Below are 57671 nucleotides of genomic sequence, written 5' to 3'. Positions count from 1 at the left end.
TATATCAAGAAAATCTATCGCGCCAAATAGCGTGGACGGGGATTGGTTCGGAGCAGGAGCGAGATGTTTCTGATCCGGTCTCGGCCCATCTCCCCGTACGCTGCATAGTATATCAGTTCCTGCGTTCATGAAGATGTGCGCCGGAACTGATTTTTTCGTTTTCAGGCACGAGGGAGAAGTTAGATGGGGCAGGCTTCCTCGGCGCATTCGAGAAAAAGGTCCCAGAGGCTGTCAAGACTGCTGACGACATTGGCCGAGACAATATCCAGGATTTCAGGGGTGAGCTTGAGTCTTTCCGCCACGATATGGGAAGGCGCGTAATTCAGTCCATCCACGCCAAGGCCGACACCGATCATTTTTGCCAGAACATTGCCGATGTGAACCAGGTCAAGCACCAGGCTTTCCTGCCCGAATTCATCAGGGCGGAGATGGTGACGCACAACATCGGTGATTTCTTTGGGAAGCCCCCAGGATTCGAGAACAAGGCCGCCAAGCTCCGCATGATTGATACCGAGAATCTTGTCTTCGGCCTGATCAAAACTCAGGCCGTGCTCCATGGCGAGATCCAGAATGGGGTGGGCATTGACCTGAACATAGGCTCCCAGCAATGTCTTCCCGATACCTGAAAGCAACCCGGCAGTGAAGGTATAATCCGGTGGATTGAGACCGAGAACTGTGCCCAGTTCCTGAGCAGAGAGAGCCACGGTAACGGAATGTTGCAGATGCATGGTGGGAGAGAGGTCATAGCCTTCTATCTTCCTGACAAAGGACGGAGCGACTCCTGTGGAGATAACAAATTGAAGCACCTGGGTCGTTCCGAGTCGCTTGATGGCTTCCTGGCTGGTCCGCATGGCACTGGTGCCGCCGCTGAAGAATGAAGCGTTGACCACCTTGAGCAGATTGGCGGTCAGGCCGGGATCGTATTCGATAATCCGAGCCAATTCATCGAAGTCGGCATCGGGATCACCGAGCAGGGCAGCGGCTTTCTGGGCACAGGACGGAATGGCCACGACCTCGGAAATGCGTTCAAGTATTTCATCGCGTCTTGTCATATCTCCACATCCTCCCCAAATGAACGGACGATCACTCGGCCGGTGTCAAGGTGCAGGAGCAATGTTCTTGGAATTGTCCCGCCGACATTGTTGGCTGTCAGTCTGACTTCATTGCGCTGGAAAAGTTTTTCAAGGGCGGCGAAGTTTCGCGCGCCGGTGTTGAACAGGTTGTCGTTGCGCATGTTCGCCCCGCCAGCGGCCTTGAAGATCAACCGGTTCTTTGCTGCTCCGGCGCTGATAAGCTGCTGGACCATCATCACCACGCCTGTGTTGACGAACATGAATGGATTGTCTCGGGCTTTTTCCCTGGCCGTATTGGATGTGGGAAGCAGACAGTGTACCATGCCTCCGATTCTGGCCTTGGGGTCATAGGCGGTGACACCGAGGCAAGACCCCAGGGAATAGGTGATAATGATGTCCTCGGGATTGGTCGAGAACTTCATGTCTGATATGTTGACGACAAGGGGCTGCATGATCTCTGATGTCGGTATTGTCTATACTATACACTGTTAAGTGCCTTCACCCTACATGCCGGAATCAAAATGCGCCAGTCTTATTCAACGTGATTGTGCAAGTCTCCGGGGAGCTTATTCCGTAATATCGTCAAATTGCATCTTGTAGAGACGGTCATAGAGCGGACATGCAGCGAGTAGCTCGGTATGGGTTCCCGTGGCAATGATGCGTCCGTGTTCCATGACGACGATGACATCGGCCGTCAGGATAGTGGACAGTCGGTGCGCAATGACAATGGATGTCCGGCCCTGCATGAGGTTTTCCAATGCTTCCTGGACCACTCGTTCCGATTCGGTGTCCAGAGCGCTTGTGGCTTCGTCGAGAATAAGCAGGGGCGGATTTTTCATGATGGCGCGGGCAATGGTCAGGCGCTGCTTCTGTCCGCCGGAAATTTTGACTCCGCCCTCTCCGACGATGGTGTCGTACCCTTCAGGCATTTCCATGATGAAATCATGGGCAAAGGCCGCTTTGGCCGCTTTTTCGACTTCAGCCTGGTCATACTCTTCGCGAGCATAGGCGATGTTGGCCTTGATGGTGTCATTAAACAGGAACGTGTCCTGGGATACCAGGCCGAGGCCAAGGCGCAGGCTTGGCAGAGTATAATCCTGCAAAGGCACCCCATTGAGGGTAATGTCCCCCTGCTGCGGGGAATAGAAACGGGGCAGGAGATTGACCAGGGTCGTCTTGCCTGACCCGCTCGGGCCGACAACGGCTACACGCTGCCCTGCTTCGATGGAGAGGGAAACTCCGTCGAGCGCGGCTTTCTGGGCGTTGGGGTAGGAAAAGTGGATGTTGTCGAATTTGAGTTCTGCAAGCGTGCCGTTGAATTCGATATTCCCGGATTCTTCCATGAGAATCTCCGGGGAGTCGAAGATGTCGAAGACGCGTTCGGCTCCGGCCAGACCCTGTTGGATCTGGTTGTTTGACATGTTTATTTTTTTGACAGGTTCATACAGTTGGACCAGGCAGACCAGAAATGCGGTCAGGTCTCCGGGAGTGATAATCCCCGCTATGACACGGGAACCGCCGATCCAGAGTACGGCGGCCCCGGCTCCGGCAGAGACGAAATCCATGACGCGCGAGGAGCTTTCGCTGTAGAATATCTGCCGGATGATGGCATTGCAGAGTTTTTTGTTTTCCACATTGAATCGGAAACTTTCGCGGCACTCGTTGGCAAAGGCCTTGATGACCTTGATACCGGAGAACGATTCTTCCAGGACCACGTTGACCCCGGATAATTCCGACTGCATTTTTCGGCCGTATTTCCTGACCTTCTTGCCGAAGAAAATGATCGGGTACATGGCGATGGGCATGACCACAAGGCTCCAGAAAGCAAGGTAGGCATCCAGATAGATGACTGTCCCGATAAGCCCAAGAAGAGTAAAGACCTGGCGCACGAACATGATCACGCTTGGCAGGCATTGGCGAACGGCGACCACATCACTGACGACACGGCTCATGAGCATGCCTATTTCACTTTCGGCAAAAAAGGGCATGGGGAGGCGGATGATCTTGTCAAAGAGATCCCGGCGCATGTCCTTGAGCACCAGGATACCTGTTGAGTTCATGACGTAGACTTGAAAAAACTGGAGAATGCCTTTCGTGATTATCAGAAAAAGCAGGCCGAAAATACACAGCTTGAGGGTCTCTATGTCGCGGGCAATGAGCACTTCATCGGTGACGTATTTTGTCAACCAACCCAAGGCAGGGGCAATAGGAGCATAGAGAAGCATGGCGACGGTGGCGATCACCACCCGAAGCTTGTAAGAAGAAAAATAGCTGATACTGCGCTTAAGCAGGTACCGATTTCCCATGTAATGCAGTTTCTGATTGCGGGCCAAAATATCTCCTTTGAATGGCGGCGGATTCGAATCTTCGCTTGGTGCCATGCCTTCTGTAAAGAGTTGTGGGCCGAGAGTAAAGCCTGCCCTCTCTCCGCGTCCTGTTGAATTTCTTGCCTTGAGGGGCATTTTGTCCAATACTCACCAGATGAATTTTTCTGAACCAGTGGCTGTTCTTGCCGACATACATGGCAATGCCTACGCCCTCGAAGCCGTTTTTGCCCATGCCCAGGCACAGGGGATCGATCAATTCGTGAATCTGGGAGATTCTTTTTACGGTCCACTGGACCCCGGGAGCACATGGCAGATGCTTGAGCATAGGGACATACCAACCATTCTTGGGAATCAGGATCGTCTCTTGTTGGAGAGTGGTGTTGAATGGCAGAATGTCCCAGCATTTCGCGCCTCGGTCTCTGCTCTGGGGAAAAAGGGAATGAGCTGGTTACGGACGCTTCCGGCTACTCGTCTTCTGGATGGGGATGTCCTGCTCTGCCATGGTACGCCTGGAAACGACTGTCTCTATCTGCTCGAAGAAGTGTCTTCAGGGCATCCTGTCATGCGGGAATGCCGTGATATTTTGAAAGACATCCTGCCTCTCGCCGGGGACTGTTCTCTGGTTCTCGCCGGGCACAGCCACTTTCCCGGCAGTCTCATTTGTGGTGGGCGGACTCTGCTCAATCCCGGAAGCGTCGGTTTACCGGCCTATCAGGATGCAATACCGCCTCATGCCATGGAGTCCGGCTCCCCCCATGCCCGGTATGCCGTAGTCCTGCAGGTCGATTTTGGGTGGGACATCTCGTTTCATGCTGTTGAATATGATTGGCTGGCGGCCTCTGAACTGGCTCGTCAAAATGGACGCGACGATTGGGCCAGATGGCTTTTGACCGGAGTGGCCTGATCCTTGGAGATGTGGATTTTCGCGGTGCAACGCGCAGGATACGAATCAAGAGGCTTGGGAGAAGATCGGAATCGAGGCGTGTCATGGTGTTCGGTTTTGTGACTTCGCGATTCTTCTCTGGACTTTTTTTAGATTTTTCATGAGAATGGGTCGAAACTGTAAGTCTTTGGACGTTTGTCCCTGTGCTGATCGGAGAAGCCAGGGGAGAAGAAAAAGAAGCCCCGGTAACGCCGAGTCATGAAACCGCTTTATTTATTACGACACCATACTGCCCCCGTTTTGTTGCTTCTGGCGCTCGCGGCTCTTTCCCTGTGCGCGACAGATGCCTTGGCCTTGTCTGCGAAATCCTATTTTCTCGACGGCCATTCCGATTTTCATTCGCTCCTCAAAACCCGTACCAAAAAAAAATACCGCTCCAATTGGGAGAAGGTTGAAAGAAAATTTTCCCGATGCCTCAAGGCTGATCCCAATGGTTCCTATGCGCCCAAATCTCTCTATTACATAGGGCGGGTCTATGAGGAACTGGGAAAACAGAGCGGACTCAAGTCTGATTTTCGCCGGGCCGTGGATTACTTCGGCCGTGTGGAGGCTCGCTACCCCCGTCATGGTTGGGCAGATGATTGCCTGTACCGCCGAGCCGATATTTATGCCCGCCGTCTCGGGGAGAAGGGCAACGCCCGACTTGATCTTGCCAAGATCATTGTGGATTTCCCCCGTTCCGATATGCATGGAAAGGCCAAGGAATATCTCAGAAAGCTTGGCGGGTATGAGAAAGCCATTGCCAAGGTCAGTGGGAAAAAAACCAAAATCTCCTCGGCCAGTGCTTCCAGATCGACCAGAAAGAAAAGCAGTCACTCCAGTGGCGGGAAAAGCATTACTCCGGTGAAAGATCCGAGTGGTCTGGCTCATCTGGACACTGTTCGTTTCAAGTCCAGTGACGAGTACACCCGTGTGGTGCTCGAACTCGATGGCCGGGTCAAATATCGCTATCAAGTCCTTGCTCCCAACCCTGCTGTCGGCCGTCCTCACCGTCTGTATGTCGATATACAAGGGTCACGCCTGGGGCATGATGTCACCGCCTCCACGGAAGTTTCGGATGGTATTTTGCGGTCCATTCGTACCGGGCAGTACAATGCCGACACCACTCGTGTTGTCCTCGATTTCCTGTCCATGCAGGAATACAAGATTTTTCCACTGGATAATCCCTACCGCATCGTCATCGACGTCTATTCACCGGAAGAGGGAACCGTTACGGCGAGGAAGGCCCAATCCTCGACTTCACATAAGGTGACCACGCAAAACAGCAAATACCGCCCGCCGAAGGGCAGTAAAAGCCAGGCCGGAGATTTGCTGGAACAGCTGGGCCTGACGGTTAAGACCATCATGATCGACGCAGGTCACGGCGGCAAGGACCCTGGCGCTGTGGCCAATGGTTTGCGTGAGAAGGATCTCAATCTCCGCTTCGCAAAGCTCCTCGGTTCCAAGCTCAAGGAAAAAGGGTTCACAATTCATTATACCCGGACAACGGATGTCTTCATCCCCCTTGAACAACGCACAGCCATCGCCAACGTCAAGAAAGCGGACCTGTTCGTCTCCATCCATTGTAATGCCAGCCGAACCAGCAAAGCGCATGGGCTTGAAACGTATAGCCTCAACCTTGCCAAGAGCAAGGATGCCGTGCGTATCGCAGCCCGAGAGAATGCCGTTGACCCGCGCTCCATTTCCGACCTTCAGTTTATCCTGACCGACCTGATGGTCAATTCCAAGATCAAGGAAAGTCGCGACCTTGCCTCGGATGTGCAGAGCAACACGATTTCCCGTGTTCGTCGTAAATGGCAACTCAAGAACATGGGAACCCGAGAAGCACCTTTTTATGTCCTTATGGGCGCGAAGATGCCTTCCGTGTTGGTGGAACTGGGCTATATCACCAACCCTACCGAGGCCAAACGGCTCAACAGCAAGGCGTACCAGGAGTACCTCGCTCGTGGTATCGTGGATGGCATCCTTGCCTACAAGTCTAAAATCGAACGGTACGCCACGCGCTAAACCCGTTTTCCGCCAACGATCTTCTTGATACTTTCCAAAAGGAGAAATAATCTGAACGTCAGGTTATTTCTCCTTTTGAAATTCATCCACCCACTTCAAGGGCCATATAGTCAGCCCCTCACGTCTTGGGAACGTGAGGGGCTGTTCTTTTCAGGTCCGATGAGGAACTGTTTCTCAACAGTTCCAAGAGTGGCCTGTGGTATTGCTGTCCTTTTCTGGGCCGGGCGGCCCTGGCCGGGGGTCTCCGCGAACCGGCTTACCGGGAAGCTCGGAACGGGAATGAATCGAATACCGTGAGGGCAGTCTCCCTTCATGAGGGGCGGCTTCTTACAGGACTTGCTGCATGTCCAGTTCCAGCCCGGAGTTTTCCATGGCGACCTGATCGCCGAGGATGCAGATATCGCCGTGCGCGGCATTAATGCGAATGGCTTCGGCAAAGTCGCGGAAGTCTTTTTCGGTGGTAGCAAGGGCTTGTTCCCTGACAGTTTGCAGATAGGCGTCATCAAGGTTGGTCAGATGACGGGTCAGAGCTGTGAATCCCTTGGCATCGGGCAACTGGTAGGAATCGATTTCTCCGATGGCCCCGATGATCGATTTTTCCAGTTCATCAGTGGTGATGCTCACTGAGTCGAGGTAGTCGGCTGCTGCGTCAAAGGCCTTGATGGTCGCGGCGACATTCGGGTCACGGTAGGAGACCATGGCCAGTGCTCCGGCGAGACGGTCAATGATGCAGAATGCGCCATAGGCTCCGCCCTGAACGCGAACTTTTTCCCAGAGGTAGCCGGTGCGGATGATCTTGTTGACCACCAGTGCCGATCCTTTGGGGATGAATCCATGGTCAGCGAGACTGACGCCCTTGCCCACATAGTTGACCTGGGCCGGAATGGCGAGGCCTTCGGCCTTGGGTAGATCAAGCAGGGCACGTGTGACCGGAGCTGCTTCCGCATTGGGCAATCCTTCGACAAGGGCGATGATCTCCGGCTCGACAATGGGCAGCAGGTCGTTGTCCGCTGTCACGTTGCAGATGACACCGTTACGCGAGAGCAGCAGGGTGCGCATGGCTTCGAGATCTTTTGCAACACCTCGGAAGTCCTGTTCGATGCGGGTTTCGAGACGACGCAGGAAATCGAGATTGGAGAGACCGGACATGGCTTCTTCCATGGCATGGCCCACATGAGTCCGCGCACGCAGTCGTGTCGCGACAACCTGGTGTCCTGATGGGACAAGACGTTGTTCGGCCCGAGCGCGTGCCTCGGAAACAATCTGCGAAAGACGTTCCTTGTTGTCGAGTTTGGCCGAGGTCAGAATTTCACGGATGATTTCTGTTGTTTCGGCTATCTTGTCACCCGTGGCTTTGGCGCGCAGGAAAAGCTGGGCGGCAGCGTCCCTGGAATCCCGGATGGGAGAGGCAAAGGGGTGGGCCCAGATGCCGCCGGAAGTCCGGGCTATCCACTGGGAAAGGTCAACAAAGGTATGCTTGTCAGTGCCGGATTCGGTCAGGGCGCGTCCGAAAATGCCCGCGTATGGGAGCAGTGTATCGGGCAGGACTGAAAGATCGAAACCGAAATCGAGGTAGGCAATCCCGTTGGTAGGCAGATCATGGTAGAGCAACGACGCTCCGGCCACGTCACGTACTTCCGTCGGGATGATCCTGTTTTCATCAGGCAGGTCGCTCACGGAAAGACGCGGGATGGTCGCCAGTGCCTCCGGTGAGTCGGGAGCGGCCTGAAGCCGGGAGAGTTCCTCAGCATCAGCCATGACCTTTTCAAGCTGTGCTTCAGTCATCGAATCCTTGACCTTTTTGAGACGGCCTGCTTCTTTTTTTGCCATTGTGGCAGACAAGGTGTGATCCGGCTCCAGCAGCACGGTTGAGCGATGCGGATTGTGGAGGAACAAGCGAGCCAGCAGTTCCTCGAAAATCTTGTCGCCACCGTTGATCCAGCCCTTGATATGGTCCAGGGGCTTTTCAAAGGGCAGGAGAGCGAGGGGGTCGCCTTCTGTGCCGTCATCATCGTAGAGCCAGGTGGAGAGCGCCTGGAACATGAGTGACAGGCCGCGTGGGTAAGAGCCTGTGTTGTTCTCTCGCAGGCTGAATTCAACAGAGTTGACGGCTGCTTCAATATCGGCTTGATCGATGCCGCTTTCCACCAGTTCCTTAATGGTATGGAAGATAACGGATTCAGCCTTGATGGCATTGGACGGGTGGATACCTTTGAGACCGATGGAGAAGAACATCTGGCGCATGTCCGCTTCCAGACCGACCCCGGCGAGATCATCACCGAGTCCCGAGTCCATGAGTGCCTTTTTCAGGGGTGAAGACGGCAGTCCAATAAGGATATGTTCCAGCACATGAAGGGCAAGATTCAAGTTCGGGTCAGCGGTTTCTGCCAACAGCCAGTTGACAGTGAACATGCCTTTGGCGAGCCGCTCGGAGGCCGGGTAGGGCTTACGTACCTGGACGGCTTCGGTAAACCGTTTCTGAAGAGGTACCTGTGTGGTGGTGACGTCAATGGCCTCATAGTGTGAAAAGACTTTATCGAGAATCTCCAGTCGTTTTTCCGGGTCGTCATTGCCATAGAAATAAGCGTAGCCATTGGAAGGATGGTAGTGGTCACGGTGAAAGGCCATGAACTGGTCAAAGGTCAGGTCCGGGATGACAAAGGGATCGCCGCCGGAGTCGATGCCGTAGGTCGTGTCCGGGAAAAGCGATTGCTGGGAATGTTCATAAAGCAGGGAGTCAGGAGAAGAGTAGGCACCCTTCATTTCATTATAGACCACACCTTTGTACGTTATGGGCTTGTCCGTTCCTTCCAGTTCATAGTGCCAGCCCTCCTGCTTGAGCGTATTGGGCGTGAGGCGGGGATGGAAGACCGCGTCAAGGTAGACGTCTATGAGATTGTAGAAATCCTGCACATTGGCACTGGCGACGGGGTAGCAGGTCTTGTCAGGAAAAGTCAGGGCGTTGAGAAACGTCTGAAGCGAGCCTTTGAGCAGTTCCACGAACGGCTCCTTGATCGGGTATTTGTCGGATCCGCAGAGGACTGAATGCTCCAGAATGTGAGCCACGCCTGTGGAGTCTTCCGGTGGGGTGCGAAATGAGATGCCGAAAACCTTGTTCTCATCATCATTGATGACTGACAGGACGCGCGCGCCGGTTTTGTCGTGACGGTAGACATGGGCAAGAGACCCCATCTCCGTGATTTCCATTTCCTGTATTTTGGTAAAGCCGTGGCTCATGCATATCTCTCTTTGTTGGTTTGCGTACGGGTCATCCGTCAAAGATAAGGACGGATGGCGACATGGGCAAGTCCAATTGTATACACGACATGGCCGTGTCTTCAAAGGGTGGGTAAAATATATTTTCTCCTTGACGATGAAGAAACGCAAGATTAAAACAATTGAAAACGGGAATCATTCCTAGATTAAAAATCATTCTATTTTCAATAAAGGAGTCATCATGAGTTGCTGCGAACATGAACACGAAGAAGTGCTGCCCGAATTTGCCAAAGTCGGTCAGAAAGTACCCGAGTTTACGCTGGAGGCCTTTGATCCCACCGAAGGTGGCTTTTGTGAGGTGGACCTGGGCGCTTTGAGAAAGGAAGGAAAATGGGCCATTCTCTTTTTCTATCCAGCGGACTTTACTTTTGTCTGCCCCACGGAACTGGCAGACCTCGCCACCAAGCATAAAGAACTCGCCGATCTTGGCGCAGAAGTCATATCCGTTTCAACGGATACCAAATTCACCCATCTCGCATGGAAGAATGATGAACGTCTGCTTGCGGACGTCACATTCAAAATGGCCGCCGATCCCACTGGGGAAGTCTCCCGCTTCTTTGATGTCTGGGATTATGACACCGGACAGGCTCTGCGCGGAACCTTTGTCATCAATCCGGAAGGACTGCTGGTTTCCTCGGAGGTCAATTTCTACAATGTCGGACGTAACGCCGATGAATTATTCCGCAAGATGGATGCGAACAACTACCTCAAGGATCACCCGGATGAAGCCTGCCCGGCCAAATGGACTCCGGGAAGCAAGACCCTGACCCCGAGCGAAAAGCTGGTCGGCAAGGTCTACGAAGCTCTCAACGACTAGTTACGAACGTCACACTCTCGTAGCTCCTGTTGCTTGTAAACGCCCCCGACAGCATGTCTGCCGGGGGCGTGATCTTATGGCTCGCACGGTGAAAAACCCCGTCTTGCAGGGAACGTCACGCTTGCCCTTTGCCATTACATATGTAAATGGAAAGCCCTTACCGCTGCTTTCGCGGAGAATATATATGCAAGGAGCAATACATGGCTACCAATGTTGACGAGATCACGATCAACTATTCCGAAGAGAACCAGCTCATTGTCAAGGAGCTGGACAAAGTCATCCTGTCCAAGGGCGCATGGACCACCATCATTTTTCGCTACCAGGAACTGAACCGCGCCAAGGGTGAATACGGCCCGGAGAAGTTCACCATCCGCCGCTATCAGAAGGTGGACGGAACATATCGCCCCAAGTCGAAGTTCAATATCTCCAGTCAGGCCCAGGCACAGAAGATTGTCGATGCGCTGCATGGCTGGATAGGCTAACAGCCGAAGTCGGAAGGAACGCGTCGCATGGATCATGTCGTGCGCGTTCTTCATTCGATTGTCCGGGATTGATTGTCCCACCGCAGCCTCGTCGCTCTGGGCACGAGGAAAATCGGCACGCGACAGACTCACGAGGTACTCATGTTTCTCGGTTCGCACATGTCCATTGCCGGAGGCCTGCACATGGCCTTCGAGCACATTCGTGCCGTTGACGGCACTGCTCTCCAGATTTTCACACGCAACCAGCGTCAGTGGAAAATTCCGCCTCTCACCAAGTATGATCTTGACCTTTTTGCCGTGGCCCGAGAGCAGTGGGGTGACTACCCACTTGCAGCCCATGATTCCTATCTGATCAATCTCGCTTCTCCCAAGGAAGAGCAGGCAGAGCGGTCCCGTATCGGTTTTGCCAAGGAATTACAGCGTGTGGAAGCGTTGAAAATCCCTTTTTTGGTCACCCATCCCGGTTCGCACCTGGGAGAGGGGGTTTATGCGGGTATCGAGCGCTATGCTGCCGCACTGGATCGTGCCATAGAGGATTCCGGTACAGATGAGGCCCTGGTCCTGCTGGAGACAACGGCCGGACAGGGAACAAACCTCGGTTCCACTTTCGAAGAGCTGGCCGCCATCATCGCAGCCTCTGCGCATGCTGATCGGTTGGGAGTCTGTTACGATACCTGCCATACCTTTGCCGCAGGGTACGACCTTCGCACCCCGGCAGCCTATGCCGCGACTTTCGAGGCCTTTGATCGAATCATCGGCCTGGACCGTCTCCGTTTCTTTCATGTCAATGACACCAAGAACGCCTTTGATTCCCGAAAGGATCGCCATGAACACATCGGAAAGGGCGAAATCGGGCTGGACGGGTTCCGAAATCTGATGCGTGACGAGCGTTTTGCGGATATTCCCAAGACCCTGGAGACGCCCAAGGAAAAGGATCTCAAGGATGACGTGCGTAATTTGAATACCCTGCGAGAACTGGCGGGCAAGGGCTGATCCGGGAGAAGAACGACATGCCAACAAGGCTTGACGCTATCATTTTCGACTTTGACGGCACGCTGGCCGACGTCCCTCTTGATCTGGAGTCCATGAAGACACGTATTGCAGCCCTTGGTGAGGCGTTCATGGACCAGCGTCCTGTTCCCGGCCCGACCCCGGCCCTTGAGTGGCTGGAAGAATTGGTCCAGACGGTGATGCTTCGCGATGAAGCGGAGGGCAAGGAATTTCGTACTCGCGGTCATCTGGTCATCACGGCCATGGAGTTGGACGCTGCCCGGCAGGGCGCTCTTTTTGATTTCACCAGACCTTCGCTGGCGCTGCTTCGGGAACGGGGGATCGGGGCAGGAGTCATTACCCGGAATATTTCCGCTGCCGTCCGGCAGGTTTTTCCCGATATAGAAAGCCTCACACAAGCCTTTATTCCCCGTGAAATCGCAGTTCGCGTCAAACCTGATCCGGTGCACCTCTTTCAGGCCCTGGACTGTCTTGGTGCCGATCCGGCTCGGACATTGATGGTGGGGGATCATCCCATGGATATCCAGACCGCCATCAATGCAGGCACGCTCTCCGGGGCCGTTACAAGCGGCACCGTTGCGGCAGATGTCTTTGCCCCGCTCTCACCAAACTTCATTGCCGATGATGTCGGTGTCCTCATTGAGCAGCTCAACCAGCAGGGATTCCTCTAAATATCTTGCAGAAAGGAATGAGAACAGCTAGCCTTTAACTGAGAATATTTCCTGTTTAGATCGTGGAGGGAGAATCATGACCCCTGAGTACGGCAAGGCGATGACTGCGGAAGAGGCGCGACAGGCAATGGTGAAGGATCCTGAAGTTATTCGGGAAACCACACCGGTGGAGTTGCCTGTAGAGCTGCCACTCCCGGCTGACATTAAGCAGGTTCCGATCCGGGTAGAGCTTCGCGAAGCGGCTACTCTCTATGGTGAGGCCGTCAACTACGCCCATGAGTTCATGAAGGATGTCAGGGAAGGTAAACCGTTCGATTTCAATGATGCTGCTCCACTGGTCAACGGATTCATTGATTCGGTCTTTCGCAATGATTCGGCTGCCGCAGCCATCAGCAAGCTCAGGTCTTTTGACGAATACACATATACCCACTGTATCAACGTTTCCATTCTGGCCGTGATTCTGGGCAGGAAGCTTGGGTATTCCCGTTCCCAATTGGAGTTGGTGGGCATAGCCGGGATGTTTCACGACCTGGGCAAGGCCGCCATTCCCGGATGCATTTTGAACAAGCCGGGCAAGCTCAGTGAACAGGAGATGAACATCATGCGTACCCATCCCCTGCACGGCTACCGGATTCTCAAGGAGCAGAAGGGGATTCCCGAAGCGGTTTTGCGTGGTGCTCTGGAGCACCACGAAAAGCATGATGGCAGCGGGTATCCTCGAGGACTGGAAGGGGATGAGATCAGCGATACGGCACGGTTGCTGGCAGTTGTGGATGTCTACGACGCCCTGACCAGCAAACGGGTGTACAAGGCTCCCCTGCCGCCGGGGCAGGTGCTTGGCATGATGTACCAGTGGCGGGTCACAGACTATCATCCCAATATTGTTGAGCAGTTCATCAAGAGCATGGGTGTTTATCCCGTGGGCAGCTTTGTCCGGCTGACATCGGGAGAGTACGGAGTGGTGCTGGACCATTGTCCCGGCAATCCGCTGAATCCGTCGGTCCGTGTGGCATTTGACAGCCGTATGCGAGCCATCACCATGAGGACCGTGGAGCTTTCCCGAAGCGAGAAGCTTCAGGTGGCGGATGTGATCAATCCCGATGAATACGGCATTGACGTCTTCACGTTGATTCACTGATGTGGCCGCTCCGGAGGGGGCCACAGCCTTCAGACCGAACACAACGACTGATATTTTGTTCAGATAGTCACGATATTGTCATGGAATGGTACTCTTCGTGTGGCTAACGTCGGACTTGACCGGACACCATACCATCATGCCGCAGGCCCTTCAGGGAATGCGGCAAACCTATCCAGAGGATAAAGAATGCAAATGCGTTTCAGAGATTGGAGTCTCAGACTCAAGATATTGATTCCCACATTCGTGCTGGTGGTGATCATTCTCACAACCAGTACGCTTGTCATGACCATGAAAGCCCGGAGCCTTGCGGTGTCCCAGGCAGAGGATATGGCACGGGAAAAAGCCATCAGTCACAGTTTGGAAGTCGGCAAGACGATGAGTCTGGCCATGGCCGTGACCCGTACTTTGGGCGCAGTCTTTGAGAAGGCAACCAATTATCAGGTCATCCCGGACAGGGAGCTGTTGGATTCCATGCTGGTCGAGACACTAAAAAGGCATGAAGAACTGGCCGGGGCATGGTGTACATTCCCCGGCGGACGATTTGATGACCGGGAAGAAGAATACCGCGACACCTACAAGGGGGCGTATCGCAACTGGTATTATCGCGACGGCGGGTCCATAGCGGCCAGCTATGTGGGTGAGGAAAATCTCGAAGGACAGGCATGGTTTGAAACCCCCATGGCGGGCAATGGAGAGACCATCACCGAGCCATACCCCTGGAAGGTCGGCGATAAGACTTTCTGGATCGCTTCCACTGGATTTCCGGTCAAGAAGAACGGCAGGAATATCGGTGTCGTCGGGGTTGATTTTTATCTCAACGATTTACAGAAAGCGGTCAATGCGATCAAGCCGTTCGGGACCGGCTATGCGTATCTGGTCACCAACTCCGGTATGGTCGTGGCGCATCCTGATGGTGATAGGATGGGCAGGAATATCAGGGAATTTCTGGACTCGGATCATCGAGATGCAGTGCTCAGGGCCATCACGAGCGCGCATGAATACTCCTACGTGACCCGATCCCCCGACACGGGAGAGGAATTCTATATCACGCTCGAACCCATTGCCGTGGGCCGTACCACAACCCCATGGAGCCTGGCTGTGGTCGTTCCCATGGACAAGGTCAATGAGCAGGCGGATTCCTTTGCCTGGATTTCTTCACTTATGGGATTGGGAGCTATTCTTGTGCTCTTTGGTGTCCTTATGGTCATAGCCCGCGTCATTACCGGTCCCATTGTTAAGGGAACGGTGTTGGCAAGGGGGCTCGCCAGGGGCGATCTGACACAGGATATTGATGTGCATCAGGCCGATGAGGTCGGCGTACTGGCCGAGTCTTTGCGGAGTATGTCACACCAGCTCAAGGCAGTCATCGGCGGTGTGCAGGCCGCCACGGAGAATGTGGCGTCCGGCAGCGAACAATTGGCCGCATCATCGCAAAGCATGTCACAAGGAGCCACGGAACAGGCTGCCAGTGTCGAGGAGGTTTCTTCCTCCATGGAGCAGATGGCCGCCAATATTCACGGGAATGCGGAGAACGCCGTCAAGACGGAAAAGATAGCCCGGCACGCCGCTCGAAGTGCCGAGGAAAGTGGCAAGTCCGTCGCTCAGGCCATGAGTGCCATGACTGACATCGCCAGCAGAATCTCGGTCATTGAGGAGATCGCACGCCAGACAAATCTTTTGGCGTTGAATGCGGCTATCGAGGCTGCTCGGGCGGGGGAACATGGCAAGGGATTTGCGGTGGTTGCGGCCGAAGTTCGCAAGCTGGCCGAGCGAAGCGGTCATGCGGCGGGAGAAATCAGCGAGTTATCCACGGCTACGGTCAAGGTGGCTCAAGAGGCTGGAGAACGGCTCGGACAATTGGTCCCGGACATTCAGCAGACCGCCCGGCTTATTCAGGAAATCGCCACGGCGAGTAATGAGCAGACCGCAGGAGTCAACCAGATCAACCAGGCGATTCAGCAACTTGACAATGTCATCCAGCAAAATGCGGCAGTTTCTGAAGAAGTTGCTTCTACATCGGAATCTCTGGCCATGGAAGGAGCGCAGCTGCACCAATCCATCAGCTTCTTCAACCTTGGGTACGCACCGGAAAAGGCCGCGCGTCCCCGGAGTGGCGGAAAATCGGTCTCAGTCCAGTCCCAGCGGGGAAAGGAACTTCCGAAGAGCCGGGTCAAGGGGATTGATCTGGATATGGGCACTCGTGATGATGGAGAATTCGAACGGTTTTAAGCGAGGCGGCGAGGCGGGGATTCCGCCTCGCCGTTTTTGTTGCGGCTAAAGATTGATCAGGGTGTATTCTCTGGAGCCAAGCCCGATGGCTTCGGCGTAATCCAGCCCCATGTGTTCGGGCACATGTTCATGAATGGCTGCGAATTTTGACTGTCCGGGCAGGACTCCGAAGGGCAGTTGGCTTGGATACAGAGCCGGGGCATTGTCCACCAGGTCCATGGATGCTTGGTCCACGGCCACGGGGTCGAAGCTGACCAGGATACCGATATCCGGACAGATGGGGGCATCGGTAAATCCGACGCAATCGCAGTCCGGGACCACGTCCATGACAAAATTTACATGCAGGCATGGTTTTGTTTTGGTTTTGAGAACGCCCACCGTGTACTCCATCATTCGCTCCAGGAATTCCTGGATGCCGATTTGCCAGTTGACCTGCAAGGCACTGTGACGGCAGGCCACAAAACATCCGCCACAGCCCACACATTTTTCCGCATTGAGTGCGATCACGCCGGTTTCTTCATCAATGTAGAGCGCTTCGGTTCGGCAGACCTTGACACAGGAACCGCAGGCCGCGCATTTGTCAGGATCGACCGCTGGACCAGTGGAGAAGTGCTGTTGCATTTTTCCCATCTTGCTGGCACATCCCATGCCGAGATTCTTGAGCGCCCCGCCGTATCCCGCCAATTCGTGTCCCTTGAAGTGATTGACTGAGACCAGAAAGTCGGCGTCGGCGATGCCTTTGGCGATGAAGGCTTCATTTATATGCTTGCCTCCCACCGGAACAGCTGCCTCTTCGTTTCCCTTGAGGCCATCGGCGATGATAACCGGAGCACCCATCACGAGAGGGTCCCAGCCGTGCCGTGCTGCACAGAGATGGTGGGAAACGGCCTCACCCCGTTGGCCGACATACAGGGTTGATGCGTCGGTGAGAAACGGCTTGCCGCCGAATTCGGTGATGAAGTCCGCGATGGGCTTGACCCACAGGGGGCGGAGGAATCCGGTGGTCCCCTGTTCTCCAAAGTGGATCTTGATGGCGGCAAGGTCGCCTTCGGTAATAGTTTTATCAACACCAGCAGCCTTGAGCAGGCTCCTCAGTCGAGTGTGAAACGGAGCCTTGTGCGATGCACGCAGGTTCCAGAAATAAACGTTTGATGCCATAATAAAGCCTCCCTCTGATGGTGGTGTCGGTTACAGGCAGGGAGAGTAGCGGAAGACAGTTGATGTTGCAACGATTGTCAGGCATTTTTACGATGTCATTTGAGAACAAGGAGATCATATGCTTCTGAAAGGAAAGAAAGCGCTTGTTTTCGGGGTGGTCAATGACCGTTCCATCGCCTATGGCATAGCGCGGCAATTCAGGGAACACGGGGCACGACTCGCCTTCAGCTATGCGGCTGAGCCTATCAAGCGGCGACTTGACCCTCTTTGCGAGGAACTGGGCGGTGAATTCCTGTTCAAGTGCGATGTCACGGACGACCAGGATATTCAGTCCGGTGTTGATCTGGTCAGTCGCCAATGGGGAGATGTGGATATCCTGGTCCATTCCATCGCCTATGCCAATCGAGACGATCTCAAGGGGCGGTTCATCGATACCAGCCGAGAAGGCTACGGCGTGGCGCTCGATGTCTCTTCCTACTCGCTGGTGGCCTTATGTCGTGCGTACGAGCAGATGCTCAATCCGGGCGGTTCAGTCCTGACCCTTTCCTACTATGGAGCGGGCAAGGTTGTAGCCAATTACAATGCCATGGGTGTTGCCAAAGCGGCCCTTGAGGCGTGCGTTCGGTATTTGTCCGTGGATTTGGGAGCACGGGATGTGCGGATTAATTCCATTTCGGCCGGACCGGTCAAGACCATGGCGGCCAAAGGTATCTCGGGCTTTTCGACCATTCTCGACACGATTGAGAAAAAAGCGCCCCTGCATCGCAATATCACCATTGACGATGTGGGCAAGGCAGCCCTTTATCTTGCCTCGGACCTGTCGTCCGGTACCACGGGAGACGTGCTTTTCGTCGATTCAGGCTATAATATCATGGGTGTCTGATCCGTCCGGTTTTCCGGCATTTGATGACACGTCTGTAGAATGGTTTCGTCTTGCGCGGTTTTTCTCCTTTTTCAGGGAAGCAGGCTGAGTTGGTGTCTATCCTGTTCCGTGCAGGAGTGATTTCCAGCGGCGGGCATCTTCCCAGTTGAATCCGCCGGGCACGCAGGGCCAGATGGAGTTGTTCTGGAAGAGCGGTTCCTGCTCCAGAGGGTAGGGGCTTGCCGCGACCGCTTCATGAAACATGGGACTGCCGGGAATGGGTGTGTAGTGTGCCAGATGAGGGCGAAAGCCAAAGGCCTGGACGTGCCTGATGGCGTCTTCCACATTGGCAGGATTCTGATTCGGCAGCCCGAAGAGAATGTAGACGCCGATGTCGTCCAGATCGAATCCGGCTTCCAGCAGCGTGTTCGCGCCGTCCTTCCACTCCTGTTCGGTCAGCTTCACATCATGACGGTTCTCGAAATCCGTGGTTTCCAGCCCCAGTCGTACTGTGTGCAATCCCGCTTGCTTGAGGCGATGGCAGACATCACGGGTCAGGCTGCGGACATGCATGGCGTTGGGTGTATGCAGTCGCAGGTCCAGTCCTGCTTCGGTTATACGGGTCAGAAGCGGCCAGAGCCATTGATCCGGGTTGACCAGCAGGGCATCATCATAAAAAGCGAAGTCCCGTACGCCTCGTTCGTATTCCGATGCGATGGAAGCGAAAATCCGGTCCGGTTCTCCCTGGGTGAATTTCGGGTACAAGGCATGACTTGCGCAGTAGTCGCAGGTGAAGGGGCAGCCTCGGGAACCGAGGATAGGTGCGTAGTTCGGCTCATTGTATAGGTCCAGGGCCAGTCCCAATCCCGCATTGTCCGGGAGAGGTGGGGCGGGGCGGTGCAACAGGTTCCACAGGGTGTCCCAGTTTGTCCGTTTTTCCATGCTTCCCTGCATGATCAGGTCGGCATCGGCATGGATTCGGGCATGATCTGCGCACAAAGTGGCATAAGTGCCGCCAAGGAGGCGGGGAACATCGGGCCACAATTCGGCAGCCAGGTCCAGCATATGCAGTGAGCCGGGATACCAATAAGTCATGATGGACGTCACCAGGATCGCTTCCGGCGGTGGGTCAAGGGCGGCCAAAGCCTGCCGGACATGATCATGCGGCAGGCCGTAACGGGAATATCGTCTTTCCATGGAAGCCATGGCTGGCGGCAGCGGTAGGGTTTCCTTGGGATATCGGCCAGTGGCATATTGACCGGGTGTCGGCCATGCCACATCTTCCCATGTGCGGTCCATGCAGTCCAGGAGCGCAACCGATGCCCCGGCATTTCGGAGCATATCCAGACAGGCCAGCAGCCCCACCGGGCGCGACCAGACATTGAAGGCCGCAAAGTCGGTTATCCATGGGTTGATACCGAGGATGCGGGGACCGTCATTGTCGGTCCAACAGATATGTGGATGGGAAAGGCGGCGCATGCCGAGTCTACCGATGCAGGAGATTGAGGCCTATGGAAATGGCGAGCAGCACGACAATGGCCACCAGCAGTATGTTCGTGGTCCTGTTGCGCCGTTCGATCCGTTCGGCTTTGGACTTGGTGAACATTCCGGTGATGAAGAAGACGAGACCGAGAATGATGATCAGTTTGAAGAGTATGCCCATATGTCCGATTACGGTTTGATCCAGATGAATCCCGCTTGGCGGCCTGTTGTCCCGGCTGGGGAGGCACAGGCTTTGCGGTGTGAGAAGAAGGTGTCATCCCGCCCCATGGTGCAGAGGTCCATGGAATGGATGTGTTCACTGGGCAATCCGGCGTCCATGAGCTGGTCCCGGGTCAGTCGCCAGAGGTCCATGTGTTTGGAGTCGGGGTCAAAGTAAGGAGCGAATGCAGGGCCGAAGTCAGTCTCGAAATTGATGAATTCCGCAGACGCTGGGCTGAGGCTGGGGCCACGGACGGCAAAGATATCCTTCGGGTCAAGCCCGTATGTCTCACAGAATCGCCGTACTCCTGTTTTGGGAAAATTGAGTTTGTTGCCCCGCCATCCGACGTGAAGACCGGCCACATACCGGCCTGAACGATGTGCCATCAGGATAGGCTGACAGTCTGCGGTCTTGATGACCAGTCCCGTGCCGGGCAAAGCAGTGGCAAGACCATCACCTTCCAGGGTTGCCATGTCTTCCGGGGCGATGGGAGAGGGCTCCACATGCAGGGTGTCACCATGGACCTGTCTGCATTCGCACCAGGCGGTCAGCTCGAAACGCTTGAAAAGCATCCGCCTGTTTTGGCGGACGGCATGGTCATCGTCACCGACCTCGAAGGACAGGTTGGCTGAATCGTGCGGTGGTTCCGAAACCCCGCCCCGACGGGAGGTGAAGGCGCACTGGACCGAAGGAATGCCCAGGAATTCAAAGGGGAAAAAAGCTATGGACGCCATAATTCCTCTTCGGTACAGACAATGTCTACAGGCATGTCCCAGGGTTGGATTGGCAATTCTTCAATAAGTTGAAAGGTATAGCCGACGCCGATTTTAAGCGCGAGCTGCATGTCGGGTGTGGCCAGCAGACGATCGTAATAGCCGCCGCCGAAACCGAGTCGATAGCCGCGCCGATCAAAACAGACTCCGGGGATAATGGCCAGATCAGGGCTGCATTCCTGCACAGACGGGCATTTGTGGGCATCGGGTTCCATGATCGAAAAGGGACCGGGGGTCAGGTCGTCTTCACAGGAAGCACAGGCCAGGTCCATTTCTCCGTACGCATCAGGGCGACAGCGCGGCATCAGCACAGAAACCTGACGCTGCCAGAGTTCCGTGATAAGAGGCCGCACGTCAAGCTCTCCCCGGATAGGCCAGTAGACCAGAATTTCCCTGGCTGTTTTCCACTCGGGAATCTGCCGAAGCAGTTCCATGGCCGCGTTGCTTGCGTCAAGGATCGTTTTCTGCGGCAGAGAGCTTCTTTTGGTCAGGAGCTTCTTGCGGAGTTCTTTTTTATCGACATCAACCATGCTGATGAGCATAGCACGGCGCTGCAGGACAATCCAGCGTAACCGCGTGGGCGGTTCTCCGGCTGGTTCGTTTCCGGTTATCAGGGAAAGAATCGTTGGGCTTCCATCCCGAGAGGCTTTGAAGTCTCGGCGGAACACTGTCCCACGATATCCAGACTTGGTTTTCAGGCCGTCTTGTTCTATCCTGCCTGACGGTCGGGCACCCTTCGTGCCCGTGAAATGACAACCAAGGCTGGAAAGCATGCCCGCGAATATACTGGTTCTCGATGACGAGAAAAACTATCTGCTCATTCTGGAATCCATTCTGGAGGATGAAGGGTACAACGTAACAACGTTGTCCGATCCCGAAATGGGGCTGGCCTACCTGGAGGAATCCGAGGTGGATCTGGTGCTCACCGATATGAAAATGCCGGGCCTGACCGGGCAGGATGTCCTGGCGCATTGCAAAAAGAACTACCCGCATATTCCGGTGCTCATCATGACTGCTTTCGGATCCATCGAAGCCGCAGTGGAGGCCATGCGCATCGGAGCCTTTGATTACATCACCAAGCCGTTCGCCAATGAAGAACTGGTCCTTTCCGTTTCCAAGGCCGAGCAGTACGCTGCGACCCAGCAGGAGAATATCCGGCTCAAGAGGGAGATCAGGGATCGCTACTCCAAGGGTAATATCATCGCGCGCGGCAAAGGTATGCAGCAGGTGCTGGATATGGTGGATCGGGCTGCCCCGAGTCGCTCGACAGTGCTCATTCTCGGAGAATCCGGCACAGGAAAGGAACTTATTGCCCGAGCGCTTCATAATGCTTCTCCCCGTTGTGACGAAGCATTTGTCACGGTCAATTGCATGGCCTTGAATCCCGGGGTGCTCGAATCAGAATTGTTCGGCCATGAAAAAGGGTCGTTTACCGGAGCCACGGCCATGCGCAAGGGGCGCTTTGAACAGGCCAACAAAGGGACGCTCTTTCTTGACGAGATCGGGGAATTGACCCCGGAGTTGCAGGTCAAATTGCTACGCGTGTTGCAGGAACATCAGATAGAGCGTGTCGGCGGGACGGAAACCATGGATGTGGATATCCGTATCGTGGCCGCCACTAACAAGAATTTGCAGGAAGCCGTGTCCAAGGGAGAGTTTCGGGAAGACCTTTTCTACCGGTTGAACGTGGTCTCCATTTTCATGCCGCCATTGCGGGAACGCCGTGAAGATATCCCCCTGCTTGCAGCACATTTTCTGGACAAGTACACCAAGGAAAACCAGGTGGAGATCGGAGGATTTTCGGCTGCGGCCATGGATTATCTGACAGCCTACGAGTGGCCCGGTAATGTCCGGCAGTTGGAAAACGTAGTGGAGCGCTGTACGGTTCTGGCCCGCACCGATACAGTGGATTCTGATGATTTGCCGCCGGAAATCAAGGACGAGGAAGCACAATTCAAATCTGCCGTGGACCTGTTGCCCAGCAAGCTGAATCTGGCTGAAACCATGGACAAGATCGAGGGCGCACTGGTCAAACGCGCTTTGGTTCAGTGCGAATTTGTGCAGGTCAAGGCGGCCGAGATGCTCGGGCTTTCAAAATCGAATCTTCAGTACAAGCTCAAAAAATATGAGCTGGCAGGGAAGGCTCTCTGATGTTTCTCCTTGATGCTCCCTATGTGTCTGAATTTCTGAAGCGAAGCGTCGAGCGGATGGGCGTGTCCGTGTTGGATACCCCCGGAGCGCGCCGTTTGACGGACGGGGCGGATATTCAATTCATCAGTGGTGGTGATTTCTCTTGCCGACTGGCAGCGGGAGAAAGGGTCCTCGCCAATTCAGAGAATGCCCTTGCCCATATCTTTTCCTGCGGCTGTCATGATGATCTTGTCAGGCAGATAACGGTTTGCAAGGACAAGGCCCTGTTTCGGGAAACCGTGGCCGGATTGCACCCGGAATATCGTTTCATGCGGGCCGCTTCCGAGGATTTGGCCGAACTGGATGTTTCCGGGATGCAAACACCCTTTGTGGTCAAACCGGCTCGTGGATTTTTCAGCCTCGGAGTCCATGTGGTCAGGGATCACGCCCTGTGGCCTGAGGTGGTCCGGGCTATCGAGGATGAGCGGTCAGCCATGAATGCAGAGTACCCGGAGGAAGTTGTCAACGCTGACGAGTATATTGTGGAGGCGGGAATCGAGGGGAAGGAATATGCCATTGACGTCTATTATGACGAGCATGGTGATCCTGTGATTACCAATATTCTGCATCACCATTTTCTGTCCGAGGACGATATTTCGGACACCTTGTATTATACCTCGGCAGAGATCATCGAGACTTGGCTTGAACCTTTTACCGAGTATGTCGCACGGGTTGGTCAGGCTTGTGAATTTCGCAACTTCCCCATGCATCTGGAGGTTCGGGTGGATGAACTGGGTCATATCCTGCCCATAGAAGCCAACCCGCTCCGTTTTGCCGGGTGGTGTGTGGCGGACATTACCTGCCATGCCTGGGGCGTGGACCCCTATGAATGTTATTTCAAGAAGATGCGACCGGATTGGCCGTCCCTGCTCAAGAAGCAGCCGGAAAAAGCCTGTGTCATGGTCATCGCCGAAGTTCCCGGTCATATGGATCGCAGGGCGATTACGAAGATCGATTACCATGGATTGAGCACACTCTTTGAAGAAGTGCTCGAATTACGCACAATCGACTACACGCAGTACCCTGTGTTCGCTTTTGCCTTTGCCCGCATGAGTATGGCTGGGCTGGAGCGCCTCAAGGGCGAGCTTGGTGATGATTTCAGCCGATTCATCACCACGGCTTAGATGATCAGAGCAGGCGGTTTTTTGCCGTTGGTTACTTCCGGCGGATCAGCCGTTGTTCACCGGAGGTCAGTCTGTCTGGTCCAGTCTCGCCATCTTCATCATCAGATCATCATCAAGCAGGCGATGCTCGTGCAGCATGGCCTGCGTGAGTTCTTCGCGGGAATGCATGGTCTGCATCTTGTACTTGTTGCCCAGCGCGTTCCCTTCTTCTTTGGCTGAAGTTCGGGATGCCACTCCTGTCCTTTTCTTATGACGGATGGAGAGGTGTCCCTGATAAACCGGGAATTGACCGGTCTTGCAGAGCCGCAGGTCATGTTCCATGTCATCATACTGAGACGGAGAGAGCTGGAGTGCGAAATCACCGGATTCCAGCAGGACCGCAGTCCGAAACAGGTGGCAGCATCCTGTGACCGATGCACAGGGACGCATGATATCCAGTAGCCCGGCATCCAGTGTCTGGATATGCAGGTCGGAGAGTCGGAAGGGATTGGGTGCGGTGCGGGATAAATCAAGAGGCGGGGCGTCCTGATCTCCCAGGAGGTGGGAGTCCGCACTTTGCACAAGAGCCATGTTGGCGTAGTCCGTGACCTTGCATCCCCAGACTCCGGCCTCGGGGTACAAGTGGACGGCCGAGCCGAGGCGGGCGAGCCAATCGGATGGCAGTGCAACATCATCATCAAGGTAGCAGGTGAAGTCGTGGGCAGTGACGGGCGGGTGGTGCATGAGCCAGTTGCGGGCAGCGGGCGCTCCGATATTGACCGGCAGGGAAAGTATCTCGAACCGTTTTGGCCCAAGTTTGGTGGTGAAACGCGGTCGCCATGCTTCAAGGATTTCAGCCGTGTCATCAGTCGATCCGTTATTCAGGGCAAAGATCGAGACCATCGGTAGGTCCGATGCAAAGAGCGAAGCCAGGGTGGCGTCAAGTTCCCCTGCCTTATTCCATGAATAAAGCAGGATGGCTGTGCTCCCGTCGAGGGGCATTTTCTGCGTGTCCCGTTTCGTGATCAGGTCATGAAGGCGAAGGATCAGGGTCGTATTCCACGGGGTCCGGTTCAGGCTCCCGGTCAGAAGAGGCTGGGCCACGGTTGGCTCACCCGATTGCAGCAGGTGCAGTCCCCATGTCACTGCCGAAGAGTTTGGGCCAAATATATCATGAGTTTTCCACGTCGAGGGGATTGATGCCACGGGGGCTTCAGGCAGGAGGTTCATCCGTAGTGCAACATGATCCAGGATAGGTGTCAGTTCTGCCGGGATATTTTCGAGCATGAAACGCACCCATTCCCGGTCATTGTCAATAAGGCCGAAGGTGACCGCCTGTTCCCTCCAGAAGAGGTTCTCCGGCTCTCTCTCTTTTTTTTGTTCGATAAAATTTTTGAGTTTGGCCATATCGCGCTTCATCAGCAGCCGCTCGAAATAGCTTGTATTTTCAGGTTTTCGCCAATGACTGGCCACGGAATTCATGGCATCAGCCGTGGTCTTGGGCAGTCGCGCGCGGAGAGCTTCATGGGCCAGCAGTTCCGTGGCCATTTCGCCATCGAGGGGATTTTCGGAAAATGCGGTTTGCAGGGCATCGGAGATCAGGGGACCGAGTGACGGAATGCCGGACCGGAGGCTCCAGCCCACGATATCCAGCAGATGCCGTTTGCCGGTAAAACCCAGACGCAATTTGGCCTTGAGTTCTTCAGGCAGGGTTCCCCAGAAATGGGTTAGGGATTTAGTCTTTGCATTCTGCATACGGTTTTTCATCCGGCTGGTCTGTGTCGGCGAGAGTGTCCACAGCAAGCGGTTCGCTGCGTTGTTCTCCCATGTAGACGCGCATCAGGTTGTGCCCCTTCTCCTCCGGGGTGAGGAGAGTGCGGACCACAGCACGCCCTCTCTTGCCCATAGTATAGCGCGTTATGGGATCGTCTGCCAGCAGGCGCATTTTTTGGGCAAGGCATTCCACGTCTTCACTGGCGCACAGGAAGCCGTTGACTCCGTCGCGGATTATTTCGGGAATGCCTCCTACCGCAGTGCAGATGCCGGGCAGACCGAGATCGAATCCCTCGATCAGGGTATTGGGAAAGCTCTCCAGCCTGGAGGTGACGCAGATGACATCGGCAAAGCGCATTTCCTCCAGAGTGTCCATATGTGACAGTTCTTCATGGATGGTCAGGCGTTCTTTGAGGGCGGGGGTATACAGCGGAGCGAATCGTTTCTGTCCTTGTGCGGTGATTCCGACGGCGACGAATTCCAGATTGCGGCAGTCAGATGTCTCACAGAGTCGGGACGCGGCCTTGGCAAAGATATCATAGCCTTTTATTTCCGCGACATTACCAACGTAAATGAAGCGTGTCCCCCGTTTCTTTTGTGGCTTGCGTTCGCCGAAATCCGGTCCGCAGTAAGCATTGTAAACCACATTGAGGCGGCGTTTCATAACCCGATGTTTTTTCAGAATTTTGGCGCACTGGACGGAATTGCAGATGACCCCGTTGGAAAGAGCGGTCCAGAGAAAGAAGATGTCATTGGGGCGGGAGATGACTCCTCGATTGATGAAAAGCTTGAATTTCGCTCCCATGAGCTTGGCGATGACGCCCATTTTGTATGCCCGGTTGTGGAAAGTATGGACCACATCAATGGAATTCTCCCGGATGGTCTTTTTCATGAATCGTCCGGCAGAGAGGTAGCTGCTGAAATTGTCGTAGGGAATGATGTTGACATCCAGCCCATCCAGGGCCGGGATAAGCGGCGACTGCGGATGAAGCAGGGCATGGGTGGTGATCCCCATGGAAGTCATGATCTCAATGTTGTTGATCATTTGTCGGCTGCCACCCGAAAGGCGGGTCGAATCCGTGGCATAGAGCACATTCTGCACTTCGGGTCGCTTGGTGTGCAGTTTGAAAAAAAATCGGGCTGCGGGGTCCGAGCCATACATGCGGAGCCGGGCTTGAATCCATTTCCCGGTTTTGGGTCTCCCTACGCCGATGCGATTGAGCCGGAACGGATCCGTTCCTTTGGCATTGACCCATCGTTCCAAGGTAAAGGCTCCGGCGTATCCGGCCTTTTTCAGTTCAGCTTCGGCATCGTCACAGAAGTGTCCCCAGGGCCAGCAGAAAAGTTGTTCCTCCAGCCCGTTCAGTTCTCTCATCCGTTCAATGCTGCGGGCAAAATCCTTGCGGCAGAATGCGAGCCGTTCCGCAGGACTCCGCCGTACAAAACGGGGAGAGTCTGTGCAATTGAGCTGTGGCGTGAATCCATCGTATACGTAGGCGCTGGCATCGTCGAAAGTCGGCCATTGGGGATTGTAACCGGGATAAATGGACCACGCTGGCCAGCGGGCATGTTTTTCCCCCATGAGTGCGGTCGGGCGCAGGGTTCGGAAAATTCCCTGATGACGGCAGCCATGGGAGAAAATCTCCATTCCCTTGTCCACCATGGCCTTGGCTTCTGATTCGTTGATGAACTGGGCATAGTCCTCTTTCTGGAGGGCAGCCTTGAGCGCTTCCGGCATGGTCGTCATGGGTGGGGCATCAGCGAGTGTCCTGACGGAGCCGGGGCGGGTAAAATCCGTGAGCAGAAAGAACGTGCCGGTCATGTCCCGTTTGAGCAGTTCCGGCAGCACATTCAGCCAGTTGGACAGGTGCCCGTCATCGAATGTGAGGACCACGGATTTGGGCGGTGCCTTTTTTTCGCCACGGACCACTGCCATGAGATCCCGGCTGGAGAGAGTGCGGTAGCCTGCGTCCTGAATGGCGTCGAGATGCTCGCAAAAGCGTTCGGGAGTATGCCCGTCAATGTCGCTGACGTTGTGATAGCAAAAGACTGGTATGGATGTTCTGATCATGATTTTCTCGTTTGTGTGAAGCACACGAGACCTATCAGAAGGGAAAGGTCAGGGCAAGGTGGCGGGGTCCGGATTGAAGGGAGCACCGGGTTGTGGCGAGGCAGGGGAGGCCTCCTGTTGATCATGGATAAAAAATCGTTTGTACCCGGAGTCTATCAGATTGAGGTAGGGGTTTTCGATATGAAAAAACGTTATTTCCCGAAAACTGGTAAAATCCAGACTGGGTCGATATTTCCTTTCCCACAACTCCATGAGGGAGCCGTCCTCGTATGCCGCGACCAGACCTTCGTAGACCCGTTGTGCAGCCTTGTTACTGGTCTTATTGGTGAAGAAAAATCGAGGCAGGGGGTAATATAATCCTACATGTCGGTGCAGGACGAAGTTCGGTAGAAACTGATGGGCCTCGAACTCTCCTTTGACCTCGTTGACCCCACGGGAGAGCAGGTCGAAGCGTCCTCTTGCAACCATCGTGAAAAGGCTCTCATAGGAGGGGATGACGATGACGTTGAATCCTGCGTTGGAGAGGATGCCTACGTCGAGCCAGCCGTAGCCCTGTCCGATGGAGAAACCTCGGAGGTTCTCAAGGGAAGTGACTGTGTGAAGTTTCCGGTCGACAAGCTTGGAAACAAAGAACACGCGGTAACTCACTATGCCCAAATCAACAGGAAAGGGAGCATATCCGAGATCTCCGCATAAAGCGTTGCTGGCTGAATGCTTGAACATCGGATTGATGAGTTCTTCTGCCTTGAGCATGGAAATGGCTCTGGAAAAATTCATTTTCGGACTTGGCACCAGGCGATAGTCACCCCATTTTTTTTTCGTTTTTTCCAGAGCGAGTTTCAAGGCCGCGTTATCATAATCGTAGCGATGGTCCAGGGAGCTTTCCGGGGAACGGTACGTCAGGATCATGGGACCCGAGAAGGCAGGGGAAGACAATACAAGCAGGATGAGAATAAGTAATGCAGACGGGAGAAACCTTTTCATTGTCCACCACAATTTTGTCGTAAGCACGGGGATTCAGAGATGTTTCGATCCCCATTTTGTGAGAGTCTGTCACATGGTATTGCACAAAGCCTAGCGTATTTTCATTTTCATGTCATTGGGGGAGTGTGATAATATGAGGTCGATTCTCCGGACGCCTGCGCCTCTTTTTATCAGGGAGTACGTGGTATCGAAGAGGGTTTATAATAGAACTGTTGGTCGATGTTATCCATAGTCATAGTATGAGAAAATCCGATCAGGGACGATTTTCATGCACGGTTGAAGAGACAGGGGTCCGTTATGACTTTGAGAATGAGTTTGAATATATCCGTTGGCTTGTTGCTACTCATCGGCTTTGGCATGTTCAGTGCCACGGCAGTGATCACCTCTGCACAAAAAAGTGATGGGCTGGTGATTAATTTGGCCGGGCGTCAGCGTATGCTGAGCCAGAAAATGGCCAAGGAAGCACTTTTCTATCTTCAGGAAATACGGGCAGGGCGAGATGCGACTTCCACTGCCGCGCAGGTGAACAAGACTGCCCGTCTTTTTGAAATGACACTCAACGCATTGATCGATTCCGGCCCGGCTCCCATATCCATTGATCCCGAGGGCGAGACAAGGGGTATTCCCCGGGCTTCCAAGTCCGTGAGGGAACAATTGGTACAGGTTCGTGGGCTTTGGGGAGGCTATCGATCCCAGATAGAAGAGATTCTTGCCAATGGGACATTACGGCCGGATTTCATCAAGCAAAGCCTGAATGTACTTTCAAATATGGACAAGGGTGTCGGCATGATGCAGGCGGAGTCCGAGAGTCGGGTTCGGTTGTTATTGGGCACACAGATCGGTGGTATTCTTTTGATGGGTCTTATTTCATTTATCATCTGCCTGATGTTTTACAAAAATATTGTTTTGGCGGTGCGCAGGATTCAGGCTTCCGTGCAAGAGATGGGGTTGGGTGATCTGGACAGGATGAGGCGAAGCGGAACCGACCACGCTCAAAACGAGATAGGGCTGGTTGCCAGGGAACTGGCCGGCATGAGCGAAAGCTTGAGCGAGGTCGTGGGAACTTCCAAAAGGGCTGCGGACAACGTTGCTTCCGGGAGTTCCGAGCTTTCGGATGTCGCATCTCTTCTTGCTCGTGGCACCAGTGAGCAGGGGGAGGCCATAGAGCATATTTCTTCACTTATGGGGACAATTCGAACCACTATTTCAAACACTTCAAAGAATTCAGAACAGACTCGAAGTATTGCTCTCAACGCAGCGGAGAGTGCCAAACAGAGCGGGACATCCGTCAGTACGGCGCTGAGTGCTATCAAGACGATTGCCGACAAGATAACAGTCATCGAGGAAATCGCGCGGCAGACCAATCTGTTGGCATTGAACGCGGCGATTGAGGCAGCCAGGGCCGGGGAGCATGGCAAGGGGTTTGCCGTGGTGGCGGCCGAAGTTCGCAAGCTGGCAGAACGCAGTGGCCGGGCCGCCGGGGAAATCAGTGAACTTTCCGGCAATACGGTTCGTATTTCCGATGAAGCCGAGGAATTGTTGCAGCGGCTGGTTCCCGAGATTGAGCGAACGGCTGAAATGATTGAAGAGATCAACGCGTCAAGCAGAGAGCAGAGCGAAGGGGCCGATCAGGTGGGTGGGGCTATTGAGCGCCTCGACAAAACCATCCAGCAGAATGTCTCCGTGGCCGAGCGTTTGTCCGGAACAGCCGCCCATTTGGTGGAACAGGCCGATGAGTTGCAGCGTGAAATGCAGTTTTTCAAGACCCGACACAGTGCAAACCGTGCGGTGTCTCCACCCTCGGTGGTCAAGGTGGTTCACTCCTCCCCACCTGCCATCGAGGAGTAATGGACAAGGCCGTGTCGTTATCTGGTGAAGGCGGCACGGCTCTTGTCTGTCAGGCAGGCGTTTCTCTCCGGTCCATTGGGGCTCGCCTGTCAGAAAGCGTCCCCCGTCCGTCAGGGCTGAAATCCCAGCCCTCTGTCATGGAAGTTGGGAGGGTTCGGAGCACGGCCCTTTGGGCTTTTTTTATCCATTGCGGCAAACCTCTTTTGAGACCGGTTACCCATGAAGCTCGAATGATTCACGAGGAAAAGAGAGGAAGTGGATTGTGTGCCAAGAGGCCTTGCCTGTGGAGCCTGGCAGATAAAATGTGAGGCGAATCAGGGATCGACTTGTAAACAAGGCAACTTATCGGTAATAGAAGGAATCATGTCGGCTCGAACAGTACTCTTCATTGCGGAACCCCAGTCCGTCACAGCCATATTTCCCACTCTTCAGGAGGCGGGCCTTCAGGCAGGGTTAGCCGATAATATTACTGGTGCGCTTGGATTTATCCGAAAATCCAAACCGTGTCTCGTTTTTTGCCGCCCCTCGTTGCAGGGGTTTGATGCCGCTGTTTTGTTGGAGCATGCAGGCACAACTGAAGGTTTCCCGCCGGTCGTGGTCTTTTCCGCCACGGGAAGTGCCGAGGAAGCGACCCGGTTTCTGGAGCTTGGAGCCCGTGATTTTTGGCTGGAACCACTCGCATGGGAGAAGATCAAGTTGGTACTGCCTCCGAAAGAGCCGGACCCGGAACCTGAGCCGGAGCCTGAATCCAGGCCCAAGCCTGCCTCTCAGGCTGCGAACGCTTCCGGCATGGCCGGAAAGTTTCAGATCATCGGGCGGCACGAGGCCGTGCTTCGAGTTCTCTCGCTAGCCAAACGTGTGGCCAAATCCAAGGCCACGGTGCTTATTTCCGGCGAATCCGGGACAGGTAAGGAAATGTTCGCCCGCTATCTGCACCATAATTCTGACCGGGCAGACAAGGCGTTTGTTGCCATCAACTGTGCGGCCCTGCCTGAGCATTTGCTGGAATCCGAACTGTTCGGACACGAAAAGGGGGCGTTCACCGGGGCCATCAATCGTAAGCTCGGTAAATTCGAGTTGGCCAATGGCGGCACCATCCTGCTGGACGAAATCACCGAAATGGACCTTGGGCTTCAGGCCAAGCTTTTGCGTGTGTTGCAGGAATCGGAATTTGACCGGGTGGGCGGCGTGGAGACTGTCAAGGTGGATGTCCGGGTTCTGGCCACCACGAACCGTGATATCGAAGGGTCGGTTCGGGACAACTCCTTTCGCCAGGATCTCTTTTATCGGCTCAATGTGATCCCGCTCAAACTGCCCGCGCTTGGGGAACGGGGCGATGACGTTCTGCTTCTGGCCGAGTATTTTACCAACAAATTTTCAGCCACCTATGGGCTGGGTCAACTGGCCTTTACCGAGGATGCCAAGCAATGGCTGACCGGGTATGAGTGGCCGGGCAATGTGCGTGAATTGCAGAATCTCATGGAGCGTGCAGTGCTTCTGGCCGGGGAAGGGCCGATTCAGCCCAGACATTTTCTTATGGGGGATGATCAATGGTTCCCGGATGATCTGGCCGGGGTGGATGCGGATCAGCGCGCCGTCAGCGAAGCACCACCGCCTGCTTCTGCTGCGGAAGCTCTTTCTGTCATGCCTATTCATGAGATGGAGAAAAGGCTGATTCTCAAGTCCTTGGAAGAGACCACGGGGAACCGGACCCGCGCAGCCGAATTATTGGGCATTTCTGTGCGTACTCTACGCAACAAGCTGAATGAATACAAAAAACAAGGGCTGGACGTTTAGTCGTTTTCGACCCGGATTCAAGAGAGTCATTCCTTGTTTTCAGGAGTGGCTCGGCGTTGTGCCGTGCAGAAAGAGGGTCGTTTTTTCGAGTCTTCTTGCCGGTGGAGCGAGGTGTTCATGGAGTGATCCTTTGACAAGTCCATGTCCCTTGTGGAAAATACTTTCATGTCATTTTTATCCCAGATAGTAGCCGAGGAACGTATCCGACAGGACATGGAAAAGGGCGGGTTTGACAACCTCGAAGGCATGGGAAAACCGCTGAAGCCGGATGAAGCGCAGCACCTGCCCCCGGAATTGCGTCTGGCTTATCGAATGCTCAAAAGTGGCGGATTTGTCCCTCCGGCCCTGGCCGAAGAGCAGGAGATCAATCGAACGATCGATCTTCTGGCGGGCATGGAGGACGAAGGCGAACGATATCGTCAGATGCACAAGCTGCATGTCATGATCATGAAGATGAACGAAGGGCGCGGGCGGGCGGTCAACCTGGAAGCGTCGGATGACTATTATCGCCGGATTGTGGAAAAGGTCAGGATTGCCGAAGACCGGTTCAAGAAAGATGTTTGAGTTTTTTTGCAAAGCCCTGTAGTCGGCAGCAACGGAATTGACCGGGATAGTCTCAACCAGCAAGGAACAGTATGCACAAGTTTGGAACAGTGGCCCTCATCGGCCCGCCCAATGCGGGGAAAAGCACGCTCATGAATCAATATCTGGGGCAGAAGGTGGCTATTGTGTCACCCCGGCCGCAGACCACCCGCAATCGCATCAGCGGCATTCTGACCAACGAAGACGCACAGATCGTTTTTCTGGATACTCCCGGAATTCATCAGCTGCGTGGCAAGATGAATCGATTCCTGCTGGAATCTGCCTGGAATGCTCTGGCCGGGTCGGATGTTGTCGTCGTGCTTGTGGACGCAGGGCTGTATGCATCCAAGCCGCATTTGCTGGATAAAGAGATCAAGCCGCTGGTCCAGCCTGTGGCCGAGTCCGGTCGGCCCGTGCTGGTGGCGGTGAACAAGATTGACCGGGTCAAGGACAAGCCCGCAATGTTGCCGGTCATGGCAAAGCTCGGGGAGCTCTGGCCCGAGGCCGAATTTATCCCTGTGTCCGCTCTGCGTGGGCAAGGTACTCAGGAGTTGCTGGCCCGTGTGCTCGATTTTCTCCCTGAAGGTGCGCCGATGTTTCCGGAGGATCAGGTCTCCACTGCCCCGGTTCGCTTCATGGCTGCCGAGATTATTCGGGAAAAGCTTTTCTATTCCCTGCGACAGGAACTCCCCTATACAACTGCGGTAGAGATAGAGGCGTGGGACGAACAGTCTCGGCCGGGGATGGCCCTGGTCAACGCGGTCATCTATACCGCCCAGAAAAATCACAAGGGCATGATCATCGGCAAGCAGGGGGCGAATCTCAAGAAGATAGGCTCTGAAGCCCGGCTGGAAATCGCTGAACTGCTCGGCTGCAAGGTGCATCTGGAGTTGTGGGTCAAGGTCCGGGCGGGCTGGACGGAAGATCCGGGATTTCTGCGTGCCATGGGGCTTGGAGAATAATTCCTTTCGTGTCGGACCTGGAAGAAGGAGCGACATCGAATATTTCGTAAAAGGAGAGGGGCTTCAAAACTCGGAGACTCTGCTGATCCATGGTTTTCCATGGTCTGCATGGTCTCCGAGTTTTGGTGCGTCTGGGGTGGTACGTTGATGGTGTGGGAGCCCGTGTTATAACAGGCTTGATTTCCCTCCCGGCTCAGGAGATACTCCTCTATGCCTAAAAAAGGTGAGGGGGGGAGTGTGACGATCTTGCATGCGGTCTTGTATGGTTTTGCAGGAGATGGAGGGACTCTGAAAAAGAGCGTCGCTGTCTGGCTGTTTCTTCTTCTCTTTCTGGTTTCTCAGGCATCGGCCCATGAGTCGGATCATATTACAGTCGCCTTGTTGAGAGAGTATCCTCCTCTTTACATGACAGATCGTGCGGGCAGCCCGGAAGGACTGGCCTTTGAACTCTTCTCTCGGGTCGCCGGGAAACTCGACATGAATTTTGATATCGTGTTTGTCGATGACTGGGACTCGGCGCTCGAAGCTGTTCGGTCCGGGACCGCGGATGTGGTTCCGGGTATTGGTATGAGTGTGTCACGCCAGGCGGAATTTTTCTTTTCAGAACCTTACATCACGACAGGTGTCTTTTGCTTCGTGCATCAGGAGAGCAGTGATATCAGGGAACTGGGGGACTTGAATGGTCGTCCGACCGCTGTTCTTGAAGAATGTGTGAGCAGACTACCAACAGTTGACTGGGAAGGTGTCCCTCTCGTGCCTTCGGACAATCTCGACCAAGCCCTTTTCGATCTGCTCTCAGGCAAGGTGGAAGCTCTGGTTGCCCCGGAGATGGTTGTGGTGGAAAAGATGCGCCATCTCGGATTGGATGGGAAAATAGAGGCCATTGGTCCCAGTCTGATGACAATCCGGCGAGGGTTTCTGTTTCGCAAGGACGAGAGCGTGCTGGCTACTCGCATGAGCGCTGTGCTCACAGGGATTGTTACTTCGCCCGATTTTATCAATGCCCTTGAAAGGTGGCAGTTGCCCAGTCCTCCTTTTTGGGGGAGAGGGGTGGTCGTTGCTGTAGGCTCATTTGTTTTTCTCTCGACCTTTCTTCTGCTTGTGGGATGGCGCTCCCGTTCACTGGCGACACTCACACGAAAGCTGCGGGCGAGCAGGGATGACCAGGTCGAGGCTCTGAAGCAGCTCAGAAGGAGTGAGGAACGTCTCAATCGGGCGCAGGAAATCGCGTCTTTCGGCAGCTTTGAACGAGATTTGAAGACTGGCATAGGGCACTGGTCCCAAGGGTTGCGGATGCTGCTGGGGTATCCCTGCGATGCCGAAACTCCCCCATTTCAAGATTTTGTCGAAAGGATTCACCCGGAAGATCTTGATATGTATCTCGAAGGATTGAATTCACTGAGTCCTGAAACACCTTACCAGATCGTGGAAATTCGCTTCAGGCCTTTTGACAATGGCGAATATCGCTATGCGTACAGTTGGTACTGTTCGGAGTACGATGACAATGGGGTTCCTCTCAAACGGCTTGGTGTCATCCAGGATATTACAGGCAGAAAAAAGATAGAAGCCGAGCTGCATCAGGCCAAGACGCGGGCAGAGGAAGCAAATCGGGCCAAAAGCGAATTTCTGGCCAATATGAGCCACGAACTGAGAACTCCGTTGAACGGGGCCATGGGGATGCTGCAACTGCTCGGTATGGAAGACCTTGATGCCGAGCACCGGGAATATGTGGAAACAGCCCTGACATCATGCCGGAATCTGACCCAACTTCTGAGTGATATTCTTGATCTTTCCAAAGTTGAAGCAGGAAAGATGGAACTCGTTTCCGAGCGTTTTTTTCTCGGTGAAGTCCTTCAGTCCGTGCAGGAGACCTTTGCGTATGTGGCAGAGGAAAAAAAGGTGGCCTTCGAGTTCGAACAGGCTGCCGATGCTCCGGGATGTGTGGAGGGTGATCCTGCCCGGCTGCGTCAGATCCTTTTCAACCTGGTTGGCAATGCGCTCAAGTTTACGAGTCAGGGCTTTGTCCGTGTTGAGGTCTCTCCTGTCTCGGAAATATGTTCGGGAGAGTGCCGGGTGCTCTTCTCAGTGGTCGATACGGGCATTGGTATCGCCGATGACATGATAGACAAGGTCTTTGGAGCATTTACCCAAGTGGATGGTGCGTCTACACGACAATTTCAGGGAACCGGCCTGGGCTTGCATATTGTCAAACGTTTGGCAGAGCTCATGGGTGGACATATCTGTGTGGAAAGCGAGAAAGGGCGGGGGACATCCATCCATTTTGTCCTCACCTTCAAAATGATGGAGTCGGAATCGAATGCTTGCATCCTCAATCCCGTGGAAGCATATGCTCCTTTGGAGCACGGCAGGCATATCCTGGTCGCCGAGGATGAACGAACTAACAGGATAGCCATTTGCAAGTTTCTGGAGCGGCTTGGGCATCATGTTCAATGGGTTGCAGATGGCGAACAGGCATTGCTCAAACTGGCCGAAGATGACTTCGATTTGATTCTCATGGATATTCAGATGCCGAAGCTGAACGGGATCGAAGCGACACGCCGTATCCGTCAAGGGAGCCACCTTGGTCGGAAACAGCATATTCCCATTGTGGCGCTCACGGCCCATGCCATGAGTGGCGATAGGGAACTCTTCCTTCGGGAAGGGATGGATGACTACTTGGCCAAACCTGTGGATATTCAGGAACTGGAGCAGATTTTGGCCCGTCTTCTGGGCAAGAGCGAGACGCTCACGAGATAATTGTCTTGCCTGCCCACACAGGAGAAACTTTCAGAAAGATTTGTTTGTCAAAACAGTTATGATTTGTTTTCTGTTTTGAATCGTTCCCATTCCTCACGGGAAACAGAGCCGTCTTTATTGCTGTCGGCAGTGGCAAAGACAGCCATATCGCCATTGGAAAACGCGACGATGAATTCGCTTTTTGCCATGAAGCCATCACTATTCACATCCAGGGAAGCGAATCGAACGTTGTAATTGGTATTCGATTCGGCCGCCATGGAGGGCGTTGTGAGCAAGGGCATAAAGAGAAACAAAGTGAGTAATAAATATTTCATGGATTTGTATAGGGAGCTGATGTTTAGCCTTCAATAAAGCCGGTCAGCAATTGTATGAATTTTTCCAGGGATTCTTCCTGGCTGTTTCCTTCCGAGGCCTCGGCATGGCATTTGAGCATATACCGTTTGAGGATCAGCTTGTTGGCTGACTGCAGGGCGGATCGAACAGCCCTGACCTGGACGAGAATATCCTCGCATTCCTTGCCGCTTTCAATCATGCGTTGGATGCCACGTACTTGTCCTTCAATGCGTTTCATTCGGGACAGAACATTTTTTTTTATCTGTTCCTGTTCCACTTCATTGCTGTCTTGGTCCATGGTCGTCTCCTCGGATGGCATGGGTTCGGGTGGCTGGCAGAGGATGTTCTATTGCATGCTCTGTCGTCTGTTTTCCCCACAAAAAAGCGGGCAGTGAACACAAAATGAGTCGTCTATGCAGACCCTTTCCCCGGATGAGACATAGGAATATCCTCTGCCTCCCAGGAGTCTGCGGAACACTTCCCCTCACCTTCTCCGGTCTTAATAAACGCCCCGCTTCCCCTCGCCTTTCAGCTCTTCCCTGACGATTTCCACGCATCGAACAGTCCGGTCCGAACAGGCTTGCCCAGTTGATGCGCCCCGATTCGTGCATCATGTACCGTGCAATGTTCGGCGGAGCTTACTGGCACTCTCGATAAACTGCAACTGACCCGGATGACTTATGAGGAAAAATGAAGTTCGCGAGAAAAAGGGTGATATGGGGCTACGCCTTTTTCGTCAAGGAATGGTGTCATTTTCGACTTATGGCGGTACATATGCCCTCTTCTCGAGTCAATCGTCTGTTCCGCAGAGTGGCGATGATCTTCTGCAAACAGACAATGGCGACCCGCCATCAGCCCCTCAGCCTGGCGAGTCGCCCTGTCGCTTTATTCGGGATGCTCTCAGCACCCATGTGATATTCTTGAGATGTTCGTTTGGGACATTTTTGCCAAAGTGTCCGAAGGACTCAGAGTATGCGTCTTTTTTTTGCTTATTCATGCAGCGGTATTGATACCCATGACGGGTATCGACGAGGAAAGACATACCCACCATGGGTATGGGTGTCAAGGAAGGCAGATAAAAGACGGTTTTATTTGGGAGGTCGATACTCTTGGCAGGCAGGAGAGAAGGAGTAATTCATAATTACCAGAGTCGATCGGCAAAGGCGCGATGCAGTCCATGGGATCGGATGAGGTCTGCCGTTTTTTTAATGTCATACGGGATAAAACGCACGGTAACGGCGTGTTTGTCCGTATCATAGAGCACGTATTTGGCGTTGTTGTTTCCATCCCGAGGTTGCCCGACAGCCCCGACATTGATCAGGTGGCGGGTTTCCGGTTCCAGAACGGTCTCTCCTTCCGGAAGGAGAAGAGGACTCGAAGCCTTGCCGTTCTTCGAAGTAAATCGCATCAGGTCATGTGTGTGACCCACAAAACATATCTTCTCGGCATAGGCGGCAAAGACAGTTGCCATGGTGTCCTTGTATTTCCATATATACCGTGTGGCGGAATCCGGGGGGGTGCCATGCACAAAACGGCATCCGTAGGCCACATGGCTTTTGGGGTGGGAGACAAGCCATTCGTAGGTTGCGTCACTGATGGCCTGGCGGGTCCAGCGCAGGGCATCGCGTGCCGGTTGATTGAAACCGTTCAGGTGGTAGATATTGATCAGCCCCTGTTCATGGTTGCCTTGGATAAGCGTCACATTCCTTTTCCGGACCAGATCACAACACTCCTGTGGTTGCGGGCCATATCCAATCAGATCGCCCAGGCAAAAGACATCATCGACGCCGTGTGCATCGATATCGGCAAATACCCGTGACAGGGCTTCCAGGTTGGCATGGGGATCGGACATGACAGCGAGTTTTGGCATGATCGCAGGGTATCCTTTTGCCACAGGGAGAGCAACCGGGCGACGCGCTGCCCGACCAGAGAATTCTCCCTTTGTTGCTCCATATGGCGATTTCGATTCTGAGTTTTTCCAGCCTTCCAGAGGGGGATGTTTTTTCCATACTACTGGCTCCCATTGTTCCTCTATGCCGCCAGTCCGGCTCTCTGCATGACTTCAACGCACATTTCAGCTCGATTGAATGGATAAAGATGGACTCCGGGGGCACCGTTTTCCAGTAGGCTCGATATTTGGTCCGCCGCCATGCCAATACCGTATTCCTTGACCGCGTCATCGCCACCCTTGGCATGGGCTGCTTCGATTGCATGCAGGAATTTTCCCGGAACCGGCGCGTCACACAGTTCCATGACCCGTTTGATTTGGCCCATGCTGCGAACCGGCAGGATAGAAGGAATCACCGGTTTGTTGCACCCCATGGCGGCCAGTCTGTCGATCATATCAAAATAGCGGCGGTTATCAAAAAAAAGTTGTGTCACACCAAATGCAGCACCGGCATCCAGCTTGTGTTTGAGAAACCTGATATCTTCCAGTATTGATTTGGATTCCGGGTGTCCGTCAGGGTATGCAGCCACACCGACTGCCACATCCGGCGCAAGTTCACCTATCCGTTCCACCAGATCCGATGCATACCGTAACCCCTCTGGAGCGGATTCCACGCCTGCCGGGTAGTCGCCACGGACTGCCAGGACATTGCGTATGCCACCAATCTGAATGTTCTCCAGGTGGCGTTTCAAGCCGCTTAATTGTGAATGAACACACGTCACATGTGGCATGACGGTCAGCCCATGTCCTTGCACCAATTCGCATGAAGTCTTGAGCGTTCCCATTGATCCCGACCCTCCGGCACCACAGGTCACTGCCGTGAAAAGCGGGTTCATCGTTTTCATTGTTTCAACCGCATTCCAAAATGCGTTCTGCTCTCTATCCTGTCTCGGTGGTAATAATTCCACTGAAATAAATGGTCGTTCCAACTCTTGTATCATGTCAGGAATATGCATGGGCTCTCTCCTCGGGATCATGTGTGGTTGACTATATAAAAATATCTTGATGTAGTGATATTGCGTAAGGGGAATGTTGTCAATATGAAATAAGATGCTCAGGCTCTTTGATTCATTACACCCTTGCAAAGACGTTGGTGTCTTTAAACCATAATGAGATGAGGTGGAGATTGGGATATCTTCTGTCCGGGAACCGGAACAGTACGGAGGCACACTGGCATGGTCACATTACCCCAAGCCGGAGTGGCATGCAGTTTTCCCCTACAGGGTTTGCAAAGGGGGTGTGCCCCTTTGCCCGCCGGAGGCGAAATCATCTGCCGAATCGCGTCGTAGACGCCTTCTCTCCATTCCCCCCCCATCGGGCATGGTAAAGACGTTGGTATCTTTAAACCACAATGAGATGAGGTGGAGATTGGGATATCTTTTGTCCGGGAACCGGAACAGTACGGAGGCACACTGGCATGGTCATATTACCCCAAGCCGGAGTGGCATGCAGTTTTCCCCTACAGGGTTTGCAAAGGGGGCGTGCTCCTTTGCCCGCCGGAGGCGAAATCATCCGCTGAATCGTGTCGTAGACGCCTTCTCCTTATACTTCCCGTCCGTGCGGACCAGGTCTTCCAGAATCCGGGCGCTTTTTTCACCGCCATCGAGATAAAGCCCGTGAGGCTGGGGAATGCGATCCAGGCCAGAGGTTATGTGTCCGGCCAGGATGGTTGAGTCGAGGTCGTTATCCAGCAACATGGTGACGATGCCGCGGTCCTGGAGCCGGGTGGTGCGCATGCGTTGTTCCCGATTTTGGAGGAAAGGGTACATGAGACCGTAAGTCCCGGTGGCGAGTAGATTCATGGTGGTATTATAGCCGCCAAGGGAGATGGAAAGATCTGCAGCGTCAAGGTAGTCCGGAAATCGTTTGGTAAAGCGTTTGACGGTGATCCAATCGTGATCGGCGGCAATGGCCTGATATTCGGCAAAGTCCTTGTCCGTGGCATAGGGACCGGTAAAAATACAGAGATGGTGCGGATGGGTGCGGTTGACCAGGGGCGACGCAGCGAGGGTTGCCTGAAGCAGGTTGCTGCCGATGTGACCGCCGCCGACACTGGCCACGATCAGGGAGGTGTCGCCAAGAGCAAGCTCCTGCCTGAGCGCTGCTCCGGCTCCGGGCGCAGGTTTGCGGGCCACGTAACCTGTGTAGTGGACAGGGGGGCGGATGCCTTCGACGCCGGGGAAGGTTTCATCAAGGGTGACGAGGGCGGGGTCGGAATGTACGAGCACACAGTCGAAATTGGGATTGAGCATGGCGTGAACGCGGTTGACCTGTCGTTGCATGTCGTCCTTTTCCACAAGGATGTCACGGACGGAGCAGACTGCCTTGCATGGTCCCCATGAGTTGAAGCCAACGCCTTCCAGGATGGGGAGCAGTTCGAATCGGAATTTTTTGCGCCCGAAGGGAAAAAGTTCCACCAGAAATATATCCGGCCTGTATTTCCGCATGATTTCCTTGAACTGTGCCAGGCGGCGGGTCAGCACGTCTTCCACATCCGTCACGCCTTCCTCAAGGGGAATGAAATTCTTGAAGTCCGGAGTCATCATCAGGCCTGGCAGTTGAATATGGGTCATGTGCGCAGGCGGATCAAAGTCCACTTCGGCTCCACCTGTAACCATGATGACCTCGTGGTCCTTGAGTCCCTTGATGATCTCCAGGCTGCGGAAAACATGGCCGACTCCGAGGACGTGCTGACAGTAGAAAACAATACGCATTTAGAGCTCCATGTTTATTTCGCCCAGGGCAAGTTCATTTTCGAAGCTCTCGATTCGGTGGAGACACCCGGGCTTAATGGGAGGAGTGTCATCGGGCATGAAGTCCAGCCCGGATAAGGCGTAAGTCAGGACTTTGAGCACACCGTTGTGGGTGATCACGAGGACTTTTTTCCCGGCATGATCATCTGCGAACTCCAAGAAGGCATCACAGACGCGCATAAGGACTTCATTACGGCTTTCTCCTGCGGGTGGGCGGAATTCGAAACCTTTGTATTCCTGTGTTTTGACTTGCTTGCGAATTTCGGCCAGCTCTGCCTTGGTCAGACCGGTCCATTGTCCCCAATCCTGTTCCATGAGACGGGCATCCGTATGGAGAGGCAGGGTGCCCAGTGCCTCGTTCACGAGATCGGCGGTGAGCGAGGCGCGCAGGAGCGGGCTGGTCAGAATGCAGTCAAACGAGTTGTCAGCAAGAGCTTTCCCCCATTGGCGAGCCATTTCGCGTCCTGTTTCATTGAGTTCCGTATCGGTGTGCCCCTGGATTCGTTTATCCTGGTTCCAGTCGGTCTGGCCGTGTCTCATACAGAAAAAAGTGGTCATTTATATTTTCTCCCGGAGCGCAATGTCTTCCATGATCTGCTCCATCCTTTTGTAATTATTGGCGGCGTTGTGGGATTTTCGTACTGAGGCCATAGCCTGTCTGCCTAGTTGTTCGCGCAACGGGGCGTCCATGACGAGACGTTCAAGGGCTTTGGTAAAGGCCGGGCGTGAAACCGGCGTGATTAGTCCTGAATATTCATGACGAATGACATTGGGTGCGCCTTCATCGTCCGTGGCCACGGCTGGCAGACCACATTGCTGTGCTTCCAGATAGACCATGCCCACGCTTTCCTCAAGGCCGGGAAAGGCAAAAATATCGCCTGCGCTGAACACACCGGGTAAGTCGGCTCTGTCGACCATGCCAAGGAAGGTGACGTTGGTGCCGAGTCGGTCTAGGGCGAGAGGCTCGATTTCATTGCGTCGTGGCCCGTCGCCCGCAATAACGAGTTTTAGATCCAGCCCCGCATCCATGAGTTCCGCGCAACTTTCGATGACCCAGCGAAGCCCTTCGGTCTTGACGCCGTAGCGCATCATGGCCGCAGTCATGATGACCGGGGTTGTGTCAACGTGCCATTGTTGCCGCCACTGCCTGCGGGCTGTCTGGTCACGTCTGAATAGGTCGTCCGGCAGCCCCGGTTTGATGTGGGTGTACCTGTCGTCGGGGAGGTTGAGCTTGGCGCAGCCGCGCAAGTCGTTGACACGGTTGCAGAAGATGTGATCTGCGCGAAGCATGGCGCGCTTGTTCAAGGCATAGCCCGGCCAGGATGCAAGGTGTTTACCCCGGTTTTTGGCATAGGAAGCTTGAAAGAGGCAGTAGGGGATGCCGAGTCGGGCAGAAACCGTTGGGCCGAAAATGTCAGGCACTTTATAGTAGGAACCGTAGGTTAGCCAGCAATCAGCCTGGCGGGCCTGTTCGGTCATGCGACGCATGGCTCTGATGGCGGCAGGCCAGCGGGATGGAGAAGTGGCTATACCTCGTGCCGGGAAGTATTCGACAGGTATGACGGTATGTCCGAAGCCCCGGAAGGTATCGACCAGATCACGGGCAATGGTGACATCACCGGAAACGGATGCGTGGGTTATGGGCTTGAACGGGGTGCAGAATGCGATTTTCACGAAGTGGCTCGGAGGTTGATTGTCTTTGTTCCGGCATACACCAAAGTGGTCGGGAGGTACACTGTGAGGCCCCCCGTTCCGGTGCTTATATCTCGGACCAGACCCGGAAGACATGGTCGATGACCGCGCGCATGACAGGGTCCTGGTCACGCCGCTTGAGGCAGACGAAATGCAGGTCGATGGACAGCCCTTCAAAGGGGATGGCATGGACAATGCCTATGCGGTTGGCGATCATCAGTTCGTTTTCGCGCATGAAGGAGATGCCCCTCCCGGCAGCAACCAGAACGCGGATCACTTCGTCTCCGTCAACTTCCAGAGTGTTGGTCGGTTTGATGCCAAGGGCGTCGAAAAAAGGTGAAATAAGCTTTTGCACCGGGTTGTCACTGGGGTCCATGATCCACGGCAGCTTGGCCAGAGCTTCAATCCCGCCGTCAATGTGCGATTTCCAGATATCGGGAACAGCGACATAGAAGCGGGTCGTTTCCAATCGGACTCCGTGGATGTCCTTGTGATTGGGACCACCAAAGATGAATCCGCAGTCCAATCGGCCTTTGCGAATGGCATCCTGTACGGATGTACTGGCGCTTTGCAATATTTGAAGCGTGATCTTGGGATGTTCCTCTCCCAGGGAATTCAGCAGGGGGACGATCCGCAGATATTCGGCATCGGTATTCAGGCCGAGAGACAGGTCCCCGACCAGTTCGTCCCCCATGCTGCGTGCTTCGAGTCTGAGCTCCCGTTCGGCGTGGAGGACGGTTTCGGCCCGGCGGCAGAGGCGATGACCCGCTTCAGTGAGTTGCATTCCCTTGGGCGTCCTGATGAAAAGGCGGGTCTCTAACTCTTCCTCAAGGGCTTTGATATGCGCGGAAACAGTGGGTTGACTGGCGTGTAACCGCTCGGCAGCCCGTGTCAGATGCCCTTCTTCCGCAACCACCACAAACGTCTTCAACTGATAAAGTTCCATAACTGCCTCATTCTGTTCCCTCTTTGAAACACGATTATCATAACCGATGAAGAACCGTAACACCATCAGAAATTCTGAAGAAGTCGATCGAATTAAACAATTGGATTGATCTTCATTGCTTCCGTAGATGTTCAGTCATGGAAAAGCGTTTGGCGCTGAATGAATTTTTGAATTCGGAAGGAGGAGAATATCATGAGTATGGATTGCGACACCCGTCTGTCAATGATGGCCCTGCGTGAGCACGCTCAGCAGAATCGTGTGCCTCGGCGCATCTCCTCCACACGCCGTATGAGCATGGCTGCCACAGCCACGACTGTGGCTGCTCTGGCTTCCCTTGCCCTGACGCTGTTTACCAGAAGCGCCTAAATATTTCGGAGGCCCAGAGCCTCCACATCAAGCGGGTATTGAACCGCTTCTACCCGGATACATCATCCTTTCCGTCCGGGTAGGAGCGGTTCTTTTTTTGTCTTCGCAATTGATATATGCGTGAACCTGCTGCATTGTAGCGGCAGGAGTTACTATGTATCAGGACCAGTTGAAGATGGATATCGTGAATTCATCCCTCATGCGCAAGGCGGTTTATGACCTTGTTCCGGCAAAGACGTCCCGGATTTTGGACGTTGGTTGCGGGCGTGGCGGGCTTTTGCTCAGGCTGCAACGAGATAAACAGTGTGCAGAACTTTTCGGCGTGGACATGGATCGGGATGCCATCGCCCAGCTTCGTCGGTACATAGACTACGCCGCTGTAGTGGACATAGAGCGCGAGCCGATCCTGCCGGATGAGTTCAAAGGGTATTTCAATCTGATCATCATGCACGACTTTGTCGAGCACCTTTTTGACCCGTGGTTGACGCTGACCAGGGTCAGGGAATTTTTGGCTCCCGGTGGAAAAGCCATCATTTCCACGCCCAATTTCCATTACTGGAAATTGCAATACGAAATTCTGTCCGGCCATTTCCCTTATGGGCATGGGCTTTGGCACGGCGGGCATATTCGCTGGTACACTCCGTCAAGCTTGCTTACCCTTTTGAGCATTGGCGGGTATCAAGTCGATGATTATATGCTTGAACTCCCCGGTGAGGCGAATATCGATCAATTGTCATGTTCAGCCCCTCTCTCCACCGTTCATTATCCTCCGGTCGAACTGCAACCGAATTATCCGGGAAAGCACGTTTATTCCTCTGATTACAGGCGGAATATACGTCCTTATTATCCTGCTTTTTTCGGTATGAAGCTCATTGCTGTCTGTACCAAGGGGACGCTTTTCTGGGAGCCGGTCCCACTGACATATGATTGTGAACGACTTTCGCAATTGACCCTTGCGGTTGAAAATCCTTTCAGCATATTCTGCCCTCCCCCGATGAAGCTTGTCAGACCTCTTGATTTTCCATTTGAATCAGGTATTTAAAATAAAAGTAGTAATTATTATCATTTTTTTCTTGAATACTGACTCAGACTTCGATACATATTGTCTCGAACGAATCAACCAACGTTTTTAAGGAGATCTTATCATGAGCAAGACTTTGGAAAATCTGAAAGCGGCTTTTGCCGGAGAGTCCCAGGCCAACCGTAAATATCTCGCCTATGCCGACAAGGCTGAAAGCGAAGGCAAACCAGGTGTTGCCAAACTGTTCCGCGCTGCCGCTGCTGCCGAGACCATTCATGCCCACGCTCATCTGCGCCTCATGAAAGGCATTGGCTCCACGGAAGAGAATCTCAAGGATGCCATTAGCGGTGAGACTTACGAGTTCAATTCCATGTACCCGGAAATGATGGAAGATGCCAAAGCCGAAGGCGAAAATGCCATTCTGCGCTACTTCGGATTTGCCAATGAAGCCGAGAAAATCCACGCCGAGCTGTACACTGCTGCGCTTGAAGCTGACGATGACAAATTTGCTGATGCAGATTTCTATATCTGTAGCGTCTGTGGACACACTCAGGATGGCGAACCTTCCGACAAATGTCCCATCTGCGGTGCTGCTCCCAAAGCGTACAAGAAAGTCGACTAAACCGACCTTTTTCATGATCTCAAAGCCTCCCCCCGGTCTGATTTTCGGGCAGGGGGGCTTTCTTATGGCCCGCCGGACGATTCCGGCGGGCTGACTTTCGTTTATAACCAGGCGTATGGCAGTGGACTCTAATCCGGCAAACGAGTATCAGGAAACCATGGGTAAGTTTGAAAGAAATCTCAATATGGGGGATCAATGATCCATTATTGCAAGGGCAAGTATCATAGCGGCGGGGTTTCCCTCAATCCGTCAGCCCCGGCTTTTCGTTATGGCACAGGCTTTTTCGAGACAGTCTGTTACAATGGTTTCACTCTCTGTCATCTTGACCTGCATCTTGACCGATTGCTCCATGCCCTGCGTACGTATCGCATCGAATACACGGCTATTGATTTCCCTGCGGTCATCCGTGAGGTGCTCAAGCTCAATGGCCTTGAGCGGGAGTTTGCCCGTGTCAGCATCTTTTACCCTCTTGATGGGAATGATGCCCATCCTGTGGTGCAGGCGGTTCCTTTCAAGCGCAAGCCATACAAGGCTTATCGACTCTGCCTGTGCGAAGAGCGCCATGTGTCCGATCTGAATGCCCAGAAGACGACCAGTTCCATGTTTTTTCATCTTGCTCTCAAGCAGGCCCGTGCCAAAGGGTTTGATGATGCCGCATTGACTGATTTTGATAACACTCTGCTTGAGTCCACCACCGGGGCCATTGTCCTGATGCGTAGCGGAGATTTTCATATGATGGAGAGTCCTTACCGCCTACCATCCACATCATTGGAACTGGCGGAAAAGGTTATTGAAATTCTACCTCGGCGTGTGAATGTCGATGACCTCTGTCAATATCGCCATGCCTATCTTCTCAATTCGATGATCGGTATGCGCCCAATCGTTTCCATCGGCGAGACAGGCTTTGTCCCGGATGAAGAAACCTGTCGGGATGTGACAGCCTTTGTTCTCGACGAACCAATCTAGGCTGGTCTCATTTGTGGGGCGATCGGACAACAAAAGCCCCGATCGCAACCGATCGGGGCTTTTGAAAGTTCTATTCTCTGTTTTTAGCTAGAGACTGGCGGCGGCCTTTTCTACAGACTCCACAAATCCTTGGCGGGCCTTGTGAATCTTGGAGGCGAGTTCTTCATCCTGAAGGGCGAGAATCTGTGCGGCCAGCCACGCTGCGTTTTTCGCGCCGACCTTATCCAAAGCCACGGTGCCGACCGGGAATCCCGGAGGCATCTGTACGGTGGCCATCATGGCATCCATGCCGCCGAAGGCCGAAGCCGTCAGGGGAACGCCAAGGACAGGCTTGATGGTTTGGGCAGCAACCGCTCCGGCCAGGTGCGCGGCCAGTCCGGCTGCACAGATGAAGACCTGACAACCGGTTTCTTCGTACTCCTTGACCAGTCGTGCAGTCCGCTCCGGGGTTCGGTGCGCTGATGAAATGGTGAAAACATGATCCACACCCAGTTCTTTGAACAGGTCGGAACACGGACGCATCTTTTCTTCATCGGAAATGGAACCCATGAAAATGACAACCTGGGGCATTGCTCTCTCCTCAATGTCTCGTGTGATCTTATTTGAGCCGCTTCAAACCTTTGTCAGCAATGTCGCGGCGGTAGTAGCTCTTGTCGAAATGAACTTTTTCCACGGCCTCGTATGCACGCTTCTGAGCATCAGCCAAGCCATCACCCAAGGCGGTCACGCACAGGACGCGGCCTCCTGCTGTCAAAATCTCGCCATCGGCGAAAACTGTCCCGGCCTGAAAGACCTTCACTCCTTCCATGGCATCGGCGGCGTCAAGCCCGGTAACAGGCATTCCTTTTGGGTAGTCGCCGGGGTATCCCTCAGCGGCCATGACAACGCCACACGCCGTCTGTGCAGTAGACGTCACGTCAACCTGATCGAGTTTGCCATCAATGCAGGCAAACATGATCTCCAGCAGATCAGTCTCAAGCCGCATGAGCAGTGGCTGGCACTCCGGGTCGCCAAAGCGAACATTGTACTCCAGTACGGAAGGACCGTCTGCGGTGTATATAAGCCCTGCATACAGCACGCCCTTGAAGGGTTCGCCCTTGGAAGCAAGGTGCCTGAGAATCGGCTTGATGCAGAGTTCGGCGGTTTCTTCGTATTTTTCTTTGGGCAGGATAGGGGCGGGGGAATAGGCTCCCATGCCGCCGGTATTGGGACCGGTGTCGCCTTCAAAGACGGCTTTGTGATCCTGGCTTGATGGCAGTAGTGCGTAGTGCAGACCGTCGCAAAAAGCGAGGAAGGAGGCTTCTTCTCCTGCCAGTGTTTCCTCAATGACGACCCTGTCTCCTGCGGAACCGAAAGCCTTTTTGACCATCATGTTTTCCACTGCCTCAAGGGCTTCTTCCTCAGTTGTTGCCACGATGACTCCCTTGCCCGCTGCCAGACCATCAGCCTTGACAACGATGGGAGCGCCCTGTTTCTTGATGAAAGCGACAGCGGCGTCATATTCGTCAAAGACACGGAACGCGGCCGTGGGTACACCTGCATCGTGCATGACATTCTTGGAAAATGCTTTGGAGCCTTCCAGATTGGCGGCATAAGCACTGGGGCCGAAGCATGGAATACCTTCCTGCCGAAGGGCGTTTTCCAGGCCGAGCACCAGAGGCAGCTCCGGGCCGACAACAACAAGGTCAACCTCTTCATCTCTGGCGAGCGCCACCAGAGCCGGGATATCATCATCCTTGATCGGGAAGTTCTCGCCGATCTGGGCAGTGCCGCCGTTGCCCGGCGCGCACAGGATTCTTTCGACCTTGGGATTAAGCGACAGTTTCCAGCATAATGCGTGTTCACGTCCTCCGCCACCGACAACCAATATCTTCATGGAAAGCCCCCTTGTGTGTTTTGGGATGCTCACGATGTAAGGAAATTCGGCCGAATTATCAAGGAAGATCAGGCTCGATCTCGTGCCGAATAGGCTTCTACCCGTGACATTCAGGCAAAAAAACAGGCCGCTTTCCGGTTGTCGGAAGGTGACCTGTTGGATATCTTTGAAACGTATGACCCGGAATAGAGTCAGATTTTGCTTTTGACCTGCCGGAAAAATTCCTGAAGAAAATGGGGGCTGGTCTGCTTGTTGTTGACGTCCAGTCCATCAAGCAGCACCACAAGGTTGCCACGAGGAGTCGTGGTGGACATGAAGTAGAGCGCATGCGTGTCTCCATCAGGGGCGACCATGGTGAAAATCCAGGTTTCATTTTCCCGTTTCCAGAAGGCCTGAGAATCTCCCGCCTCTTCGGCCTCATGGAGAAGAATCTCCAGGAATCCTGCGAGAGACAGTCGTCCCGGAACTCCAAGGAACTCACCCTGATCATTCATGATAACAATGGGAGTCTCCAGAAAGGCGTCGGATGGGCGCTCCATGTTCGCAGGCATTTCAGTGGTGTCCTTTTCAATAGCATAGGACTTCACTTCGCCTTCCCGATCCGTGACGTTGACAATCTTGCGAGCACGCATTTTCTGTTCTGTGGGCTTTGGTTCGGGCGTTTGTGCTGTGGCAGATTGCGGTCGAGGTTGCTGGGAATTGGCAGACAGAAGTTCGGAGAACATCTCCGTGTTTCGAGTCTCGATTTCGACCAGTCGGGCAACGGCGTCCTCCAGCTTTTGTAAGCGTTGTCCAGCCTTGGCCTGGGCAGTGGCCAGCGAGGCCATTCCCTGCATCATTTGCCCTGCGGTCGCGAAAAATTTTTCCAGGTATTCCTCTGAAACAACACTGTGCGGAGCGGATGGCGTTCGTTGTGCGGATTTTTGCGGAGCCGTTGGGTGTTCTGCAAAGTTCTCTTTCAGGGTTTTTCGTGTTTCGCGCACGGACATGCCTTTTTCAAAACAGTCGCGGATGGCGAGGCAGACATCTCCTGCTTCCTTCTTGAACCGGATGGGTTTGCCACGGGTCAGGACAGGAATAAAGCCGGGAAATTTGCGTCGGTAGCTTTTGATGGTGGTTTCGGAAACCAGGCAGAGGCGGGCCAGGTCCTTATGAGTATAGGTGTCTTGCATGGCGTGTGCTCGCTCGTGGGGTTGTATGAATTTTTTTTCGTGTGGCCAGTTGAACGTCTCTGGGCCATGGCGTGCGTCCGGAGTCCCAGATGCAGGTCGCCTGCTTCAGGCGAGGGGCCATAGCGAGAGCGGAGTGTTTCCGTGTGCCCAATCTGAGACTGATCCGGGTGGGAATGGAACCAAAGGCGAGCCGAATCATGCCGTCCTCCTTGTTCATATCGTCACCAATCGTCACCCTTGTTTTGCAAGGGCAATATGTCAAAAGAAACTTACCGATTTTTATCTTGAAATTGTCCGAAGGTCAAGGAGAGTCGTGCTGACCGCGTGCTCTCAGTTTCCTGGGCGTGGTGTTGGAAGATGCATGGCAATGGCGCTGTGGATTCGGCGCGAAGCATTTTCGTTACCCACAAGGCCGACCCGGACAGTGATTCTGATCACGTTCTCTGCTTTGAGGTCGAGGGATATGTGGACGCGATCACCAGAGAGAACTCCCTCGATGGTGCCGGAGGTCGTTTCCCTGGTTTCCCGTGTGACGGGAATGGACAGGTCGGCACAGGCGTTCAGCGACGCGGCGAAGGCTGTGGGCAGATCGGTTTCATAGTTCCCTTGGGTTTGCCCATCAATATACACATATGTGCCCAGAGCAGCGGCACTGCCTGCGATGACCGCGCCGCATCCGGCCATGCAGGCAAGAAGGACTGCAATCGATATCAGAGAGAAAGAAGCGCGAAGCATCCTCATGGTCACTGATTTTTCAGCGGGTTGAAGTTGATGGCGATGACATCTTTTTTCTTCACCTCAGTGATCTCTGACTGGTAGGAGCCGGGTGGGGTGACGCGAAAAGTGTAGGTGTCGTAGCTGTCATTGCCAAAGTAGAGGGCGGCACTCGTAAATTTCAGTTCTTTTTCGTCCCGTGTCGTAATCACAACGGTGCGTGGTTCTGGGAAGGTGATGGATTTCCATCGGCGCAGGTCTTTTATTCGTGTGAGGCTGATGACTGTGGAGGAGCGGTCATTGAGTTTGCCGGAAAGATAGACGTAATATTTCCCAATGGGTTCCAATTGGGTCAACTCAAGGACTGTTCCATCGACAAGGCGAATATCGCCGAGGGGATCGAGATTGATGGCTTGAACATCGAACGCGTCATCATCTTCCTGATCCGCCTGGGAGGATTGGTCCTGGCTTGTGGCCTGGGTTTCCGTGTCCGAGGTCTCCCCGGCTGGGGTGTCGCCGCCGTCAATGGGGGCGTCCTCTTTTCCGGCGCAGGCCACCAGTGTCAGGAGGAGCAGGAAGGTCAGGAGCAGTGCTGCCGAAGTGGGGATTCGAAATTGGTATCGCATGGGTCTTGTCTATCAGGTAATGGATGGGGAATCCAGCCTCGGGATGCATCTTCCGCGCTTGGATGCACCGGGCAGGAAATCTGGACCATGCTTGAGAGACTCTTTTATGAAAGCAAGAAAACGGATATTTGCAGGATATCCCGGAGTCGGCTACATATCATCGATATTTGAAAATACAATTATCAATATTCACAATGGATTCAACATGATCTCCACCATATCCTGCGCTGCCCTGATGGGCATTGATGCTTTCAAGGTTCAGCTCGAAGTCGACTTTTCCCGTTCCGGCATGCCATGTTTTACCATGGTCGGTCTTGCCGAGGGCGCAGTCAAAGAGTCCAAGGAGCGTGTTTTTTCTGCTCTGAAAAACTGCGGATTCAAGGTGCCTCCGGCTCGTATTACGGTGAATCTCGCTCCTGCCGATGTCCGCAAGGAAGGGTCGGCATATGATTTACCCTTGGCCATCGGTATCTTGTGCGGCATGGGAATCATCGGCAGGGAAGCCGTGCAGGGATGGTTCCTCGCGGGAGAGCTGTCCCTTTCCGGTGAACTGAAACCGGTGCCCGGCGTGTTGCCTTTGGCTCTGGCTGCCCGAGAGGAAGGCGGACGTGGGATCATCGTCCCGGCAGGTAACGGCAGGGAAGGAGCCGTGGTCACTGATCTGGAGGTTTTTGGCGCACAGACATTGTCCGAAGTCGTTTCTCTTCTGTTGGGGGAAAATGTCCCGGAGCCTGCAACCGTGGATATTGATACTCTGTGGAACGAGCGGCAGGATTTTCTTTCCGATTTCGCCGAAGTCAAAGGGCAGGAACATGCCAAGCGCGCCATCGAGATTGCAGCCGCTGGCGGGCATAACCTGTTGTTCATCGGACCTCCCGGTTCCGGTAAGACCATGCTTGCCAAGCGAATTCCTACCATTTTGCCTCCCCTTCATTTTGATGAAGCGCTGGAGGTGACCAAAATTTATTCCGTGGCCGGCCTGTTACCCAAGCAACAGGCATTGATGGTCACCCGCCCTTTCCGAACACCGCATCATACCATATCGGATGTCGGTCTCATCGGTGGGGGGTGTGATTTTTTGAAATTGTTGCGACATTTTGAAATTAGCTGCGACATGTCTTTCCAAATAAGGACAACAGATGATGCCACATGTTTTGAATGTGGCATTTTTCATTAGGAGGATCTAATGCCTTTCGATTTCAACTATGAGTTTGACCGGATACAAAGCAGTGTTGTTTTGAAGAAATCGTTATTCGGGAATGATCGTGATTGGATCGTTTGGTGGTATTCTGGGATCAATAAAAGTAGTAGGGCAAAAAGTCAGCCTTATGTGTGGGTTGCTTTCAAAGAAATAGTCGGCAACCAGGTAAGCGAGGGAGTACTCTACCGTAGAGTCCTGTTAACCAGCCTTGGAAGTCTCCGCTTGGGATCAGTCTGGCGTCATGGGCGATGTCGTAAAATTGCACGTTTTGAAGAGAGAACATTCGAAGTAAACTTTACAAATAACTTTTGGCACACTTCTTTTGATATGGTGGATGGACTGGACTATTGGTACCGCCCATTTGATCAGGGTAAATATCCTTTGCATTTTGAAGGTGACAAAAACATAAACTTGCAATTCAAGGCAATTACGGGAGAGTTGATCTCTATTCCAAGCTTAGAGTTTTTTTCAAGAATGTATGGTGCAAGCGAAGAGGTAAAACGAGTCATAGCAACATATGGAAGAGAAGAATGCAAAAGAAGGTTCTTCAGAGACCTAAAGCAGCCCACTGATGAAAATGTGTGGAAAATCGCAAGACGTAAGAAGTTTCGAAAAAGTGACAACGCATTCCTTGCACACTTATTTTATGATCAACGGACCAAAAGTGCCTCCAAAAAAATCTATTCTCAGATTGAGTCTGGCTATGACAAAGATGCAAAAAAACCAGAGCCAATCTTTATAGAGGTTGATCCTTGGTTTGTTGGTAAAACCAAGCTAATTTTAAGGGGAATATCTTGCGATAATGGTAACGCCTTTCTCGGTCTTCAAATAATGGGCTATGACCTTCCGTTAGGTAAACCGATAGTGTCGTTGTTAATGAATAAATATGGGGAACTTCAGCAAGAGCCAGTAGATGATGATACCGGAGGAAAGGGACGAGTTAAGCTTGAAATCATGACTCCCCCTGATGAAGCGCATATAACAGATGATTCCGAGCCGAACCAAGGAGGGTCAATTGCCGAAATACAAAACCATGAGATGAAGATTGGCAACCCTGGGAGAGTAATTATTGAAGAGGTCGAAGAAGCCAAGGAAAGCGATGTCCAGGATTGGTACGACGATATCACCTCAACAGAGTTCTCAACGGACGAGCCTCAAGGCACAGGTGGCGATATTGGATTTGCATCCATACACAACCCCACTACCATGGAGTCAAAAGGAAAGTTGAGAGATGTTTGGGACGCTTTGCTTTACTTGAAGGAATGTTATCCAGATAAAGTGTCATCGGTGCAGTGGTTTACCATAGAAGATGGTTTCAGCTCTGACGAAGATATTGCCCTGATAGCTATTAAGCCGTTTAGGGATGACGATGAAGTAGAGGCCGCCGTCAGGAGCTGGGTGTTTCTTGATGCAAAGAAGAAAACTTGCCCTCGGGGATTGTTGGTTGTCAGAATAGTTGTGCAAAATGTCCCTATTTATATTGTCGAGATTCAGAGGAGACATGCTGTCGTAATGGGGAATGCTGGTGAATCCACCATTGAAGAAGAGTCACTGACCGGACTCGTTTTTACCTTATATGATCAGAACAATCTTGAGTCTTGGTTAAGGCAGTTACGTGATGAAATTCGTTACGCAAAAGGGGTCTTTAAAAAAGTTAAAGATCTTTGCCCTGGAGAGTCTGATTTTTTCAATCACTCTAAGGCCAAAGATCAAAGCACCCCTGAAGAAGCCTCCGTGAGGAATGCACTGAGAAAAGTAGGTGTGACCCTCTAGCGTGGGCAATTTTTTTAATCATCATCCGTACCTTCGATAACAATATTTAACGCAATAGGATGGTGGTCAGAGTACCGCATCCGGAGTTCTTTGTGCCTATAGGGATTTCCAGGGAAGCTCCCATTTTCTTCGTTCCAGGTCGTTTCCATAGCGGCCACCAAGTCAATTACCTGGAAATGGTTGTTGGCCATCTCGTTGGCGCTATCTTTCACACTGTAAATGACGTGATCGTATGGCTTTGGGCCGTTAGGGTTCGTGTTGGTAGGTGTGCATGCGTCGTTCAGTGAGGCGTATCCTTTCGGTAGGATGGATTTGAGCTCGTCGCAGTCCTCAATATTCATATCCCCAAGAATGACGTAATCCCGTTCTTGACCAGTCTGATTTCCTATCCAGTTAAAGATCGACATGAATTCGTGAGCACGTCGAGCAGTTTTCTTGGCGCTTCCCCCTGGCTGCAGGTGAACCGAAATGAATACAAGGTCGCTACCACCTGCTCTAAATGGGAAAGCATAGGGGACGCGTTCATAGTCGTCATGATTTGACCTGTCCGTAGCAAGGAAGCCGTGAGGCAAATCCTCTGCCGGCATTACTCTGTCAGGCTTGTAGAAGGCCACAAACCATTCGGTTGCGGATGAGTTTTTGTGGATTTCATCACCGGTACCGGTGTCCTCTTCCGAAAGCTTAAAAGAAAAGCCGTGCATGCCCATGATGTCAAAGAACCCTTTGGCTTCTTTATCGGCTTTGAATGGCGTACCATCGGGATATTTACCCGCTATAGGCGGTGCCACGAGCTCTTGAATGAACACAAGGTCGTAGTCAGAAAGCAACTTGGCTAAAGCTTTGTTGTCCTTCTTTTTGAAGTGACCAAGAAATTGGATATTGAAGGAGACAACTTTTAATGGAGCAGCGTCTCCATACGTTCCAGAAAGAAGGAAGGCCAAAGAAAAGGCCAAGGCTAGGGCTACATTCTTAGAAGCTGTTCTCAAAATCATAGGTAAACTCCTTGACGTACCATACTGCTGTATTCACTCAAGGCCAACCTCAAAGGAAAGGGACGACCAAATAGGTGTCGTCCCTTTCCTTTGCCTACCAACGGCGATAGTGCTTGCTCAGAAGCTTAAACAGATACTGGATATCCTGATCTGCGAGTTTTCGCTCATGGTCGAAGCAAGCACGCATTTCCTTCCACGCTTTTCCTTCCAACTTCGGAGTGGGAGCGTTTGGCCAATCCGTAAACGACATGCAGTAGTTCGGATCGATATCGCCGGTTTCGTGGTCGTAGGACGGTTCCCAGAAGTCGCGCATTTCACCCCATTTCTCCTCATGGCGCTTGAAACAACGTTCGCTGTACTTATCTGCGAAGTAGCGCTCGATGAGCAGCTCACAGATGTGCATCAAGTGCAGATCGCGTTCTGCGCCCACGTAATACGGATTACGGCTCAACTCACGCTGCATGAGCACGAGCTTGTGACGGATAACGTTGAACATTCCCCAGGACGTGTAGTGTCGATCGGCCCACACAACGGGAAACCACTGGAACAGATTACGGATACCGAATTTGACCGCACGATACCATTCATCCACCAGCTCCCACGGAGCGGTGAGATAGTACGACCAACGATAGTCAGGCATGACAGACCTCCTATGGTTATAGATTACCTATAGAAATGTCATGTCGTGCCTCCTTGAGTGATGGGGTTGAAATGGTCCTGGTCGCAAAGCAATCAGGCTCTCTTCGTCTTTGTATCAATAAGTAAGCCCAATGTCATTGGTAGGGAGTTACTGGGGCAGCTTCCCTGCGAAGAACTCCCTTACGCGCTGGAGTGCTTCTGCTTCATTGACCGGCCATCCTATGGCCGTGGCCAGGTATTCTTTAGCGTGGGCAACTGCATCTGAAACGGTCAAGCCATGGGCCTTCGCTTGTTGCAGATATTCTTTAGCACGGCCTTTATCAAGAGGATGCACAGCAAAGGGAGCTGTCTGGTGAGCGAAACCACCGCCAATGAGCTTAACCCAATCGACAGATGATGCTGTAGTAGTCATGTCTATACTCCTGTTCTAAATTTGCCACCATTCATAGGGCATCGAGAGGATGCCCAGGTACGGATAGCGACGATCAAAGTCTTTAGCCACCTGTTCTGCGATCTCTACTTCCTTAGCGTGATGGCTAGGCAGGATGCACCATGTCGCAAGCCAATGGTGTTTGCTGCACAGGCCGCAGCCTCCTCGTCGAACATGGTAGGTACTGTGGTACTTCACAAAGAGGCTCAGGCGTCTGAATTCCCGGCAATCACCGTGCAAATGAGATTCACCGATCGTTTGTTCGGAAAGAGGTAGTTCCAGCCCTTCCACAAGCTTTTCAAATTCATTTCTGATAGCTTGCTTTGCTTGGATCTCGTCTTTGTTCTCGATGAGCTTTTGAATCCATCCTGGGCAGTTCAGTTCCATGGCGATATGCTTACTCATTAAAGAACTCCTCAATCATTGCTTCACTGAGTTGGTGCATGCTTAATTCTTTGAATCCCTCAAGAACTATCTCTTGATCAACGGCTCGTTGAGCACAAAGATTAGCTACCCTTTGTGCAACCGAATCCTTTAATTCACCGAGTTTCTTATGTTGTACTGGCTGTCCAGGCTTTCCTTTCCCTGCAGCCGGTATATAAGGATGACTTCCTCCCTCCTTTAATGACTTCAACATGGGGCCATATAAAGCTGAAAGTCGTATATGAGGATATTGCAGGTGTAATGAATCATAGATTCGCATCCCTGAAAGATCCAAGTCTCCCCAAAAAAACAATTTTTGATGTTCAAGTAGAGTCCTAATTTTTGGAGGATTCCCTCGGCGAACCAATGTTTTTAGATGGGGAAGATGGGTTGTGATATTTTCAAGTAAAAGAGTTCCATATCCATCATGGCTCATCGTCAAACCAAACCCATATGTACAGACGTAAGCACAGGAAGCATCACTTTGAATGGCTCTTTCAAAAGAATGTGGATTTTCAATAAGAACAACCGCTTCTGGAGAAGGTGGGCCTGCCACTATCACATATCTAGGTGACCTAGAAAAGCGTTCGACATCTAAGCCGATCGTTTTAAGTAGTGTTGGGCCAAAATCATCGAGCATCT

Annotated in this window: 52 protein-coding genes and 1 pseudogene (2 of these 53 cut by a window edge); 23 read left to right on the top strand and 30 right to left on the bottom strand. The window is 53.3% G+C overall.

Annotated features, from left to right (window positions below):
* A protein-coding gene (locus BN4_RS10875; RefSeq protein ID WP_015415442.1) for a peptidylprolyl isomerase crosses the window boundary here: on the top strand, positions 1–30 show its 3' portion. Its footprint begins 651 nt before the window's first position; 30 of the gene's 681 nt are visible here — the last part of the coding sequence; its start codon lies off the left edge, out of view; it ends in the stop codon at positions 28–30.
* A 149-nt stretch (positions 31–179) separates the two neighbouring features.
* On the opposite strand, the gene BN4_RS10870 is transcribed toward BN4_RS10875, so the two are convergent.
* The 3 genes from BN4_RS10870 to BN4_RS10860 form a co-directional block, all read right to left on the bottom strand.
* Positions 180–1052 carry an HDOD domain-containing protein gene (locus BN4_RS10870; protein WP_015415441.1) on the bottom strand — a complete coding sequence of 291 codons (873 nt, stop codon included), beginning with the start codon at positions 1050–1052 and terminating at the stop codon, positions 180–182.
* Complete coding sequence (locus BN4_RS10865; protein WP_015415440.1) at positions 1049–1525, bottom strand: chemotaxis protein CheD; 477 nt, start codon at positions 1523–1525, stop codon at positions 1049–1051. Before BN4_RS10865 ends, BN4_RS10870 begins: the two co-directional genes overlap by 4 nt.
* A gap of 114 nt (positions 1526–1639) precedes the next feature.
* Positions 1640–3535, bottom strand: a complete 1896-nt coding sequence (locus BN4_RS10860) for an ABC transporter ATP-binding protein (protein WP_015415439.1) — start codon at positions 3533–3535, stop codon at positions 1640–1642.
* 1 nt (position 3536) lies between these two features.
* Between BN4_RS10860 and BN4_RS10855 the strand changes: the two genes are divergently transcribed.
* Together BN4_RS10855 and BN4_RS10850 are read left to right on the top strand one after the other, a co-directional pair.
* Positions 3537–4304, top strand: a complete 768-nt coding sequence (locus BN4_RS10855; protein ID WP_015415438.1) for a metallophosphoesterase family protein — start codon at positions 3537–3539, stop codon at positions 4302–4304.
* 237 nt (positions 4305–4541) lie between these two features.
* A complete protein-coding gene (locus tag BN4_RS10850) occupies positions 4542–6350 on the top strand; it encodes an N-acetylmuramoyl-L-alanine amidase (RefSeq protein ID WP_015415437.1) in 1809 nt (602 codons plus the stop codon).
* Positions 6351–6677: 327 nt separating this feature from the next.
* On the opposite strand, the gene BN4_RS10845 is transcribed toward BN4_RS10850, so the two are convergent.
* A complete protein-coding gene (locus BN4_RS10845; protein ID WP_015415436.1) occupies positions 6678–9587 on the bottom strand; it encodes an insulinase family protein in 2910 nt (969 codons plus the stop codon).
* Positions 9588–9807: 220 nt separating this feature from the next.
* Between BN4_RS10845 and BN4_RS10840 the strand changes: the two genes are divergently transcribed.
* The 6 genes from BN4_RS10840 to BN4_RS10815 all read left to right on the top strand — a co-directional run bounded on the left by BN4_RS10840 (position 9808) and on the right by BN4_RS10815 (position 15974).
* The gene (locus BN4_RS10840; protein WP_015415435.1) at positions 9808–10443 is read left to right on the top strand and encodes a peroxiredoxin; all 636 of its coding nucleotides are present in this window, start codon (positions 9808–9810) and stop codon (positions 10441–10443) included.
* 200 nt (positions 10444–10643) lie between these two features.
* Positions 10644–10925: a hypothetical protein gene (locus BN4_RS10835; RefSeq protein WP_015415434.1), complete on the top strand. Its 282-nt coding sequence runs from the start codon at positions 10644–10646 to the stop codon at positions 10923–10925.
* Positions 10926–11066: 141 nt separating this feature from the next.
* The gene (locus BN4_RS10830) at positions 11067–11918 is read left to right on the top strand and encodes a deoxyribonuclease IV (protein WP_015415433.1); all 852 of its coding nucleotides are present in this window, start codon (positions 11067–11069) and stop codon (positions 11916–11918) included.
* Between the two features lie 17 nt (positions 11919–11935).
* Entirely contained in the window at positions 11936–12607 is a 672-nt protein-coding gene (locus tag BN4_RS10825; protein ID WP_015415432.1) for an HAD family hydrolase, read from the top strand.
* 76 nt (positions 12608–12683) lie between these two features.
* Positions 12684–13745: an HD-GYP domain-containing protein gene (locus BN4_RS10820; protein ID WP_015415431.1), complete on the top strand. Its 1062-nt coding sequence runs from the start codon at positions 12684–12686 to the stop codon at positions 13743–13745.
* Between the two features lie 186 nt (positions 13746–13931).
* Positions 13932–15974 (top strand): methyl-accepting chemotaxis protein, encoded by a 2043-nt coding sequence (locus tag BN4_RS10815; protein WP_015415430.1) that lies wholly within the window; start codon positions 13932–13934, stop codon positions 15972–15974.
* A 45-nt stretch (positions 15975–16019) separates the two neighbouring features.
* Here the strand turns inward: BN4_RS10815 and BN4_RS10810 are convergent, their stop codons facing one another.
* Positions 16020–17132 (bottom strand): DUF362 domain-containing protein, encoded by a 1113-nt coding sequence (locus BN4_RS10810; RefSeq protein WP_015415429.1) that lies wholly within the window; start codon positions 17130–17132, stop codon positions 16020–16022.
* A 118-nt stretch (positions 17133–17250) separates the two neighbouring features.
* Between BN4_RS10810 and BN4_RS10805 the strand changes: the two genes are divergently transcribed.
* Positions 17251–18015: an enoyl-ACP reductase FabI gene (locus tag BN4_RS10805; RefSeq protein ID WP_015415428.1), complete on the top strand. Its 765-nt coding sequence runs from the start codon at positions 17251–17253 to the stop codon at positions 18013–18015.
* A gap of 96 nt (positions 18016–18111) precedes the next feature.
* On the opposite strand, the gene BN4_RS10800 is transcribed toward BN4_RS10805, so the two are convergent.
* The 4 genes from BN4_RS10800 to BN4_RS10790 are packed head-to-tail and all read right to left on the bottom strand — an operon-like array spanning position 18112 to position 21137.
* The gene (locus tag BN4_RS10800; RefSeq protein WP_015415427.1) at positions 18112–19473 is read right to left on the bottom strand and encodes a B12-binding domain-containing radical SAM protein; all 1362 of its coding nucleotides are present in this window, start codon (positions 19471–19473) and stop codon (positions 18112–18114) included.
* A gap of 7 nt (positions 19474–19480) precedes the next feature.
* Positions 19481–19657 carry a hypothetical protein gene (locus tag BN4_RS17935; protein ID WP_015415426.1) on the bottom strand — a complete coding sequence of 59 codons (177 nt, stop codon included), beginning with the start codon at positions 19655–19657 and terminating at the stop codon, positions 19481–19483.
* 8 nt (positions 19658–19665) lie between these two features.
* Positions 19666–20430, bottom strand: a complete 765-nt coding sequence (locus BN4_RS10795) for a polyphenol oxidase family protein (RefSeq protein WP_015415425.1) — start codon at positions 20428–20430, stop codon at positions 19666–19668.
* Positions 20418–21137 (bottom strand): 5-formyltetrahydrofolate cyclo-ligase, encoded by a 720-nt coding sequence (locus BN4_RS10790; protein ID WP_015415424.1) that lies wholly within the window; start codon positions 21135–21137, stop codon positions 20418–20420. The genes BN4_RS10795 and BN4_RS10790 overlap by 13 nt, the downstream gene beginning before the upstream one ends.
* A 103-nt stretch (positions 21138–21240) precedes the next feature.
* Here BN4_RS10790 and BN4_RS10785 point away from each other — a divergent pair, with 103 nt between their 5' ends.
* Positions 21241–22620 (top strand): sigma-54-dependent transcriptional regulator, encoded by a 1380-nt coding sequence (locus tag BN4_RS10785; RefSeq protein WP_015415423.1) that lies wholly within the window; start codon positions 21241–21243, stop codon positions 22618–22620.
* Positions 22620–23783 (top strand): ATP-grasp domain-containing protein, encoded by a 1164-nt coding sequence (locus BN4_RS10780; protein WP_015415422.1) that lies wholly within the window; start codon positions 22620–22622, stop codon positions 23781–23783. Before BN4_RS10785 ends, BN4_RS10780 begins: the two co-directional genes overlap by 1 nt.
* A 66-nt stretch (positions 23784–23849) precedes the next feature.
* Here the strand turns inward: BN4_RS10780 and BN4_RS10775 are convergent, their stop codons facing one another.
* Genes BN4_RS10775 through BN4_RS10765 form a run of 3 tightly spaced genes read right to left on the bottom strand, consistent with a single transcriptional unit; the run spans position 23850 to position 28590 of the window.
* Positions 23850–25517, bottom strand: a complete 1668-nt coding sequence (locus BN4_RS10775) for a glycosyltransferase family A protein (protein WP_015415421.1) — start codon at positions 25515–25517, stop codon at positions 23850–23852.
* Entirely contained in the window at positions 25498–27606 is a 2109-nt protein-coding gene (locus tag BN4_RS10770) for a glycosyltransferase (RefSeq protein ID WP_015415420.1), read from the bottom strand. The genes BN4_RS10775 and BN4_RS10770 overlap by 20 nt, the downstream gene beginning before the upstream one ends.
* A 48-nt stretch (positions 27607–27654) precedes the next feature.
* Positions 27655–28590: a hypothetical protein gene (locus BN4_RS10765; RefSeq protein ID WP_015415419.1), complete on the bottom strand. Its 936-nt coding sequence runs from the start codon at positions 28588–28590 to the stop codon at positions 27655–27657.
* Between the two features lie 297 nt (positions 28591–28887).
* On the opposite strand from BN4_RS10765, the gene BN4_RS17220 reads away from it, so the two are divergent.
* The 5 genes from BN4_RS17220 to BN4_RS17215 all read left to right on the top strand — a co-directional run bounded on the left by BN4_RS17220 (position 28888) and on the right by BN4_RS17215 (position 36536).
* Entirely contained in the window at positions 28888–30438 is a 1551-nt protein-coding gene (locus BN4_RS17220; protein WP_015415416.1) for a methyl-accepting chemotaxis protein, read from the top strand.
* A gap of 363 nt (positions 30439–30801) precedes the next feature.
* Entirely contained in the window at positions 30802–32235 is a 1434-nt protein-coding gene (locus BN4_RS10750; protein ID WP_015415415.1) for a sigma-54 dependent transcriptional regulator, read from the top strand.
* 165 nt (positions 32236–32400) lie between these two features.
* A complete protein-coding gene (locus BN4_RS10745; RefSeq protein WP_041720966.1) occupies positions 32401–32799 on the top strand; it encodes a DnaJ family domain-containing protein in 399 nt (132 codons plus the stop codon).
* Between the two features lie 71 nt (positions 32800–32870).
* Complete coding sequence (era, locus tag BN4_RS10740) at positions 32871–33779, top strand: GTPase Era (protein ID WP_015415413.1); 909 nt, start codon at positions 32871–32873, stop codon at positions 33777–33779.
* Between the two features lie 210 nt (positions 33780–33989).
* Positions 33990–36536, top strand: coding sequence for an ATP-binding protein (locus tag BN4_RS17215; protein ID WP_015415412.1), 2547 nt, complete (start codon positions 33990–33992; stop codon positions 36534–36536).
* 56 nt (positions 36537–36592) lie between these two features.
* Here the strand turns inward: BN4_RS17215 and BN4_RS10730 are convergent, their stop codons facing one another.
* From BN4_RS10730 to BN4_RS10685, 8 genes are all read right to left on the bottom strand, one after another.
* The gene (locus BN4_RS10730; protein WP_051053255.1) at positions 36593–36817 is read right to left on the bottom strand and encodes an EF-hand domain-containing protein; all 225 of its coding nucleotides are present in this window, start codon (positions 36815–36817) and stop codon (positions 36593–36595) included.
* 56 nt (positions 36818–36873) lie between these two features.
* On the bottom strand, positions 36874–37167 hold the full coding sequence (locus BN4_RS10725; RefSeq protein WP_015415410.1) for a metal-sensitive transcriptional regulator: 294 nt from the start codon (positions 37165–37167) through the stop codon (positions 36874–36876).
* 843 nt (positions 37168–38010) lie between these two features.
* Positions 38011–38739, bottom strand: a complete 729-nt coding sequence (locus tag BN4_RS10710; protein WP_015415409.1) for a metallophosphoesterase family protein — start codon at positions 38737–38739, stop codon at positions 38011–38013.
* Between the two features lie 161 nt (positions 38740–38900).
* Entirely contained in the window at positions 38901–39773 is an 873-nt protein-coding gene (locus BN4_RS10705; RefSeq protein ID WP_015415408.1) for a methylenetetrahydrofolate reductase, read from the bottom strand.
* A gap of 552 nt (positions 39774–40325) precedes the next feature.
* The gene (locus tag BN4_RS10700; RefSeq protein ID WP_015415407.1) at positions 40326–41531 is read right to left on the bottom strand and encodes a glycosyltransferase family protein; all 1206 of its coding nucleotides are present in this window, start codon (positions 41529–41531) and stop codon (positions 40326–40328) included.
* Positions 41532–42128: a histidine phosphatase family protein gene (locus tag BN4_RS10695; RefSeq protein WP_015415405.1), complete on the bottom strand. Its 597-nt coding sequence runs from the start codon at positions 42126–42128 to the stop codon at positions 41532–41534.
* Positions 42129–43244, bottom strand: coding sequence for a glycosyltransferase family 4 protein (locus BN4_RS10690; RefSeq protein WP_015415404.1), 1116 nt, complete (start codon positions 43242–43244; stop codon positions 42129–42131).
* A gap of 85 nt (positions 43245–43329) precedes the next feature.
* Positions 43330–44208: a LysR family transcriptional regulator gene (locus tag BN4_RS10685; RefSeq protein ID WP_015415403.1), complete on the bottom strand. Its 879-nt coding sequence runs from the start codon at positions 44206–44208 to the stop codon at positions 43330–43332.
* A gap of 192 nt (positions 44209–44400) precedes the next feature.
* On the opposite strand from BN4_RS10685, the gene BN4_RS17745 reads away from it, so the two are divergent.
* The 4 genes from BN4_RS17745 (at position 44401) to BN4_RS10670 (ending at position 47183) form a co-directional block, all read left to right on the top strand.
* A complete protein-coding gene (locus tag BN4_RS17745; RefSeq protein WP_015415402.1) occupies positions 44401–44574 on the top strand; it encodes a hypothetical protein in 174 nt (57 codons plus the stop codon).
* Between the two features lie 154 nt (positions 44575–44728).
* On the top strand, positions 44729–45616 hold the full coding sequence (locus tag BN4_RS10680) for a class I SAM-dependent methyltransferase (protein WP_015415401.1): 888 nt from the start codon (positions 44729–44731) through the stop codon (positions 45614–45616).
* A gap of 103 nt (positions 45617–45719) precedes the next feature.
* Positions 45720–46217, top strand: coding sequence for a rubrerythrin family protein (locus BN4_RS10675; protein WP_015415400.1), 498 nt, complete (start codon positions 45720–45722; stop codon positions 46215–46217).
* A gap of 195 nt (positions 46218–46412) precedes the next feature.
* Complete coding sequence (locus BN4_RS10670) at positions 46413–47183, top strand: aminotransferase class IV (RefSeq protein ID WP_015415399.1); 771 nt, start codon at positions 46413–46415, stop codon at positions 47181–47183.
* Between the two features lie 87 nt (positions 47184–47270).
* Here the strand turns inward: BN4_RS10670 and purE are convergent, their stop codons facing one another.
* The 5 genes from purE to BN4_RS10640 form a co-directional block, all read right to left on the bottom strand.
* Positions 47271–47753, bottom strand: coding sequence for a 5-(carboxyamino)imidazole ribonucleotide mutase (purE, locus tag BN4_RS10665; RefSeq protein WP_015415398.1), 483 nt, complete (start codon positions 47751–47753; stop codon positions 47271–47273).
* A 28-nt stretch (positions 47754–47781) separates the two neighbouring features.
* Positions 47782–49059, bottom strand: coding sequence for a phosphoribosylamine--glycine ligase (purD, locus tag BN4_RS10660; protein WP_015415397.1), 1278 nt, complete (start codon positions 49057–49059; stop codon positions 47782–47784).
* 191 nt (positions 49060–49250) lie between these two features.
* On the bottom strand, positions 49251–50231 hold the full coding sequence (locus tag BN4_RS10655; RefSeq protein WP_015415396.1) for a MerR family transcriptional regulator: 981 nt from the start codon (positions 50229–50231) through the stop codon (positions 49251–49253).
* Positions 50232–50561: 330 nt separating this feature from the next.
* Positions 50562–50972 (bottom strand): DUF3568 domain-containing protein, encoded by a 411-nt coding sequence (locus BN4_RS10645; RefSeq protein WP_157871354.1) that lies wholly within the window; start codon positions 50970–50972, stop codon positions 50562–50564.
* Positions 50973–50974: 2 nt separating this feature from the next.
* The gene (locus tag BN4_RS10640) at positions 50975–51571 is read right to left on the bottom strand and encodes a hypothetical protein (RefSeq protein ID WP_015415394.1); all 597 of its coding nucleotides are present in this window, start codon (positions 51569–51571) and stop codon (positions 50975–50977) included.
* Between the two features lie 205 nt (positions 51572–51776).
* Here BN4_RS10640 and BN4_RS10635 point away from each other — a divergent pair.
* Both BN4_RS10635 and BN4_RS10630 read left to right on the top strand, forming a co-directional pair.
* Positions 51777–52640: pseudogene (locus BN4_RS10635) on the top strand (YifB family Mg chelatase-like AAA ATPase); the annotation flags it as partial.
* Between the two features lie 117 nt (positions 52641–52757).
* Entirely contained in the window at positions 52758–54545 is a 1788-nt protein-coding gene (locus BN4_RS10630) for a hypothetical protein (RefSeq protein WP_015415392.1), read from the top strand.
* A gap of 14 nt (positions 54546–54559) precedes the next feature.
* Here BN4_RS10630 and BN4_RS10625 read toward each other — a convergent pair whose 3' ends face one another.
* The 5 genes from BN4_RS10625 to BN4_RS10605 all read right to left on the bottom strand — a co-directional run.
* On the bottom strand, positions 54560–55537 hold the full coding sequence (locus tag BN4_RS10625) for an endonuclease/exonuclease/phosphatase family protein (RefSeq protein ID WP_015415391.1): 978 nt from the start codon (positions 55535–55537) through the stop codon (positions 54560–54562).
* A gap of 94 nt (positions 55538–55631) precedes the next feature.
* The gene (locus BN4_RS10620; protein WP_015415390.1) at positions 55632–56177 is read right to left on the bottom strand and encodes a hypothetical protein; all 546 of its coding nucleotides are present in this window, start codon (positions 56175–56177) and stop codon (positions 55632–55634) included.
* A gap of 147 nt (positions 56178–56324) precedes the next feature.
* Positions 56325–56588, bottom strand: coding sequence for a hypothetical protein (locus BN4_RS10615; protein ID WP_015415389.1), 264 nt, complete (start codon positions 56586–56588; stop codon positions 56325–56327).
* Between the two features lie 15 nt (positions 56589–56603).
* A complete protein-coding gene (locus BN4_RS10610) occupies positions 56604–57011 on the bottom strand; it encodes a hypothetical protein (RefSeq protein WP_015415388.1) in 408 nt (135 codons plus the stop codon).
* Positions 57004–57671 carry the 3' portion of a DUF2220 family protein gene (locus BN4_RS10605; protein WP_015415387.1) on the bottom strand. It continues 472 nt past the right edge of the window, so the window shows 668 of its 1140 coding nt (coding positions 473–1140); its start codon lies beyond the right edge, outside the window; the stop codon is at positions 57004–57006. The genes BN4_RS10610 and BN4_RS10605 overlap by 8 nt, the downstream gene beginning before the upstream one ends.

The sequence above is a fragment of the Pseudodesulfovibrio piezophilus C1TLV30 genome, assembly GCF_000341895.1.
Taxonomy (GTDB): Bacteria; Desulfobacterota; Desulfovibrionia; order Desulfovibrionales; family Desulfovibrionaceae; genus Pseudodesulfovibrio; species Pseudodesulfovibrio piezophilus.
This window is presented reverse-complemented; position numbering and strand designations above follow the sequence as displayed.

Coding starts and splice junctions, on each gene's coding strand:
- BN4_RS10870 (WP_015415441.1), bottom strand. CDS start 1,052: ATGACAAGACGCGATGAAATACTTGAACGCATTTCCGAGGTCGTGGCC.
- BN4_RS10865 (WP_015415440.1), bottom strand. CDS start 1,525: ATGCAGCCCCTTGTCGTCAACATATCAGACATGAAGTTCTCGACCAAT.
- BN4_RS10860 (WP_015415439.1), bottom strand. CDS start 3,535: ATGCCCCTCAAGGCAAGAAATTCAACAGGACGCGGAGAGAGGGCAGGC.
- BN4_RS10850 (WP_015415437.1), top strand. CDS start 4,542: ATGAAACCGCTTTATTTATTACGACACCATACTGCCCCCGTTTTGTTG.
- BN4_RS10845 (WP_015415436.1), bottom strand. CDS start 9,587: ATGAGCCACGGCTTTACCAAAATACAGGAAATGGAAATCACGGAGATG.
- BN4_RS10840 (WP_015415435.1), top strand. CDS start 9,808: ATGAGTTGCTGCGAACATGAACACGAAGAAGTGCTGCCCGAATTTGCC.
- BN4_RS10835 (WP_015415434.1), top strand. CDS start 10,644: ATGGCTACCAATGTTGACGAGATCACGATCAACTATTCCGAAGAGAAC.
- BN4_RS10830 (WP_015415433.1), top strand. CDS start 11,067: ATGTTTCTCGGTTCGCACATGTCCATTGCCGGAGGCCTGCACATGGCC.
- BN4_RS10825 (WP_015415432.1), top strand. CDS start 11,936: ATGCCAACAAGGCTTGACGCTATCATTTTCGACTTTGACGGCACGCTG.
- BN4_RS10820 (WP_015415431.1), top strand. CDS start 12,684: ATGACCCCTGAGTACGGCAAGGCGATGACTGCGGAAGAGGCGCGACAG.
- BN4_RS10815 (WP_015415430.1), top strand. CDS start 13,932: ATGCAAATGCGTTTCAGAGATTGGAGTCTCAGACTCAAGATATTGATT.
- BN4_RS10810 (WP_015415429.1), bottom strand. CDS start 17,132: ATGGCATCAAACGTTTATTTCTGGAACCTGCGTGCATCGCACAAGGCT.
- BN4_RS10805 (WP_015415428.1), top strand. CDS start 17,251: ATGCTTCTGAAAGGAAAGAAAGCGCTTGTTTTCGGGGTGGTCAATGAC.
- BN4_RS10800 (WP_015415427.1), bottom strand. CDS start 19,473: ATGCGCCGCCTTTCCCATCCACATATCTGTTGGACCGACAATGACGGT.
- BN4_RS17935 (WP_015415426.1), bottom strand. CDS start 19,657: ATGGGCATACTCTTCAAACTGATCATCATTCTCGGTCTCGTCTTCTTC.
- BN4_RS10795 (WP_015415425.1), bottom strand. CDS start 20,430: ATGGCGTCCATAGCTTTTTTCCCCTTTGAATTCCTGGGCATTCCTTCG.
- BN4_RS10785 (WP_015415423.1), top strand. CDS start 21,241: ATGCCCGCGAATATACTGGTTCTCGATGACGAGAAAAACTATCTGCTC.
- BN4_RS10780 (WP_015415422.1), top strand. CDS start 22,620: ATGTTTCTCCTTGATGCTCCCTATGTGTCTGAATTTCTGAAGCGAAGC.
- BN4_RS10775 (WP_015415421.1), bottom strand. CDS start 25,517: ATGCAGAATGCAAAGACTAAATCCCTAACCCATTTCTGGGGAACCCTG.
- BN4_RS10770 (WP_015415420.1), bottom strand. CDS start 27,606: ATGATCAGAACATCCATACCAGTCTTTTGCTATCACAACGTCAGCGAC.
- BN4_RS10765 (WP_015415419.1), bottom strand. CDS start 28,590: ATGAAAAGGTTTCTCCCGTCTGCATTACTTATTCTCATCCTGCTTGTA.
- BN4_RS17220 (WP_015415416.1), top strand. CDS start 28,888: ATGACTTTGAGAATGAGTTTGAATATATCCGTTGGCTTGTTGCTACTC.
- BN4_RS10750 (WP_015415415.1), top strand. CDS start 30,802: ATGTCGGCTCGAACAGTACTCTTCATTGCGGAACCCCAGTCCGTCACA.
- BN4_RS10745 (WP_041720966.1), top strand. CDS start 32,401: ATGTCATTTTTATCCCAGATAGTAGCCGAGGAACGTATCCGACAGGAC.
- era (WP_015415413.1), top strand. CDS start 32,871: ATGCACAAGTTTGGAACAGTGGCCCTCATCGGCCCGCCCAATGCGGGG.
- BN4_RS17215 (WP_015415412.1), top strand. CDS start 33,990: ATGCCTAAAAAAGGTGAGGGGGGGAGTGTGACGATCTTGCATGCGGTC.
- BN4_RS10730 (WP_051053255.1), bottom strand. CDS start 36,817: ATGCCCTTGCTCACAACGCCCTCCATGGCGGCCGAATCGAATACCAAT.
- BN4_RS10725 (WP_015415410.1), bottom strand. CDS start 37,167: ATGGACCAAGACAGCAATGAAGTGGAACAGGAACAGATAAAAAAAAAT.
- BN4_RS10710 (WP_015415409.1), bottom strand. CDS start 38,739: ATGCCAAAACTCGCTGTCATGTCCGATCCCCATGCCAACCTGGAAGCC.
- BN4_RS10705 (WP_015415408.1), bottom strand. CDS start 39,773: ATGCATATTCCTGACATGATACAAGAGTTGGAACGACCATTTATTTCA.
- BN4_RS10700 (WP_015415407.1), bottom strand. CDS start 41,531: ATGCGTATTGTTTTCTACTGTCAGCACGTCCTCGGAGTCGGCCATGTT.
- BN4_RS10695 (WP_015415405.1), bottom strand. CDS start 42,128: ATGACCACTTTTTTCTGTATGAGACACGGCCAGACCGACTGGAACCAG.
- BN4_RS10685 (WP_015415403.1), bottom strand. CDS start 44,208: ATGGAACTTTATCAGTTGAAGACGTTTGTGGTGGTTGCGGAAGAAGGG.
- BN4_RS17745 (WP_015415402.1), top strand. CDS start 44,401: ATGAGTATGGATTGCGACACCCGTCTGTCAATGATGGCCCTGCGTGAG.
- BN4_RS10680 (WP_015415401.1), top strand. CDS start 44,729: ATGTATCAGGACCAGTTGAAGATGGATATCGTGAATTCATCCCTCATG.
- BN4_RS10675 (WP_015415400.1), top strand. CDS start 45,720: ATGAGCAAGACTTTGGAAAATCTGAAAGCGGCTTTTGCCGGAGAGTCC.
- BN4_RS10670 (WP_015415399.1), top strand. CDS start 46,413: ATGATCCATTATTGCAAGGGCAAGTATCATAGCGGCGGGGTTTCCCTC.
- purE (WP_015415398.1), bottom strand. CDS start 47,753: ATGCCCCAGGTTGTCATTTTCATGGGTTCCATTTCCGATGAAGAAAAG.
- purD (WP_015415397.1), bottom strand. CDS start 49,059: ATGAAGATATTGGTTGTCGGTGGCGGAGGACGTGAACACGCATTATGC.
- BN4_RS10655 (WP_015415396.1), bottom strand. CDS start 50,231: ATGCAAGACACCTATACTCATAAGGACCTGGCCCGCCTCTGCCTGGTT.
- BN4_RS10645 (WP_157871354.1), bottom strand. CDS start 50,972: ATGAGGATGCTTCGCGCTTCTTTCTCTCTGATATCGATTGCAGTCCTT.
- BN4_RS10640 (WP_015415394.1), bottom strand. CDS start 51,571: ATGCGATACCAATTTCGAATCCCCACTTCGGCAGCACTGCTCCTGACC.
- BN4_RS10630 (WP_015415392.1), top strand. CDS start 52,758: ATGCCTTTCGATTTCAACTATGAGTTTGACCGGATACAAAGCAGTGTT.
- BN4_RS10625 (WP_015415391.1), bottom strand. CDS start 55,537: ATGATTTTGAGAACAGCTTCTAAGAATGTAGCCCTAGCCTTGGCCTTT.
- BN4_RS10620 (WP_015415390.1), bottom strand. CDS start 56,177: ATGCCTGACTATCGTTGGTCGTACTATCTCACCGCTCCGTGGGAGCTG.
- BN4_RS10615 (WP_015415389.1), bottom strand. CDS start 56,588: ATGACTACTACAGCATCATCTGTCGATTGGGTTAAGCTCATTGGCGGT.
- BN4_RS10610 (WP_015415388.1), bottom strand. CDS start 57,011: ATGAGTAAGCATATCGCCATGGAACTGAACTGCCCAGGATGGATTCAA.